This is a genomic window from Brevibacillus sp. MER 51, from assembly GCF_023714195.1.
Lineage (GTDB): Bacteria > Bacillota > Bacilli > Brevibacillales > Brevibacillaceae > Brevibacillus.
The window spans coordinates 1-53,979 of sequence record NZ_JAMAUS010000005.1; the positions used below are offsets into that span (position 1 = coordinate 1).

Below are 53,979 nucleotides of genomic sequence, written 5' to 3' on the forward strand. Positions count from 1 at the left end.
GACTTCATGTTTTTCTCTTTGATCCACTGCTTGATCTGCTCTTTTGACATCATAAAAATCTCCCAACCTTTCTAAGACTAATTGTAGTTTAGAGGTTGAGAGTTTACACAGAATATTTTACAGACTCGGAAATTTTGATTTCGAATTTTCAGCCTGAATAATTGTTACTTTTATAAAATCGTTTGAAGTTTAAAAAGAAAATGTCCCTTACTATTGAAGGGACATTTTACTATTTGTTATAAAACCATTAATTATTCCAATATTTTAAAGGAGTTTGTCACTTTATCGATTGTCGAAGCGTATTTGGCAAGATCTCCATCCTGGCATGCAAATCCTATTGCATAGCCCGTTTTACCTTTTGCCACAACAGTCAATCTAAGAGCTATATTTACATTCTCTCTTTTTCCTTTCAATAAGATCTCAAGAGCTGAAAGGCCATTTACAGTTAGATTAGAAGTGTTTTGCACTTCAAGCCAAGGAGACCGTTTCTTCATTGTCTCAATAATTTCATTCTTATAGGTTTCCATGGGCGCCCGAGCTTCATCAGGCAACGAAGTCGACATTACCATAATATGTTCTGAAATAAAGTCTTCTTCACTCTCCTTTGGGGAGTTAAACGCAACACTACCGTCATTTGAATCTTCAACAACCGCCCAATCAATTGGGTAAGATATCGAAAACTTATTATTTTTATATTCTTTGAATTCAGTTGCCTTAACTGTTTCGTTTGTTTGGGAGCAACCTAACAGAAAACTCACCACAAAAAAACATTGAATCATGATTCTTAGATGATGTGGCATGTTCATTTTTATCCTCCAGAAAGTCAGTATTCGTTTACGATGATAATTATTTTAACAACTTCACTTGAAATGAAAGCTGGCAATTACCATTCTTTTTATTTTAAAGTACCACCTTGGGTTCTATATGCGTTAGCTCGTTCATGCGCTTCGTCTTGAGCCTTTTCTCGTTTTGCTTTATCTTTGATTTTTTCTGCCTCTCTATATTTTTCTTTTTGTATTTTTTCATTCAATTCTTTAATACGATCTATACTTGTCTCTCTACTTAACATACCGCCTTTTTCTCGTGCATCTTTAGCAACTGCTTTTGCTTTTTCCTTTCCATCTTTATCACCTATTCGGTTAGCGGCTTCCCAATCTACCTTTGCTTTTAGTATACGATCATTTTGATACGTTACATTATTTATATACTTATCAATCGCTTGTTTTTCCTTATATGTAAAGTCACGATAAGTTTTTTTATTACTTTGAGTTATATATTCATTAATTTTTTTACCTGACTCTTTAACTCGGCCTTTCTCTCTCTCAACATACTCGGCGAATCCTGGTGATACTCCAATCTTTGAATCTACAAGCGAAAGTACATGTATGCCGGATTATTTTGTATAATGGGGATGATATGGCTCGATTGCACTATCCATACTTATCGTAAAGCGAGGATTTTCACCATGAAGAAAAAACTTGTACTGGTTCTAGATGTTGAAATAGCAGACAAAGCTGATATGCAGCAACTGGCCGATTCGATGTCCACAGCAATCCAATCCGTGGAAGGGATTGCCTTGCAGGATCTGGTTATGTTTGATAACGATGAAAACAACGCTGACAAGCTAATTGCGAACATAAAAAAAGAAATGGCCTAAAAAGGAGAACAGTCTGGTGTTTCTCGTTTATGTTCTGGCTTACTTGATCGTTGCTCTCCTTTATGGATTTTGGACGATGAAAAGCCAACAGCTCTGGATTCGACTAACAGGAAATTCCATCGTTCACCTATTTATTGCTGCAATCGTGAGTCTTGGTTACTTTTTTGTGTAAAGAAGTGGCTATGACCTGTAATGGGAGATGAGTGTATGGATTATCAAAAATTGAGTAAAGAACTGTCCTATGCGCTTCGTCATGCCCCCCATGAATATGAACTTGAATTAGACGAACAAGGATGGGTACCTATCAAGCAATTGCTTATGGCCCTTCATGAACAGCGCAAGTGGCGAGGGGTTACCGAAGAAGATCTACATACGATGATTACGTTATCAGAAAAAAAGCGCCATGAGATCAATCAAGGTAAAATTCGCGCACTCTATGGACATTCAGTGCCGCAAAAGGTTCAAAAGGAAGAAAAAGAACCGCCTGCATATCTTTTTCACGGCACGCCGCAAAGATTCCTTAATTCTATTTTGGCAAGCGGACTTGTTCCCAAAGGAAGACAGTATGTGCATCTGTCTGAAGACGTCCAAACAGCACAGCAGGTTGGGAAAAGACGAGACGATCATCCGGTACTTTTACGAATCGATGCGAGACAAGCTTGGCAAGATGGTGTGAAGTTTTACCATGGAAATGAGCTCGTTTGGTTAGCAGATCATGTACAAAAAGAGTATATCTCTGTCTATCAGAAGTAGCTCGATTTGCTCGAGAGGAAGCACACAGCATGGGAAAGACTCGCAGTCGAACGCGGGTCTTTTTTGTACCAATGAGCATAGTAAGGAGGTGAAAGTGGTATGGATTTGTTGTTTGCTTTTCTACTGTTGACAGGACTTTTTGCAATCTACGACGCGATTCGGAGGCTGAACCAGAACATCGTAACGCAAGTGGATCAAAACCAACGGATCATTGAACTCCTGAATGAATTGAAGAGAAAGCAGTGAGGTAAAGGGTGAATGAGCGTGAGTGCGTAGTTGTCACGATGGAGTATCCATGGTAAGACGGCTAGATATTTTGGAATCAGGACGGAGATAACAAAAACCGCCGTATTGTATTTGTCTTGTTCGTAGTCAATATGTGGCCTTGATCATAAGTCCAGGACCAGCAATTATCGTTTTCCCCATCGTATTCAAAGGGTTTCAGCAATCATACCCGTTCTAAATCGTTGATAAAGTGATGAGGTCCAGGTCGCTGTAAAAGGAAATGCGTTCAGAAATTTTCAATCCAGTTCACCTTCGATTTTACGCTTTTTCATAAAGATAAAGAATACCGTCGTCGATCGACCAACTACATAATGAACGCCTCCAATCGCTTGTTTGCGAAGGTAAGTATTTTTCGAGGTCATTTACGATTTTTTCCCAATTTTTATCACTATCATTAATCTCGATGAACTCGCCGAATACCAAGTCAAAAACGAGATAACCCATTTCATACTCAATGCAATCGATTTTATAGTAAGAAACACTGTACACTTCGTCCCAGTCGATCTGAACAGGTTCAGCATGTTCGTAGTGGATGGAAATTTGATGGGGATCAACAGTGAAATTCAAATAGAACCAACTCCTTAGCTGTTTAATTGAAGTATACCTGCTGGAGTGAAAGTTTTCCAGAAAGGTGTGGGGAGCTGGTGGAACTAATAGACCAACTATTTTGGGCTAGATGATCATCAACCTTGGATCCTTGATTGGCATATTGAGAGCAGACAGAAAGTTATTAAGTGATGAGTGTCTAGTGGGCTTTTTAATAAATGTTCACTAAAATCGGCAGCTCATTAGAAAAGGGGAAGTGTTGATGAGTACGTTAGAAAAAGCGATTGTAATTGCAACCAATGCACATACTGGACAACTTGATAAAGGTGGAAATCCTTACATACTTCATCCATTAAGGATAATGATGAAGATGCCAAGCAAGGAATCGATGATCGTTGCCGTCCTCCATGATGTACTGGAAGACACAGAGGTAACGAAAGAAGATTTATTTCAAGCGGGGTTTTCAAATGAGATTGTCGAGGCTGTATTAGCTGTTACCAGAGATGAAGACGAAACTTATATGGAATTTGTCAAAAGAGCAAAACGCAACCCGATAGCAAGGCTTGTTAAATTAGCAGATCTGGAAGATAATTGTGACTTGAGCCGTATTCCAGATCCAAAACCAAAAGACCATGAGCGGTTGTTGCTTTACAAAGAAGCCATTAAAGAATTGCTCTCGACATAAACGTTTAGGCAAAAGCTCCAATTTACTTGCCCACCCCCTCTATCTTTTCCTACCCTATAACCAGAGGGGGAGAGAACATGTACGCATGCAGTTATTCCGGCACGGTGCTCGGCATAGACGGAATGGTCGTCACTGTAGAAACAGACATAGCAAATGGTTTGCCTCAATTCGATTTGGTCGGACTGGGCGGTTCAGCAGTAAAAGAAGCGAGAGATCGTGTTCGTGCTGCCTTGCGCAACGCAGGCTACGACTACCCAATGCAGCGGATCACTGTCAACCTGGCACCAGCAGACCAGCGCAAGGAAGGTTCAGGCTTTGACCTTGCTATTGCCTTTGGAATTTTACTAGCCTCGAAGCAAATGCTCCCTAGACCAGAGAGAATCCTTGTTCTAGGAGAGTTGGCATTAGATGGTTCTCTTCGCCCTGTAACGGGTGTACTCCCCATCCTGCTAGAAGCTAAAAATGCAGGATTTACTCACGTGATTCTCCCCAAACAAAATGCAGCGGAAGCACGGCTCGTCGACATTAGCGTATTGGCTGCGAGTAATCTGGAAGAGGCCGTGAACTATTGGAAAGAAGGACTTCATAGTAAAAACTCAGGCTATATTTCTCCCGAATCAGAGATAGGCAAGACAACTGCAAGCCAGCTACCCCCGGACTTTGCCAATGTTTACGGTCAGCAATTTGTAAAACGTGGCTTGGAGATTGCAGCAGCTGGGTTTCATAATGTGATATTGGTGGGGCCCCCAGGTTCAGGGAAAACTCTTTTAGCCACTTGCCTACCTGGTATCATGCCGAACATGACTATTCATGAATCGTACGAAGTGACGAAAATATACAGTATTGCTGGTCAATTAAAGCGGGAGAGTGGGCTTGTCGAGGAGAGACCTTTTCGTTCCCCGCACCATACGATTACCGCTACAGCCCTAATTGGCGGCGGTGCGCAAATCCCACGTCCCGGAGAGTGTAGCTTGTCTCACGGTGGGATTCTCTTTCTGGATGAGATGCCAGAGTTTTCTCGGCATGTATTAGAGGTACTGCGTCAGCCGCTTGAATCAGGGGTTGTCACGATTGGACGATCTAAGCAGGTTTTTACCTTTCCTGCTCGGTTTCTGTTAATCGGTTCGTGCAATCCTTGAGGTTGAAGATAATACCCTTGGAATATCATTTAAAAAGGAAACACCGTACTCCCCTTTTATGGACATCGAAGATGATAGTCCTGGTGGCCGTCTTAGAGCAGCACGTACAGCAAAACAAATGTACTTGGTTGATCTTGCCGCTGCCACAGGATTGTGTACAAGAACAATTGGATTAGCAGAAGCTAATAAATTGAAAGTTTCCCCTCCTAGCCTAAGACGACTTTCCAAAGTGCTTGGTGTATCAGTTGCTTTTCTCGGTTGTTTTGAGAAACTGCCGGAATCAAGTTTAGGGGAACGTATTATTAAAGCTCGATTGTACTATGGGTACACAAAGAGAGAATTTGCTGCGCTTTTAGGTATAAGTGAACGCACTCTATACGAATGGGAACATGACCGTAAGATTCCACCCCCGACACCCTTAAATGACCTATCGAAGTATTTGGATATAATAATGAAGAAATAGAATAAAGCGGCCCTACTGAAATTTGAAGGGCCGCTTTATTTTTGCAAATAAATCTTTTAACCTTTCTGAACTTGATAGGTACTAAACGAAGAACCGACTTAGTAAAATTGACTCCTCACGGAACAAAAGTTGAATCTTAGTCAAATAAAGAATTTGCATCGTGTACCCGCAGATTCCTAATACGAATCACAGTAAAAAACCCGTCTCCTCAAAACAGGGGCGGGTTAGCTATTTCTTGAACACATTCTGGCATGTCGTTCTTTGGACTGCCAACCATTGCTGGAACAGGGTAGGCTTTCATCTGTTCGTGATCATATGGTACAAGCATCGATTGTGGATGTCCTTGACCACTTCGTTTGGTTTGGTAGTGATGATTGTACAGGTGAGGAGTTTATTACCTTCTGGACTCATCCAAGTATCAAATAGGCCAGCAAAAGCAAACAGTTCTTCTATCTTCATTATGATCCGCATCGGTTTTACGTTGGGTGTGAGACAGCCGGATTACTCAATCAATTTATCTAACTGCTTTGCAAGTTCTTCATAACAAGATTTCATACTTGTAATGGATATATGACTATACCCATAGTTGCACATAGTAGTGAAATAATGTAATCCTCCGTCGACTAAAGCGTGAAGGAAGGAGTATTTTGGTAACTCAATTTCTAATTCAATGTTGTTCATTTTAACTACAGTAAATAATACCTTATCTTGATCAGTGTTTTCTAAGGAAATAATTGCTTGGTAGTGTACAGTTTCTTCTGTTGCTTTCGAGTCTGTCGCCAAAAAATCCTCAATTAAAGAAGCAAAAGAGCTCCAGAGTGATAAGTCATAATAGGTAAAATCAAAAATAACTTCGTCATTGAACTTTATTAGGATTGCTTCTCGAAAAAATTTCTTATATGGTTTAAAGTATTGCTTCACTACGAGTTCGTTCCGAATATCTATAAAGGAGTGTTCAATATTTTCTAGGATAACGCCTTTATGTATATGGTCAAGATTTAACTCTGAAGCTATTACACTGTTCCCTTTTAATAAATATGTATGAACGCTAAACATGTTTCTCCTCCAATATTATATATAGAATGAAATAGCCCTAGGAGGAAAACTAGGGCTATTTTAGTTACTCAAATATTAATCTTCGACTTCATTCCAACCATATGGATAAAGAGTGGTGATACTGTTTCCACTTACTACTAACTTATATAATTGACCATCGTGGTAACCAACATATCCTTTTGGCCTATAGTTGCCCTTATCAAGCCGCTCTTTCATCCATTGAGAGTTCTCTCTGTAATCAATTACACTTTGAATGATCTCTTCAATATCTCTCATGGAAGTATCGGGATTAAACATTGATAGAGGATCACGATCGTAACCATTATAGTCACCTGTCCAATATTCTGGATGGTGTCTTGAAAGTATGTGTGTCATTCCATAGTCATCTGGATCGCCATATTCGAGGTCAATATACTCGCCTTTATACCCCTTTAATTTGAATGTTTCTAAAGTTGTGCCAGGTACAACGTCGCCACTCCAATCTCTATCAGCATTTTTTGTCTGTCGGTAATAACGATTATCGACTTCTTTTTTTACATAGGATTCTTTTACTTTTTCATAAGCTTCTTCCACTTTGTTTTTATACTTAATGTACATGACACCTGCTCTTACTATGATTAAAACAATTGGAATTAAAGGAGCAACTCGTACTTGTGCTTCTTGTATTTCCTCTTCTTTTGTTACAGTCTCTTCTTCTGTTACAGTCTCTTCTTCTGTTACAGTCTCTTCTTCTGTTACAGTCTCTTCTTCTGTTACAGTCTCTTCTTCTGTTAGCTCGACTTGTTGACTCTTCTTTGCTAACTCAGGAACTTCGACTCGCTCTTCTGCATAAGCGGCTGCAGTTGGCGATAGAATTGTTACGGTAGCTAAGGATAAAGCTAATACTAAACTATTTGTCTTTTTAAAAAAACTCACAATTTCACCCCTGTAATAATTAATGAGAGATTTAGGTGAACACCATTTGCATGCATGCTTTTGAAATTATATTAAATAAAGGTGTAATTGGCAATATATAGATATAAATATATAGTTATTTTATGATGTCACATGGCAAACTGGCTTGTGTTGCTACTTCCCAGAATTTTTGAACCAGTTCATGTTTAAACTCAATTAGTATAGTTTTCGCTCTATAAAAAATTACTCCCTGGATTTCCGAAAGAGTGTCATTTGCTTTAACTCTATCTATATAGGAAAATAGTCGCGCATCATTTACCACTTTTCTCCTGAAATAGGGTATTATCTGAAGTGTACCTTATACAAAAAAGTAGAATCGGTGATGAATAATGCATTTTCGGCTATTAACTAGGGACGAGCGAATCGATTATGATATTTGGCAAGGTAGATATCAATTTTATTATGCGCGAATCGAAAAACCGTATAAAGAAGATCACCCGGATTTCAAACTATATACCTTTAAAATCCGAAAACCTACTGGTGAGGTAATAACTTCTGAGTTACTAACACAAAGTTTCACTAGCTTGGATAATTGTCGAGAATTTATCTTCAAGTGGATAAAAAAAGAATTAAAATCGCTAAAAACAAAGGCATTATAAACAACTATTTTAGATCTTCACTAAATACCAAAGCCCTCCCCGGACTGTTCCGAAGGAAGGCTTTTGTAGTTACTGGCTCTTTTCTGATGTACCAACTGAATCCCCTGCATCCTTCTTGATACGCTCTGCATCCACGAATCCTTCAGTCACCATGTACGCGACAACAGAGCCGAGAGCCATAATCATGGCAGTTACCTTCGTAATCGTGTCACCGTTCATTCCAAACAGCACCAGCACGCTCGTGATAAAGGCAGCTAATGCCATCCACAGTTTTCGTGATGAAAGTTTTCGTTTAAACTCTTCGCTCATGATCTACATCCTCCTCTGGTTGGACAAGAAAATCCGCTGTGTTTGTTGCCCGGTCTGTCAGCACAAAAATAAGCCAAGACATGTCTTCCAAGACTGCCTGTGGCTCTGTTCGTAATCGTTTTTTCCACTCTTCTGCGTTGTTTATCAAGGCTTTGCCTTCTGTATCCTTCTTGCTGGTAAGGCTGTCCAATGCCTTGTCTGCGAGTTGGAGCTTCCACGGTTCCAGTGCTTTCACTGTGTCTTCATCTCCTCTATCCACAGGTTTATCAACAGATTGGTAATATTCTCGCAAATACGCTACAGGGTCGGTATGTGTACCAAATCCTTTGCGTCTAACCTCATAGTGCAAGTGTGAGCCCGTGCTGCGCCCGGTGCTACCTTGCAGTCCGACAACATCGCCACACTCGACCCGGTCGCCAACCTTGACGGATGCACTGTGTAGATGGGCATATATGTGTGTGCAGCCGTTCCGATCTTTAACAGCTACTACAATTCCAAAGCCCCCGTATCCTGATCCTTTTACACCTTCTTTTGCGTGCGTGACGACACCAGTAACAAAGGCACGGATTGGTGATCGATGTTTTTTAACCAGGTCAATCCCAGTGTGGAATACCTGCTTGCTTGTGAATGGATCTGCACGCAGTCCATATGGGCTGGTTACACGGTATCCTTTGAGCATCTCGTCCACTTTAGACACGTGCATCGTAGTCCTCTCCTTCCGTGTCATGCTCACTGGAACGCGGTTTGCGGTACTCTTGCACGGCTCGTACACCGAACACGCCGCCTGCAACCGTCATTAGGACTGGAGCCATCATATCCAATAGAGCAAGGTAGCCCGAACTAACAGGTTTACCTAGCAACGACAAAATAAGCCCAATAGCTACGAAAAGAAAAAAGACAGTGCTTGCGATCAAAAGAAGATAGTCCTTCTCACTGACGCCATCTCTGTCATTTAGGAACGTTTTCATACCGCCATCCCCTTCCACAGCAATGATATTGCTCCAAGAATTAGCGCACCAATAACCGTACGCCAGAGCCATCTTTGATTATCAGCAACTTCGTTCAATCGATGATGCGCTGATTTCCCATATTGAAGAGCTTCATTCGCTTTCTCTTTCGCCTCTTCCGCAGTAGTACGAACATCGGTCATAGAGTCCAGTTTTGTCTCTACTCGGACAATCCGCTCGCGGATATCAGATAGTACCTGCATCTCGTTGTTTGACATGTGCTCATCCTCCTCTCCCCCTGTGGGCAATAAAAATAACCCCGCTAGGAACGAGGCTGGCTCACAGTCTTGATGATAAAAAAACACCCCCGGGTTATCCCGAGGGCCGTTGATGGTTACCGCACTTCATGTGTGATAATATTTGACTTTCCTTGATTCTCTCCCCCAGTAACGACAACACGAAATTGATAGGTTTTTCCTGGCTCTAACTGAGCGACTCTTGCCATATGCATGGGAACTCCATTATAGGTGTATACCCATATATCCACTGGAAGGTAGGCACCTTCCCATGTATTTCCGTTATCAGTGGACTGCATTATTTTTTCTGACTCTGCTCCCTGTGGAATCGAGTAGTAAAAGTTAACGTACCTACCATAAGAAGCGCTATTTCCAAACGAATCTAATTTAACATCATTAATCGGTTTCGTATCGCTATTCTCGTCTTATATCCATATGGACTTTCGAATCGAGCCTACACCGTGCGGGCGACTTTCATCGCACACGGCGTTCCATCAACGAATAAGAAGTTTTTTACAATGGGCAATTTTATCGTAAGCCATATGTTTCTCTTCGTCTGCTATCCAAAGTTAACCCAGATCATCGGAAAAAGGAGCCGCGTCAGCAGCTCCCCATGAAAAAACGCCCTCCTAATTTGGAAAGTCGTTATGCCAAAGGCTTACCGTCTGTACCAAGACCTAATGCTTCCAAGTCAGATTTTACATCTGCTTGGAGGTTCACTGGAATCTGTGCAAAGGTACGGCGACCGTTAATGATCAAGCTCACGCATACTGTTACCATCGTCTCTTCACCTCCTTTCAGGCATAAAAAAAGAAGCCATATCCATAGTCGTTTCAGCATCTCTGCTCCTCCTATGCGGGCTTACTTGGGTTGTGGTTGTGAAACCATTTCGTATAGTTGTAAGACAGCCTCTTGCGTATCCAGGTTGGCTTGTTTGTTTTCAGAGATATCATTCTCCACTTTCTTGAGCCGATCTTCTAATGGCGATGGAACATCATCGACATACTCATACCACAATTCCTTGGTTTGCGGGTTGAAATATAGCTTTGCATCTTTTCCAGCTTTCCGCTCTACTGCTGGTAATCCCTCAATCAATAAGCCTGTCCGTAATAGCTCCTCTTGCGTCTTTCCTAATCCTTCTGTTGGATCGAGAGGATTGTAGTGAATGAAGGTTACAAAAGCCTGCGCTTCCGTTTCTTTCTCGATTTGAATGTAAATCATGAAAAGATTCCTCTCCTTTGTTAGCCCACTGTAGGCCAAGATAGATCGAAAAATCTAATGACGTAATTGTTGTAAAGAATCGGATATCCGTTGCCCTCTATCCCAATTACAGATGAATGAGCTACTCCTGGTATTTTATATGTAGCTCTCCTTGACATGTCTTTGTTCAAAGCAATTAATACCAGATTTTTAGTGTCGTCGTCGGCGATATACAAATTGTCATTGGCGTCTTTTACGAGATTTGAGCCATATCTGAAACCTTCCATCCCGTATGTTTGTGTGAATGTTAGTAAATCTTTGTCATACTTAACGATCGAACCACCATTTGAGAAGTAAATACTGCCATCTTTTGTAACTACGCCCTTACCTCTAGCGTCGCCGATTGATCTACTTGTGATTAGGCTACCATTTAGGCTTATTTTATACGCTTTGTCCGTGAATACATACAACGCGTCAGTGCCTAGTGCACTTCCAAAAAGGCTTGAACTACCTGTTGAGTATTCCCACCGTTTGACCCCCGCACTGGTCATGCTAAAAGCCTTTCCATTTGAGCCAAGTATATAGAGATTATCATTGGCATCTATGTGAATATGTAGGCCGCCTCCCATCGCTGTGTAGTCTGTGAAATTACCATAAGAATCGAATTTCCGTACCTTGTTATATGTGAGTACCCATAAATTTTCTTTAGAATCTACTACCGCATCCTGTATCCCGTCTGACATTTCAATACTCCATTGGAGGATGCCCCTAGTCATTTCCCTTTTTTCCAGTACGCTCGTGCCATTGGTCATATACAGGTAAATGTTATCCTTACTTGGTACAAAAAACTTTGTGTAACCAGCCGTAACGCTCCAATAATATTTTTCTGTCCATATCGGATTACCTAGATTCATGTTTCGCAAAACCGCTGTACCATTAACACCGAAAATGTTCTTTCCGGCTACGATGTTACCAGATACTAAATCAGGATCGCCTTCAACAGAGAATGCTTGATAGTACCCACCTCCAAAGTTCTGTCTTGCAGTTGTGGGCATAATTACACCTTTTGCCCCGTGGTTTGGCATTGTTCCTGTTTGTTCGCCAGCATCGTTTGAAAAAGTTTTCCCTACTAAAACATCACTTGGGATTGCGTTACCTGTCCCCCCTTCACCCTGTAGAATAAAATTTCCTGTTGTGGCGTTGTATCTAAAGGTGTAAATACCATTTGCTTTCAGGTTGGTTGCATCATTTCCGTTAGCCTTTTTTAATGACTTCGCCCCGAGATTGTTGATATTGATTGTCGAAGCTCCTGCCTTCGAATCCGAGTGGAGTTTTAGTACAACTTCCATTCCATCCGTATATCCGCTAGGTTGTGGGGAGAAAGAAATCACATAAGCATTGGCTGTACCTGTTGTGACTCCATATAACGGGTGCTTTTTGTTGTCATTAACGTGATTGTCAAAATTGAGTTTAGCAGCAGCCTTTTCCTGCAATTCTTTCAAAACAAGATAGGCACGATGAAACAGCCAGTTAAAATAATCTGCTGGCGGTTTATCAGCTGGAGCCCATCCACTTACTTTTTTGCTTTCTGGTGGCTCCGTTCCAGGAGCCAGCCACTCTGGAAGTTTTTCATTGAACGACATGGGGAATCACTCCTTTAAATCGGCAGATCAGAATCATCGGAAGGAGTATAGGCATAGCCAAGTGTTCCGCCGATAGTCCCCTCCAAATTGGAGAATCCGCGATTTTCATCTACTTCTGTCTCGCTTCCGCTTGCAAATTCAAACGTTCCTGTGAGCTCGATTTCTCTGACGCGTACCCCGGCAACTACTGTTTTTTGAACCAGCCGGACAAATTGCCCAGGCGGCATTCCTGCCTGATTAATGGCTTCGATAGGTAACCGGATGATGCTGATTCCTGCCGGCTCGGGATCAACTGGATCATTCCACGTCTCTTTGATCTCGATCTTACTAGGGTCAGTAGAAAGCGCCAGCGCTAGAATGCGAATGATTGTATTAATGTCCCCCGTGGATAGGTTACGAGCGATTTTTGACTTCAAAAGGATACGGTAAACCTCATCAGTGGCCACTCCACGGGGTTGATTGACGATGGTTCCAATATTGTCTAAAGTGGTGCCTTGTGCCTCGTCAATGTCTCTCCACGCGCGGATCCGATCATGCGTTTCTTCCACCTGCCGGATCTGTTCTGACAAAATGGAAAAGAGTTTGCCGAGAATACTGGTTGGATTCTTCTCGAACACATCCATCAGCTTTTGAAGAAAATCATTTGTGGTAATCATGATTGAATCACCACGCTGATTTTATTGAAAGATGTCTGGGCCACTTGGTGCGGAGCAATTGCGATGTTTCCTTTCGTCCACACAGTGCCGTCCTTGCTCAGCTCAACGATCAAGTCAGTGATTCCTGTCACTTCTGTTCGAACAGCAACGAGAGCAGAGTGGATGATTGGCATGCCCAGATTCAACCCTGTATAGATGATTCCATCCTCGTCTTCCCCGCCGATGTATTTGATCGCCGCTGTTTTTATCAACGAAACCCCATCGGAAGGGAAGGAACTCGACCTTACCACTGTGATTCGCAAGTGAATAGGTACTTCAATGGCATAACTGAACCTTACGGTGTGTTCAAATCCTGCGTCATCTTTTACGGTTTCGGTCTGATTGCCATACGGTTCGATCCCTCCGGCTTTGTTTTCAAAGATCGCCTGGGCAATCTCTTTGGGATCTCCACCAAGCACGTATACTTCAATTGATTTCGGAGGCCGGCCATCGCTGTCAGTAACATTTTTGTAGTTCTCAACGACTGCTGCAGCTCGTACGCCTGTAACTTCCAGCATCGCCTTTCTAATGGCCGGAACCGTTGCTTTCCCGCGCCCCTCAGAAGAAATAGAGAAACGCTCTCGAAATTCGAGAGGAGTCTCTAGGTTCCGTCCTTTGGTTGTCGGTATGGGATTGGTCACTCCCGTGATATTGCCATTAGGATTGACGATGGTCGTAATCGTCCCAGCTGGTTTATTCCCAGAAGCTCCCGGCTCCACCGCTTGAATACCAACCGTACCAGAACCATCTTCACCAATGGCGGCAGAATCTGTTGTCTCAAAGACGATTTTCCCATCCGAAACGCGAAATCCCTTGTCAACGATATAGCCAGGAGTGCCTGTAATCTGAAGAATCCCTCTTGCTTTCTCGGCCTGCAACCGTTGTATCCCCGAATAAGGACCGAGTTGAAATAGACTAGCTCCTTGCGCTGTATGGGGGTAGGCGCTGTTGTACACATCTTCTATCACTTGCCAAAGATTGGAGAGAAACCAAGCAAAGAGCCGCAAAATGATCCCTAGAGGTGAGCGCTCTGATGTGTTGACCTTCTCCCCAAAAGCTTCTTTCGACTTGGCTTCCATCTCTTCGAAGAGATCAGCAAAACGTTTTCGCTTGAAGCCTTTTTCATCAAGCATTGACTGTCACCACCTCGTTGATCATGTTTCCGTCGATAGTTGTGGCAGTGAATCGCACTTCCATTTCCCTCTTTTTAAAATCCATGGAAAATTCGATGGATTCTACTGTTTTTATCCGTGGTTCTTGAAATAGTCCTTGGCGGATCTCTTCGCGCATCTCCTCTTCTGAGAGTTTTTTTCCAAGAAATTTTCGGAATGTAATGCCCATTTCCGGGTTCAGAAACCACTCTTTTTTGTTGGTTCCGAGCGTAATGGCGGCGCATTGTGCGATTTCTTCGGGTCCTTCAACCGTCAGCAGCTCGCCATTTTCATCAAAGGCTAGATCACCGTTCACTAGTTTCAAAGAGAGCAAGGGAACACCCCCACAATTACCGCATCGTTTCGATGATGAATCCGCTGGCTGCTCGGTTTGGTTACCGATCCCGTTAACGTATCTCGAATCTGTCGATCTGCACATACAACAAAGACGACATCACCACTCTCCAGCTCTGGGTAGTGGATCTCTGGCGGCGTGACATTATCGATATGTTTCTTCATTCCTAGAGCCTGAACATTTTGAATCGGGCTAGGAGGTTTGTCTGTTAGCTGCAACAACGGTTGAACGACTGCAATCCCTTTCTCCTTGTTATACGAGATTACGCTGCAAGGGAAGGCTACACTCATTTCGGCAAGGCGCTTTTGGACCAGTCCGTCGATCAATTTGGCCAGATCTCCTGCCGGATCTATTGTCATGGTAAGATCGCCTCCACTTCTGTCGTAAAGTCTCCTGCTCGGCTAAAGGTATGGGTGCCGCTGCGCACGTGTACACGGCCTTGAAAGTCCTTGCAGGTCAGATCCACAACTGAGGCGGTTGTGATCCGGTACTGCAATTGTGACTTGATGTTATAACCCTTGAATTTTTCCTCTTCAAAAGGTTCTGGGGAACCAATAAGCCCAGTTTCTATGGAAAGAGCAAAAACATCATCTGCTCCACGGCGAAGATTCCGGACATAGAGCTTCCCTTTGTTAATATAGGCGGAGGTCCCGCAATCTTTTGCTACCTTGCCAATAATGTCTGTAACTTCCCCGCTGGCTGTATACCCTTCTTCATAGCGATAGTCCTGGTTGAGGTCAAATTGAGCAATGGGAAGACCCAATATAGCAGCCATTTGTTTTAGGATGTAGCTTCCTAAGGTTCCCTCCGCGTAAGCGATGTCCTCCACCTTCCGAGAGGAAAGGTCTTGGGAATCCAAGACGTGAATGCTTGTCACTGCGTCCACGCCCTCTCGCTTGGTTATCACCTTGGAAACAAAGCCGTGAAGAATCACACCAACGTCTCCACGGTAACCAGCATTGATCATAAGTGTATCGTTGCGTTTAATTCGGCTGATCGTGTCTTTTGATAGGTTCCATAGCTTGATTTCGCTTTCGTTGGGTAACAGGTCATTATCAAAAGGTATGGTGCCCTCCATATTGTATTTGTCCATGGAAAACAACATGTTGCCGACCATCACCTCGACCACCCTGCCGAAGTTTTTAGCCATCTGAATCACCTTCAAGTACGTACAAAAATACGGTTTCCTCCAGTGTTGACCAAGTTACTTCCTGTGTGGTGCCAGACAAATCGAACGGGATAATTTCCTCTTGTGGGAACCGGTGATCCTTGCTATCCGTGAAGAGTGGAACGCCATACACCAATTTGACTCCTGTAGCCAGAAGCTCTCCGTCACGTTCCAAGTCAGCTGTAAAAAAGTCAAATTCGCTGTTGTAATGGATTTCGAACGTAAAAACCGCATCGCTGAGAGAAATCTCAAAGCGATACGGTATCAAGCCCTTCTCAATCTCGATATATTCCATTCAGTCACCTACTCGGCCCAAGGACTACCTGCCTTAAATTTCACTTTTTCAACCTTTTTGTCTTCCTTTTTGTCTCCCTTGCTCTTCTTTTTCGTTTGTTTCCGTCCTGAACTGATGACTGGAGCTGCTGCCGCCTTGATCGGGATTGGTAGGGTTTCGACATAGGACGATTTCGCAATCCGAATTTCCTTGAGAGACAGAGAAAAGGAAAAACCGTTCGCAACCTTGTAGTCGTGTTTTGTACTCAACGATTGAATAACACCCGTAAACAAATTGCGACCCATAAATTGTACAGTCTCGCCATTGTCACCCAATGCAATTAGCTTCTCACGAATCTGAGCAGCATCTTCTCCCACGATATAGCCACTCACATCCATGGCCCTTGGCTTTCGTTGGACGTGATCGCTTGTATCAATTCCATCCTCAACAGGTTGATCTGTCACATCGAAATCATATTTTGGATCTTCGCTTTCTGCTAGGACATACATACCGTTAATTGTCGCCATTATGCTTCTTCCACCACCAAGGAGACACCCAATCTACGCGCGGCGCTCTGAATGATTTCTTGTAGGGTAGGTTTTAGCTCGGTTGCAATGGCAGTTCCCGTCTGCTTCGCGTCAGCACCACCCGTTACGTCAAGTTTAATGACGATTTCCATTTTCATAGTTCCGCTAGTAGCTCCAGGTGAGGCTCCTGCCACGGTTGCTGGCGGCAGACTTGCTGCTGGCGTATCGTAGGTGTGAGGTGCGGTTACATCATCGGCAAGACCTGTGGAAGCAGCCGCTACCCGAGCTTGTGTGTTCTCAATCCCTTGCGCCAATCCTTCCCCGGTGAAAAATCCAACTTCCATCATGACCCGTGAAGGGGAATGGATACCCAGAATCACCTTGATTTTATCGGTGATGCCGTCCCCAATGGCTTTCATCTTGTCCATGAGGGCTGTTGCCATCGATCCAATTCCATCGATCATGCCTTGGATGATGTTTCGGCCTATTTCGAACAGGTTGATTCCGGAAAGAAACCCGGTGACTTGATTCCATGTGGACTGGATTTTCATCCAAATGGTAGTTCCGGCATTGGAAACAGTGGTGACGATGTTATTCCATGTGTTGGTGAGGTAATTCCAAATCCCCACGAATATAGCAACAGTGAAAGCCTTAATCTGATCCCAATATTTATAGATCAGAGCTGCCACCCACACAACCGGGCCACCAAGAATAACCAAGATGGTCGATCCCCACGTCTTGAAGAACTGAACGATACTATTAAAAATGTTGACCGTCCACACCTTGAAAGCTTGCCATTTCTGTGCCAACCACGGACCGATAGTCCCCCAATTCTTGAATATCAGGATGATACCCGCAATCGCAGCTCCTACAAGTAAAGCAATCGCAATGATTGGTAGAAACGGAGCAACCATGGCCCATCCAGCGACAGCAGAGGCCCACATGGCAGGAACCATCGCCCCTACGAGGATTGCTGCAATCCCTCCAATGGCTGGGCCGAATACATCAATATGCTGAATAAAGAAGCCTATCCCTTTCGACACTTCCATGAGGATCGGAAGAAGAAACTGCCCAATTGGAATAATCAGGCCCGTTTCAATTTGCCGTCCGATCAAAGCAAGGGCTTGTCCAGGAGAATCAATCTTAGCTTGATTGAGTTTGTCCATGGTGTCCTTCGTCTTGTCGAACTGCTTTTGAGCCGTCCCCATTGCAGCAATAATAGGGGCTTCTAGGTCCTCAAATTGGGTACCCATCAGGGCTACCCCTACCGTATTTCTTTGTACCGGGTCCTCAATTGCAGCAATCATTTGGAGGATTTGATCGAAAGATTTTTTGGCTTCTGGCCCACCCCTTGCGAATGTCTGGGCCATCTTAGCAGCGTCTAATCCGAGCATTTGAAACGCTTCTGTTGTGGTCTTCGAGCCATCTTTTGCCCGGATATTGAACTCTTTGACGGCGTCACCCACTTTGTCCAGGTTAAATGCACCGTTTTCAGAGCCGGCTGCCAGTGTGTCGAACATTTCCTCTGCTGTGAAACCAAGCGCTTTAAACTGGTTGGCATATTCGTTCGCTGTATCAAGGAGATCGCCAGACTTATCGAGCCCTTTTTGCTGGGCTTGTGCAAGTAAGGTAAACGAATCTTTACTCGTAACACCAAATTGCTCCATCATTGTGTCGGCAGCTTTCACCGATTCATTGACTTCTTGACCAAATGCATCCCGCATAAGCAACGCGTTTTTCGTCGTTTCTTTTAGAGCGTCACCAGCTTGCCCCGTGATCGTTTGAACTGTTGAAATAGAGCTGCCAAGATCATTCCAGTCCTGCCCGAAGTTCTGAGCGTATAACTCTTTTGCAACTTCTTTTGTAGCCATTATCTGGTCATTGGTAGCACCTGTAGCCATTTGCACTTGCGACATGGCTTGTTCGAACTGTGACGCTTGATTAACGGCAGCAAGTCCAAATCCGGCTAATGCGATCCCTGCGGCTACACCAAGCCCAATGACACCTGCTTTTGTCTCCTCAATTTGATTTTGGGCATCTTGTAAGCCTTTGTTCGAGACTTTAAAGCCAACAGCAAACATTAAATTGCTGATTACACCCACTTATTTCACCTGCCTTTCGGCAACAAAAAGAGCGCCCGCTAGGACGCTCACTACTTATCTATTTCTTTTTTCTGTTGCTCGAGGTGAATGTCCAGCGCTGCATTTGCTTCGGCAATATCCTCATCATCCATTTTGTGCAAATCGCTATAGGTGATGTTCATATCCGACAAAAGCAATCTCCAATATGACCATCGTTCTCTAGCTCTCTGTTCTGCTTCCTGTTTCTTGATCATGCTTGTCACCTGCTTGCTGGTTGTCGTCCTGGTCTACACCCGAGATAAAGGCATAGGCAGCGTTAATCGTCTCTTGGTATTCCTGATAGTCCCCAAAATCGTCAATTTTCATTTTGGGTTGAACAATCACATGCTTCAGAATTTCTTCGGAGAGTCGCTCTTCCATCACGACTCCATGTTTGTTTTTGCTGCTATCGTTGATTTTTGATACCATGCGCACACCTGGATGCTGAAAAACGTAGGTATTTCCTGCTTCTGATGTGAATTTTTTTTGTTTGAATGCACTCATTTTTGATCGTCTCCTCTATTGTTCCTCGATTTTATTTATTGCATATCGATATCAAGGCACTGGATTTCGTACTCACGGTCTGCTGCTTCATTTCCATAGGTGCGAGTCGCTGGCTTGACCACATAGGCTTCTGTTGCTGTTGTTGTCTCTTTAGGTGTTCCAGCATGAATGACACTCACCGGAACCAATTTTCCAGAATTAGCGAGCTTATCCAAGTAAGCCACTTGCGGACTGCTTGGAAGCAGCGTAACGGTAATGGTTGCCAATGGATTATTCACTTTGGTACGAACAACATCACCTTGAGCGCCCACCTTTGTTTCATAATTGTTTTCGGCTTTTTCAATCTCGATCATGTCCTCTGAAAATCCTGTCAGATAAACACTGTCTACCGTCACGGTAACGTCCTTTGGATCATAGGTTGCTGCCTTACTCATTCATTCTCATCCCCTTTACAGAACGATGGTTCCTTTGACTTTAACGGTATGGATGGCGCCAGCTAGTTCGAATTGGAAGGTGCCATCGTTATACTCGCGTTTCTCCCGATCTGCTGGGTCTACTTCTGACCGAGACTTAAAACGGGTACTAAAAATAGCCTGTCCGTCATCATCGTGGGCAATCATCCCATTCAGGTCAGCGCGTTTTAAGATGGTGCGAACCTCGCCTTCCAGTTGAGCAATGCCTGTATTGTCATAACGAATCTTAGGGGAACGATTCAATAGTTTCTGAATGGCGTATTGAATGCTGAAAACCAAGTAGTCGCGCGAATGGATGATATCGATATATTCGCCGGATACTGTTTTCCCCTCGCTAGTAACATCATCACCAGCTTTCGTCACATAGGTATTTGCTCCAGCTTCGTGAATGGCCATTAACTCTGTTGTGCTAATATCGAGGACCTCTATCCCTTTGAGCGTTTTGAACTTCCATGTGATACTCCCCACTTCGGCAGAGGCGCAAGCACCTAACCAAGCTGCTTCCGGGTAATTATCTGTGGTCGTATGATAAAACATGGTTGTTCGTGTGTACTTCTTTGCTTTGATTGCAGCCAAGTCTTCGAGGTTCGATGAACTGGCAAAGAACTGACGGGAGTTATTTTGCTCAATAGCATCCGCAATCGTCAGGATGTTCGCTTTCTGGCTGCTTGTAGAAACGAGAAAATACCAATCTTTTTCGAAAATCTTGGGCAAGAAGTCTGCCAATGCCTCGCCTTCTGTTTTATGCAACATGACGGCGATCTCTGCCGGCGAATTATCTCCTTGATTCAACAAGGAAAATGCCGCTTTATAAACCTCCGAGGTTGGCGCGAAATCTTCACGTACTGCGTCAAGATCGTAATAAGTCTTGTAATCCATCCCTGTTGCGCTGGAACCAATAATTAATGGCTTTCCGAAACCTAACTTGGGAGTTGGTCTTTGAATATCAATGGTAACGGTAACATCACTCTTAACCGCCAAAGCCTTCCTCTCCTTTCACATTTGCTTTCTCAATTGCAATAAACTCACTTACTGTCTCGTCAATGGTGCGAAATGTTACATCAAAGCCTTGTCTTCGCTCCCAATCATCTACGATCAGGACGTCTCGATTCTCGATTGTGCCTATCTCTGTAACAATCACGTTGACTCTATCTTTCAATAGCTCACGTCCATCTCGCTTCAGCCAATCTCGGGCTCTTATTGCGTTTTCAATACTGGTTGCTTTGTCGTCAGCGTAAGACAAAAAAGAGACGGTAAAAGAAACCGTCCCTACATGTCGAAGATTATTCCCTTCCTGGTATTCGATTGGAAAGCCGTGTGCATCTTCTGGACCTGAGAAATCATAGGTCAAGAAAGCGTGTTTAGGCATGTCTCCGCCGCCGTTCATTTCGATAACAGGTAAAGAAAGATGTGCTGTTAGTGGTTGTACAATAGCCGATCGGATGGCTTTAAACGGAATCACGGGCAACCACCTTCTTCAAGATGTACTTGTTTACATCACAATAATCTCGATCTTCAGGAGGATGGGCCGTGTACTGCACGCCGCCATACTCAATAAGGTCACCAGCAGCATGTTTGTTCGTGGTGTATAAGGTTCGATCATTTTCAGTGTACTTGCCGCCTTCTGCCTGTGTCAGTTTCGTGTCGATAGGTTGGATATGACCTTTGTATTGGATTCTTGTTGGTTGAGCCGGTGTCCAAACACCATCTGTGTCATGTGAACCGCCTGTTCCTGGTCTGACAAGGAGATAGGGCTTGTTGTATTTGCGTATCATGGGAGCAAAGCGAAACCTGATCATCACGCTCACTTCCTCTCCACAATGGTATAGGTAATGGCGTCTCTAAGTTGCTGTTCTTGAACCAGTAGTTTGTTCTTTCTCCCCTTTTTTCGAAGTGCATAGCGAGGAGACAGAGGTGGTGTTCGAATCTTGTCAAAGTTGTTGAGTGTTTTTTCTTGTCCAGTGCGCCCGATTTTAGTAAGCAGTCCCTGTGCTGTCTCATTCCCCTGTACGAGTGCGTTTACCCCTTGTTTTGCCAGCTGAGAAATGGCGCGTTGCGATTTTCTTCGACCTGTACCAATGAAACTGCGTGCGGGAATCTTGGCTTTCATCGAGCCGTATTCATGGATTCCAGCAATCATCGCTAGTTCTTCATTACCCTGGGCACCAATATGGGCTTCTGTCTGAGTCAATTCCGCCAGCTTCTTGATGATGTTAGGTAGATAAGTCGTTTCTGTGACCTCTACATTTGCCCTTTTAGCTCGGGTTTTCTTAGCTTTAGCCATGTTGAATCATCCCCATCTTTTGAAAGGATTGACTAAGCTCTTCACTGCTGCAGGTAGCCCTTCGCCTTCATTCGCATAGGAAACAGCCAGATCACCAACGCGTTCCGAAGTAACTCCAGGAGTACGCATAAGAGTTTGGCAGAACAAAACGCATGCCAATTCCAAGGATTCGGGTAAAGTCTGAGGCTTTTCTGGTGTAGCATCACTTGGTAGCACATATCCAGCTGTGTAAGTCAGGGTGATCTGCCGATCTGATGCTTTCCAACCGTCTCTTCGGAAAAGAATCCCTTTTTCTGCGACCGTTTCGTAGTCAAATACATCGACGCCATCGATCTGTACCTTGGATACCTGAACAATCGGGTATCCTTCCAAGAGCAGGTCCTTCCCTCTAGTTCCATCATGTTTTCTATCCTTGTATTCCTGTAGACGGAACGACCTGCGGCAGTAAGTTTCAATAGCCGAGGTGGCTGCTGCAAGGTAGAGAGCCAACTGACCGTTGTCTGTTTCATCATCTGCTGAGATCCCAAGCAGTGACTTGGCTTTATCAACGGTGGTCAACATTATTGTTCACCGTCAGTTTTTGGATCCACTTCTGTGGTATCGGCATTCAGAGCTTTCAACGCCTCAATGGCGTTCTCTTTCCCTCTCACCTTGTCACCGTTTGGTAACTGATAGTATCCGCCTGCCAGTTTTTTCAGGCCGTCCAGATCAGAATCATCGTCTTGTTGCTCCTGCTCCTGAACCTCCCTACCAATGACCTGCTTTTCTCTCAGTTGTTCGGCTCGATCATCATCTGCTTCAATAATGTCGCCAGCTTTGACCAACTCGTCAGTATCAATATCAATAAAATCAGATGTAACATGGAATTTCTTCATGTTCATACCCTCCTAGTAGAGAAAAAGGAGCCAGTCTCGGCTCCTTTTACGCTTTTGGAATATCGAGTGCGACATATGGACTTACCTTTGTCACGCCATCTTCCAGGGTAAGTGGAGCAATAACCCATGGTTTGCCATCCACATTCCAGAACGCTTTGATGACGGTCTTGTTTTGCTTGAAGTAGACATGCTCAGATGCAGCAATGTATGGTCCAGACCCGTCTTTGATCAGGTAGTAGGAAAGATCGGTGAGTACCAAATCACCTTTCTGCCCTTTAGCCGGTGTTTTGCCAGTGAATCGGATCGGAATGCCCATCAGTGTTGCTGGAATCCCTTTTGTGGCATTACCTTGGATGAAGATGTAGTTACCAGCAGGGTCCTTCATTTTCACCAGATCAGGCATGATGGATTGGTTTGCGACCCAAAGTGAGCTACTTGCAGAGTCTGGTAACAAGTATGCCAACATCTGTACGACATCATCATAGGTGACTGTATTCGCTGTGGCACGATTTACAGCGAGGGTTCCTGCTGCACCGACCACACCTGTTGGTTTGTTCGTTCCATTTCCAGTCAAGAAAGCAATATCTTCTGCAGCCATCATGGCTTTGGTGAGCAGAGAACGGATGAACGAATCAGCTGCAGTCCAGTTGCGCAACAATTTGTCCGTTACAACGGTAGTGGCTGCCACTTCGTGCGGCTGCAAAGCGACCTCTTTCAAAGCTCCGCCTGTATCCGGTTTTTCTTCACCCTCTCCGATCCAAGAAACTTCTACACCACCGAAAACGCCCTTTGTTCCTTGATCTAAGGCAGGCATCGTGATTTTGGTATCTGGTGCTTCTTCACCTGCAGGGATTACTGTTGCACGAGAACGAACAATAGCAGCTTCTGGACTAATCATCAAAACATCAGGACGGAATTCAACCGGAACAGCATAACCGCCTTCGCCTCCTGTCCCCATAGACCATTGGTTCAAGACTTGACTTGGCAAGATTTGAGCGCGGAACGCGTCTGGCACCTTGTAGCCACCGCCTTCACCTTGACCTACAGGAACTTCTGCCAGCCGGCCTTTGGTATCTCCAAAACGAACGGCATTAATAAATTCGCCCAAAGATGCGAAGCCGTTATCGTTTTTTGGCTCAGGCTGCGTTGGATTTCCACCGAAGACAGCGCTTGGACGATATGGCTTTTCTGTTTGATTTTGAAGCGATGCAGCTCGAGCCGCTACGGTACTTTCCCGCTGTGTTTGCTTCTCTTTTGAGGCGATTTTATTGTCTAAATCAACAATGTCGGTCTCAAGTGCATCGAATTCTTGGTCCTCTTCATTGGTCAGGTCACGATTGTTATCCGCTTTTGCTGCTTCCAGGATTGCACTTTGACGTTCGATCTTTGTGGCGCGTGCTTGCAACAAGTCTTGCAGGGTAGCTTCTGCAAAATGCTGCAGATTCAAGGGGAAAGCAAAGGACAATGCATTCGGTTTGGTCATTTTCATACTCTTAAAACCTCCTGTGTTTGTTATGGGCAAGCCTTTTTTCATACAAAGAAAGCGACCTATTTGGTCGCTCTGTTCCTGGCGTCTGTTCAGTTTGATTCTTTAGTTGTGGCGGCTGGGGCTTTAAGCCGTTTCCCATTTCGTTTCGCATTTTCTCGATGACTTCTTGCGGAAGCAACTTTGACACTCCTGCGCTGGCTACAAGTTTAGGCTGGGAACTGTCCTCGAACATAATTTCGTCTACCAGTTTCTTCTCCAATGCCTGTTGTGCAGTGAACCATGATTCTTGATCCATCAGCTCCAGCAACTCTTCTTGAGTCATCCCGCTTTTTAGCATGTAGGCGTTGGCTATGGAGATGTTGTAGTTTCTGAGGAAATCGGCACCATGTTGGAGGTCTCTATAATCTCCTCGTGCAACAGAGGAAACATTATGAATCATAATCTGTGCGGTAGGAGAAATCATAACCCGGTCGCAAGCCATTGCAATTAACGATGCTGCACTTGCTGCAAGGCTCGGGATCTTAGCGATAGTTTCGCCTTGATATTCCTTTAAAGCCGTATAAATTTCTGAACCAGCAAATACGCTGCCACCACCTGAGTTGATAATTACTTCCAACGTGTCTCCATTAGCTGTGTTGATTTGATCAATGACTGATTTGGGACTCGTCGCATCCATTTCAAACCATTCGTAAATCCATAGATCGTCGTTTGAAACAATGACTCCTTTGATATCAATCTTTACGCTCATCCATTTTCACCTCCTTTACCGGCAGCTACTGTAGTCGGAATCATAGTTCCATTCACAAGGTAAGCCGTCCCTTCTGGTCCATCGATTGGATTGTAATCCTCTTTATCACGCCATTCGTCTGCGTTAATGATGCCATTTTGACGTTGGATAGCTAACCCTTCTTGACGGCTCTTATAGTCACCACGGAGGAGACCATCGACATTTGCCTTCACATAGTAGCCAGCTGCACGCTCTTTCTTGGAGAACAGTTTCCAGTTTATCGTCTGTTCCCAACGGGTTACGTATGGGAGCAGCGAGTGCTGCACGAAGTCGATGCTCAAATGTTCGATATTGGAGAAGGTCGCTCTCTCCAGGTTGGCGATCATGTGCGGTGGAACACGGAACAACCCGCAAATCTCGTCCCTCGTAAACTTCCTCGTTTCGATGAATTGGGCATCCGTCAACGGCATTGGTATGCGATTGAACTTCATGCCTTCTTCGAGAATCAGTGGCTTCCATGAATGCGCCAGACCCGATCCCTTTTCTTCCAGCCAATTCTGCAATCGAGTGTAAGCTTGATCGCTCAAAGCTTGGGGATGTTCAAGGACACCGCCTATATTCATGCCTTGTCCATAGAAACGAGCAGAAAACTCAGTGGCTGCCATTCCTAAACCGATTGCTTCGGAAGCCATTCGGATCGGGCTGTACCCCTTGATGCCATCAAAGCCGAACGCTGGTATGTGGAACACCTTTTCTGCTGGGAAAACATCGATCTTACCTCGGTCATTGATCTGGTATTCGATCTTTCCAGTTGAGGGATTCCTGCGTGGCTCCACTGTGTTCCAGGGAACCGGATATAAATCAGTCACTTGCCCTTTCCCATCCATGGTGATGATGGAGTAGGTGTTCCCTGACAAGACCAAGTGACCCATACTTGTTTCACGCCATGTCTGGGAAGTCATTTCGTCATTCGGTGCATCATGCAATAGTCCATATAAAGGATGATCTACTGCTTTATCGCTGCCTTTCCCGTTCTCTCTTGGTCGAAACACGAAAAACGGGAGAGATCCCAACGTTTCGGCAAGTACACGGGCACAGGAAAAGACTGTGATATAGCGCAAAGCCGTCTCTTCGTTGACTTTTTGCCCTGATTTCGTAGAATGACCCCCCAACAAACTGCGAAGATCTCGGTTAAAATCCGCCATTGAATAGGCAGATTTGTCAACCAAATCGCTTAAAAATCCCATCAATCACCCCTCCTTTTTGGGGGAAATCCGACCCAAATTAGGATCGAACCGCACACCAGCCACATAGCTGGAGGGTAAATAAGCCATAAACCATACGCAAAACTAGAAAAACCCGCCAAAAGGCAGGCTTCTCGGGCTGTTTCCAGTATGTTTTTTGGTTTTTTCACAGCGACCTTGGCCCCCTTTTCTCGTAAACTGAACGATTATCTTCTTGACCCATTGCTCGAGCAAATGCGTTGATAACCGCTGCTATCGGGTCAATCCGGTTCTTCGATTTCGATTTATCCAGCATGATGTTTTCCTGCGGGTCCTTCTTCGTCACAGCGTTCCCAATTGCCCACGCCAGCATTTGATCTGCAGCATGGATGATTTTTTTCTGGTACACATGATCGCGGAAAGATTTCGTCGGCTCTGACAAATGCTTGATCGACTGCGGAATCTCTACCATTTCAAAACCGTCATTGCTGAGAGTCTGTGCTAAGTGAGTGGCGTTCCACTTGTCATAATCGATCTCGACAATTTGATAGCCATCGTCGCGAAGGTGCTTCAGGTATGCCTCGACAAAGCTGTAATCCACGACCTCTCCTGGTGTGACCTCCAACCAGCCGCGTTCGATCCATATGTCGTACCTGACTTTGTCTGTTTTCATCCGCTCAGCGAGCTTTGCCTCCGGTATGAAGGAATGCTGTGCTACGAAATACATATCGTCACCAAGAGGATGCACTCTCCCGACGCTGGTGATATCGGTTGTTAACGATAGGTCGAGTCCGGCATAGCATGGGAATGGTTTTAGATCAAAACGAGGTAATATGATCGAGCATGATTGCCACTTATTGATTGGCATATATGATGCAGCACCATAATTGATCCAAACATTCATGTTTTTGGTGAGAAACTTACTCATTTTTTCTGGTTTTTCGAGAGCTTCCACAAGTTTAGAACGTATGTTTTTGATACCTTCCGGGTAAGAACAGGCAATGGGATTGGCTTTTATCCATACAGTTTCGTCTTTGATATCGTCGATTAAGTTGCCTTCTTCGTCTTTATCCAACTCATTCACCATGGCGAAATACTCTTCGTTCTCAGTTTCTTCATGGGTCGGATCGAGCAGACGTGCAACGTAGTCGTATTCACTTCGATAGCAAGGAGAATTGAGATTTGTACCAGCTGTCGTGATGATCATCAATAGTGGTTGAGCGCGAGAAATCATACCAGAGTCAATCACTTCGTAGATTTCATCAGTCTCATGAGCATGATACTCATCTATGATTCCGCACTGTGGATTCAAACCATCGCCTGTTTTCCCATCCTGTTTGCTGAGTGGTTTGATAATCGATTGACTTTTAGGGTGGACGATTTCACCATAGGCGACTTTATACTTTCCCTTTAATTCAGAGCAACCATCCAACATCGCTTTTGTCTCTTTCCAGACGATCTTCGCCTGGTCTTTCTTGGTAGCAGCACAATAAACTTCACTCATGTTCTCACCAAAGGCCATTGCCTCATAGCTGGCTACACCCGAGAGACTTTGCGACTTTGCGTTCTTCCTCCCAACCTGCCAATATGCTTTTTTGAATCTACGATAACCTGTATCTTTGTGGATCCAGCCATAAATATTGCCAAATATAAAATACTGAATCTCATGGGGTTCTATTTTCTGACCGACCAACACGCCTTTTGTGTGTTTAAAGAGATTCATCCACTGAAAAAAGCGCAAGGCCTTCTCTTCGTCGAAAATAAATGGGAATTCGTCTGTTCCTTCGCGCTCGATGTCTCGTAAAAAGCGCTGGCATGCCCATTTGTGCTTTTGACAAGCAATTACTTCGCCATCAAGCACATCCAAACTGTAATCTATGAGAAACTGTTTGATCATACACTATCACCAAATGCTTTTTCGAAACTCGTCTGCGGTTTCTGTTCCTTCTTCGGCTTTGCCAGACCAGCACGTGCACTGGGAGTCATCCCAAATTCTATTGCCAATGATCGCATTTGATCATGCAGCTGTTTCTTCTTGGTAAGCAGAGGGTGAGGCACGCTGTTGGTTTCACCGGCTTTATTGGTGTGTTCAACCACAAGCCCTTCTTCTTGAATGATCTTAGTGCATTGAACGTAGTCCGAGTACGCATCGCAATAAGTCGCCAATGCGTTCACATCAACGTTCGTCACCAAATCAAGTTCCGCCAACTCTTTCGCCAGGCGGGTAAACTCTGATTTGGCGACCTTGTCCAACCATGAAGGTGGCTTCACCCTGTTTTTCTTCGGTTTCAACCGTTCCTCGGCTTCCTGCCGTTGTTCGATCTCCTTTTTGGTGAGCCGTGATTGATTCCCTTGAATCAGATGGAGCTCCACCGGTTTTGCTCTTCGCGCCATGTGCCTCACCTCTCTTTCTTTTTGGGGAAAAACCCCTTTTACAAGATAAAACGAAATTTGTGTGCATTAAGGGGGGCCGCGGTCTATTTCTAAATTTTTTTTAGAAATTTTACCCCCCCTCCCCTGAATTTTTAAAAATATTTTTCAAAAAAAATTATCGGGATTTTTTAAAAATAAAAAAGGCTGCTTCACTTAGTGAATAGCCACAATACTCTTTGCAACCATACTTCAAGCAGGCTTCAGCCCCTCCGATGGAGACGCCAAGCTTTGAGAATAACCCATGGAAAAATCTCATCGCCCGTTCCTCTACTCCATCTCTTTAAACACTCGGTCTAATTCTGCACCAAAAGTGTTGGCCATCAATTCTCCGAGTTCGCTTGCGGTCTCCTTGATCCGAGAGAAATTGACTCTCACCTCTTTGCCGACTACCACACACACATCCAAAGGTACGCTAATGTCAAAGCTTGCTGCTGTCGGTGCCGTGTCTTTGGTGTAAGCAATCATCATGGTAGATGTACCATCCTTCACGGCCTGTAGCTCACTCCAAGTAGTAGCAAGTTTCAAATTAACACCTGTCATCTTCCAAACCCTCCATCCTCTCTGACCGTCTTCTGGTCATGATGTTTCTTGCACAACGACTGCCAGTTGCTCCGATCCCAGAACTTCCTCTTGTCTCCCTTATGCGGAACGATATGGTCCACCACATTAGCAGCCATAGCCTTACCATCCTTCATACAGTCAACACAGAGTGGATGCTGTCGGAGGTAAGCCTCTCTGGCACTTCGCCACCTGGCATCATAGCCACGTTGAGCTGCGGATCCGCGCCGCTGATCATCTTCTCTTTTGTGATCCTGACAAAAACGCTCGGTGGTCAATTCTCGGCATCCTATCTCTGAGCAAGGACGTTTAGCCTTAGATGCCATTGATTCTTATCCCTACAATCTTGAAACTGAGTTTGTCGTAATCCATGGCTATTTACCTCTCTTTCGTGATCGATTCGTTTTCATCTTGTTACTAAGAAGCAACCCCTTTTGAAGCTCTGTATCCAACTGCACCAATGTGCGCAGGTCGTTGACTGTGTTAATTTGAATCTTGCCGCTCTGGTAGTCCTTCACCCATTGGGCGATGGCTGCCTGAACAATCTTTCGATACTTCCCTTTTGTGTCGATGATGTCATCGATGATTTCAATCTCATCATCATGTTGATCCTTACTCACTGTGACAACCCCTCGGCTTTCCGGTAGAATGGAAAACGAGATAGTGGCTTGATGCATTCCGTGGCCACGGGTTCCACTATCTCTGCCGGGGTGACCTGGTTGCATGGGGGGACGTTGACGCGTCTCCCTTTTGCTATTTTAAGCAGCTTCTCCAAGTCTTCTTATGAGCACAGGTTCAATGCCTGTTGCTTCGAAGAACCTCCTCTTGATGACATCACAGAATTTCGTATCAAGTTCCATGGTTCTACAGCTACGCCCCATTTGTTCGCAAGTCATGAGTGTTGAGCCGCTACCGCCGAAGAGATCTACAACGATGTCATCCTTTTGACTACTGTTACCAATCGGTATTGCCAACAATTCGAGTGGCTTTTGGGTAGGATGAACGTACTTGCTGACGTCACCACGTGAGACCTCCCAGACTGAATGTGGCTCTTGTTGCTCACCTAGTAGACCAGACCGCCACACAGTAGTCTGCTTGCGATCGCCGTACCATGCCGGAGCTTGTCCTTTCAAATGCCCATAAAATACCGGTTCATGTTTGAACTTGTACTGAGCAAATCCAAAAGTAGCTGCATTCTTTACCCAGACACATTGCGTACGTACGACAATACCTGCTTCGTTCATTTTCGTTTCAAACTCACGTTGATAGCTGGACGGATGGAATACGTAAATCGCCGCTTTGTCATCCATTAGGTCCGAATAGTTCTGAAAGATGTACCCTAGAAACTCCTCAAATTGCTCCATTGGCATATCATCGTTCATGATGCTCGCCCTACCATCTGCAGCAAGCTCTGAAGAATCACTCTTGAATGCAACGTTATATGGCGGGTCAGTTACAACCAGGTCTGCCTTTACTCCATCCATGAGCTCTTGGACATCATGTCGACTGGTAGAATCTCCACACATGAGTAGATGCCTTCCTAGTCGCCATATATCTCCCTGATTAGTCTCGGGCTCCTGGATCTCATCTAAAGCCTGCTGTACATCGAAATCGTCATCAACGACCGGTTCCTCTACATGGATATCCATGTATTCACCAAGTAGTTCCGTGACTTCTTCATTTTCAAAACCAGACAGTAAGATATCCAAATCACTTTCCTGTAGCTCAGCAAGTACATAGGCCAGTTTTTCCTCATCCCAGTCCCCGCTGATTTTGTTCAGCGCCAGATTGAGTGCTTTTTCCCGAGTATGATCCAGATCAACGACTGAGACCTCAACCTCTTTGGCCTGCTGTTCGTTTATAAGAATTTTAAAACGCTGATGACCACCAACGAGGTTTCCTGTTCGTTCATTCCAGACAAGCGGCTCAACATAGCCAAATTCCTCGATGGACCGTTTCAGCTTTTCGTACTCAGGATCACCCTGCTTCAGGTCGATCCGTGGATTATACTCTGCAGCTCTTATCATAGAGACTGGAATTTTCCGTATGTCCATGCTATTCAATCCTTCCTTAAGACACAGTAAGAATGAAAAAGCCAGCCTTAGCGAGTGACAGCTTTCTGAGCCGTCGCTTTGCCTTTTGGCTGGCTTTTATCTTCACAAATTTTGAGCTACGACCACTGGACGAAAAACCTTTACGATCTCGTCCGACCGGCGCAGCACTTCCTCTAAGTAATAGATTTCTCCTGTCACTAAGTCAGCATACTGGCGAACTACATCTCACCCACCTCCATGAAGGCACTTATTCCTTCATTTACTAAAATCGGAAAAATACTAATTTTTATATAAATTTACGTTCATAAAAATAGGACGACCTGCATAATTTGTGCACTTTAAATAATAGGTTCCGGGCTCAAGTACAAAATATCCTTCTTTATATTGATTCCCATATAAAGACATATGGAAGTTATCTCCATATGGGGTAACAATAGTGACTTTTGCATCAATGAATGCAGGCGTACCGGGATTTACACTACCAGTAAAAGCTACTACCTTAACTGACGTTTTTGAGTCGATAGTGAATGTTCCTGATGAAGCTATGCTATCTAATCTTGAAAGATGGAACCAATAGAAAGCGTCGTCCTGAATTTGATTTTTAACTTGAACCTTACTCTGCCCTTGATTCAATTGTAGAGTTTGACTTTGAGTTTGTTTGATATCACTTGCAAAGACACCTTGCGAACCGAAAGTCAATGCGGAAACAACTGCACCCAAAGTCATTATCTTTTTAATCATAATCCACACTCCTATTTACCGAATTGTTTTATTGACTACCGTGGTGTGTACGAAGGCCTACAAATTAAAACAATACATTTTCCATATATTTACATCTGACGAAGACATCATAGCACGCATCCCAAAACAACACAACTGTATTATTTAAAATTTTCTGGATTATAGCCAATGCTACGCTTCTGCACACTTGGGATAGGATCGGCGTATTCGAATATGAGAGATATCAGACAAGGGGCGAGGGGCCAAAGCCTTATGTCTCGCATGTCATCCCCTGTCCGATATATCCCAGCAGAGTAATTCGCGATTTTCTAAAGCTCCGAGAGGGGTTCCCAAAACTTGAAAACCGCTGTAATGCATACAATGAAAAATAATTGCATGGTTCCCTGCTACGCTCGTCGCAACTGGTGCGTTCAGGCTCAGAATGTCCCCCTCTCGTAAGGTCACATTCGTCATCACCCATAGATTCGCTCAGGTACGCCATTGATAAGGGATAGACGGTATCTCCCAAGAGCCGATCTCGCTTGCTCTTGACTAAAGATTACCGATTCCACCATTTCAAATCGTCCTGCCTTTTATCCCCGATTTTGTCCGGGTTTTTCTCCAAGTTTTATCCTACTTTTTATCGGATTTCTCTTACTTTTGCACCCCTTAATCGAACCCAATATTTGAACAAAGTGGGTAAAAAAATAGTACCCGGTGATTATTGGGTACTTTTGTTAAGCTATTGGAAGTGAATCTCATTAAATTTCTTTACAAGTTGATTATTAATCCCTCATTTTATTGGTCCTATTAAATTCTTCAAATGCTCGCTTCTTAACAAAGCTAAACATTTCAAGTATCTCTTTATAAGAATTGTTTACTCCATTCCCTTTTATGTGTAATCTCTTACCATCTTCCAAATATATCGCTGCTTCGTCATATCTTCTATTCACCATTACCTCGAGAACATACCAATTGGGAATTTTTTCGTCACTCTCTTCATCATAAACAGGATGGAATTCAACTTTAATGTGATCCGGAGAAATTGTTGGTTTAATACCACGGATTTTATTGTTTAAGAGACATCTTATATCATCCTGCTCATGCGAAAACAATTGTATTCCCTCAACAATGCGATTATCTTTGACGCCAAAAAACACTCGACCACCTTCACCATTTAGGTATCCAACAATATATTCCCCAACTTCATTTTTTATTATATTCCTTGGCTTTGTTGGGTCATTTGGTGCCTTAAATTCGTGAACATAATCTTCAAAAGTATCCCGTATTACCTTTCCCTTGATGAATTTGTAATAATTTTTAACTTCTCGTTCTTCATCAGTTTCTTCATGCCTCGTTAAACTGTCATTCAGTCCTCCAGAAAATAAAAAAGCGTCATTTACTTTAGCAAGTGTCTCTGAATCAAGTACTGCTATCTTCTTAACCAATCTAAGCCTGTCAATAGTCCGAATATTCTCTAGGAGAATAACGGCATTTTCCAATATCCCTTGTTCTCCATATAGTTTTACATGAGAAGGTAATTTAGGCTCAGATATTGCTGTTGTAATTACCGCAACAATAACAGTACGCGCATATTTATTTGCAATATCATTTTGTATTACCACTACAGGTCGAACATCAGATGTTTGTTCTAACAATAAGGGCTTCATTCCGGTTCCAACAGACACATCGACTAAAAAAATATCACCACGTTTTATATCCATAATCATTTCCCCTATAATGAATTAGTGCAAGTCTATTAAAAATATTATAACAAACATTGTATTAGAAAAATAAGCGGCACTCAGATCATCCCGAGTGCCGTAGCAATTTGCATGATTGCCTCTTTCTTTTTTGTGTAGAATTGGTCTTTTGTCAGACCTAAGTCCAGATATACGTTGATATCCTTGACCCTAGATGTGCTCAGATACTTCTCTTCGATGATCTGACGCTCTACTTCATCCAACGAATACTGCAATGCCCTTTCAATCTGTCTTGCTTTCAACTCATTCGTGGACTCAGACTTTTGAAGCCGTGGAAACAGTTGGTCGATACCCTTCTCCTGTCGCTCTTGTTTATTTTGTACGGCAACACGAAGGGCCTTATACTCTTTTAATGCTTTGACAACAGCCTTTCTGACTTCTTTTTCATCTACTGGTTCCAGAAATGACAGTTGCTCTTGTGCGCTCATCTTTCCAATTCCCCCTCGTGGCAGCCCGTGCTATAATGTTTTTGCCGAACATATAGACGGGCTCCCTGCTGGGGGCTATTTTTTTCTCTCTGAGCAATGTAAGCTTGGCATAAGAACGCTTTTGGAGGTCCGAACCATGCCCGAAAATTTGTTAGAGCAATTAGCACGTAAAGATAAAGTTTTAGCCCAAGTTCGAAGCATGATCGAAGACGTCGATACTTACTGTGATCGTGATGTAGATTTATCTCCCGAAGTGCTGCGCGAAATGTTGCAGGGTATCAAAAATGTTATATCGTTGGAGTTGGAGTAGAAGCACTGTGATAGGTTTGATACATGATGCTATTTTCTTGAGGTGATCATAATGGTTGCTGTTTTCATCAGAACTGCATCACATGATTTTAGAAAGACCGAAAAACAAATGGAGTCCTGCATGCCGCATGTCAAAAATGTAGCCCATAAGGTGTACATAGAAATCGATGTTAAAACCATTGACTCGGACCGTCCAGGCCTGTCTCAGTTGATTGCGGACATAGAGGCTGGATTGGTTAACAAGGTAATTTGTCATAGTGCAGAGCGAATCTCTCGTAACCCTGTTGAATTGGGGAAGTTCATGCAGCTTGCTACTCATATGAATGTACCATTGGTTTTTGCTGAGTGATTCTGAATGGAATCACTTTTTCTCTTTTGTTAAACAGCGATACCCTTTGCCATCAAGTAAGCCAAGGAGACGGCATACGGAGCACCAACTACTGCTGGTGTATTATGATCGATTTGATACTTCCCGTCTTTAAAGACTCCAGCAAAACCGCAGTAGCCGCCATCGGGTGTGTGCGCAAAATCAAGGTAAATCTCCTCCTTCTTCGCTTCCTCCACCAGCACGCCCATGCCTTCCCAACTGGTCGAGAATTTAGGTTCGTCGATCACGTGGCCGTCCTCATCAAAAAATATCCCATCACCTTCAGACACCTTCCAACCAAGGGCCATTGCTACTTTTAAATCCAACTCACGTCCTGCTTGCATCCCGTTCCCCTCCTATTTAAGCGTCTTCCGAAATCCGGCTTCGCAGTTTCTTTATGTCATCAATAAGCGCTGCTTTGTCCTCTGGAAAGAGCAGCATCATATCCAATTTGATATCTATCAATGCTTTGATTTCCTCCACCGACATATCCTGTTCCAAGAACTGCTCAGTTGGTATTAATTCGAACTGGTTCACATTCCGCCCGCATAATTTACATTCGTATACGCCACCAATGTAATGAGTTAGTTTCTGGCACCCACACGTTGGGCAGCACAACCCATCCATCTTGTTCCCCTCCCTGAGTACAAACGTAATGTTATTTTCATCCTTCTGCTGCGATTCTATTGGTAGACAACATAGCATTTTGGATTGTTTGCGTAAAAAATGTTTATTGCCTCTTCTTCGGAATTTGCTCGAATCGAGGTTACGTATGTACCTGGTTCGTGTCCTCGTACATATCTGATTGTATAGGTATTCATCCTAGTATCCCTCCCTGTTTAACAAATCGTGTGTTTTGTAACCAATAATCACCATTTTCCGTAATTCCTATCGAAAGGAGCACTCTCATATGACAATCATATTGATCCTTTTTATTGGATGGATTCTAATCCTGAACACAAAACCTTTCCAAGCTAGATGGATATACGCATTGTTATTTGCTCTTACTGTTATTTTTTTGTTTTTACTAACCCTTCCGTATATGAACGAAGATTGGACTGGGTATTAGGTCAGCGTTTCATAAAATTACCGTTGTGTTAACTTCAAATTGTTGTAAAATGGTAGTTATCATTTGTTGCTATAACGACTGATTAGCACTCGGTCATGATTAGATGTTGATTGAAGTGACAGGTAACTTTACTGATGAAATTATCCTTCATGGAAAGAAACACAAACTGCATGAATTGAAGAATATGTTCACTTTTGCCTTAGAGCAGAGTGAACAAACAAGTGATTTCCCTCATGTGTTTTGTAAGCTTTTTGACTACGAAATTATCGCATACTCATCTGACATTAAAGTTGATGTTGTATTCGACACAGATACTCATCGTATTTACCAGCCCTTTTATTGAAGGGTTTTTTTCAATAACTATTAATTTAAATCGATGTAATAGACCTCGAATGATCCGTCCTCAGAAGGATCACATAGCATATAGCCGCTATCCATATCGATATCAACATCTTCCGGTACTACGGAATAATATTTGCAGTGCCCTTCCTTAACGTCTGCTACTGCTGGCAAGTCTTCTGGCTCGTATTCTTCCAGTTCATCTTCAAACTCATCGAGGCATTCCTCTAAGAACTCTTCCTTGCTTTTAAATTGGTCTTTTCGTCCAACAAATTGAATTACAGCACCATGACCATCTTCACGAAATGCCTTCAAATCCATGTATTTGCCTCCCTACACATTTTGTTAAATTAAATCTTCCTTGTTTCTTACCCCCTATGAGAGAATGGGTATAATTAACAGTTCATTCAGGGGGTATCATCATGATCAACCCAAAGTTAGTTACCTTACATATAAGCTATGAAGATTGGGGTGATAATCCCGATGATTTTCTAATCCACCTTGAAGCATTTATTGGTCCAGAAGACGAGCCCGGTACTGAAGTTTTTTATTTTTCCGCTATAAGCCCAAAACGATTAGTTAGAATGATTGAAGATGATATTGAGCTCGGTAGAGGGCTTCTTATCTCATCCGACTTCAATCTTCCTAAAATAGAAACCAAGATTCGCCAACTCCTTACAAACTGCCACAGGGACAATTGGGATGAAACCATCAAAGCAATTTGGAGATACGCTAGATGGGAATCCGAGAGCTGATTTACCTCCCTGAGCAATTTGTAAATAAACAAATTTCGCGATACATTTTTTGTAAAATACTGTATATAGGTGAATTTTATGAAAAAAACAACTTTGCACAAAATAGTTTCAGTTGTAATCTGCTTGAATGGTCTTTATTTAATGATAACTAGCCTGAAGTACGGTTTACTTGGTATCCTTTTTTTAGTTATTGGACTATGGAGCGTCTATACGGACTTTAGCAAAAGCGACGGGTGATTTAACTTAATTGAGCTTCTGTACCCATCTTTTTTGTTCCAGTCTCCTCGTGGCATAATGATGACGAAGGAGTTGGTCACGTGGAAAAGTCGTTTTATTACTCGGTCGAATGGTCTGAAGTCAGCTATTTGAAAGAGGCCTTGGATGCTATGGAGATACCTTATGTGATTGAACAAGATTCCGATCGTCTACAGCTCGATGCTGGTCATGTTGCCATTGTGTTTCCAGACCTTCCTGTTCGTGTGTATGGAGGCGTCCACGAACTTTTTGGTAGTCATGGACGCCGCTATCCTTAGTGAACCAATGCTGGGACTTCTACTCTGTCAGAATCGACCCAAATATCTTCCCAACTCAGTTCGAATCCAACGTTTGCTTCTGCCTTCGCTGCTGCCAAAAGGATCACTTGTCCCATTGCCTCAGCCGATGCTGGCGGTACTGCGTTCCCGATATACTCCCGAGACTTTGCATCGCTGCACCCTTCCAACTGGAACGGACGGCCATCAGGCAAGTGAGTATCGAATCCTTGAAGCATAGCCAGCTCATAGGTTGTAAGTGGCCTGTGCCATGTCCCATCCTCGGCAATGATGATCCAGACGCCTCTATCAGTATCGAGTGGAACTGGTCGCGGATCAGCGACGGCAGAGGAACCAGAATGTATGTCACTGCTACCCGTGACCGTTGGGGATGAATCTTCCCAAGCGGTAACTCCCATCGTTCCTGAACGCGGGCTGCATGTCATTCTGACATCGGCTACGAGTTGCGCGCCGCTCTGTACATCTGTTACGCCAGTCACTGTTGCGGCTGGCTGATCCATTGATTGCATGCGGTACTTATCCGTATAACGCCCAGGGCGATCGGAGATTCGCGGATCGCTGATAATTTTCCCGCTGCCGGCTGAAGCACTTCCAGTAGTAACGGTAGGAGAAGTAGTTTCCCAATCGTTCACTTTGTAGGCTCCATCGTGATATTGATTAACTACTCTTGGATCGCTAATGCTTGCCGCAGACTGCATGATTCGAGAAGCAGAGCGAACCGTTTTGGAAGTACTACCCCAGTCCTGTACGCCATAACTGTCGGGATGCAGCTTTGTCATCACCTTCGGATCAGCGACCGCAATTGCACCGCTACCGAACCTTGTTCCTGTCACGCATGGCGCCGTTTCATCTGGCCCAACAATCCGGTAAACGCCCGGGTGTCGTCCTTCTCGATGTTTGAGCTTTGGATCAGAAATACTTGCAGCTCCGTTCGATGGTCCCACGGCTCCGGTGATGCAATCCGCTGGTTGCTCAAACGATTGCACCCGATATAGATTCGCTTTCCCCGCCCCGTTAATCGAAAGCCTCGGGTCGGATAATGCGGAAACACCGTTACTTCTTCCGGGGCCTGCTGTGCTCGTTACGGTGCGCCCTGTAGTGTTCCAGCCCTCGATACCCCAAGCTCCACTACGAGGCTCATGAACGATTCTGTATTGCTCATACGGGATGTTCTGTAGGTCTCGCCAGTCACCACCCGCTCGAATCAGTGCGAGGCGTACCCACGTTTTCCATTCAAGCCGTGGCAGTCTATGCAGCGGCCCTCCTGTTTCCGTATCCCCTGGCATTGGGAGAGGCCCGATAATATCGCCTATTGTTTTCAAAGCCTTCTTCGGCGGGATGTATACAAAATTCGGAACCTGTACTACATGCCTCGCCAGAATCAAAAATCTGACTCGATTCTGTCCTAAGCCGCCGATCTCCCCGAGGTTGTGGTCAGCTCGCATATTCACTTCGTATCCGAACTTTTTTAGCAGCTTCTCGATTTTCTTAAGCAGAGCTTTGCCACGCGTTAGAATCCGTGGCACATTCTCCATTTGGATGAACGCTGGCACTCCGCCGCCGTATTCCAAGCAAGCTCGTAGGGACAACTCGATGCCGCGTAAGGTTAGCTGGTTTAAAGCCTGATATTTCTTTGATTCAGCGGATTCTTTGGGTAGTAGAGCACTCAGGCCCTTACATGGTGGAGAGGTAAAGAGGAAGTATGGAATCTGGTATCCGAACGCTACCCACATATCCCATGGTGTGGCCTCTTGCCATTCTGGTGATGGTTCGTGCCCGTTCCAATCAATGTATTGTTCTCGTGTGAAAAGATCCATTACTACGGCGGTATTTTCGCCTGTAATGTTGTCGTGATTCTTGCAAGCAACAGGGTCGTAATCAATTGAGCAAAGTAACCGGAATTTATGAATCTTACCGCCATATTCAATTTTCGAACGCATATATCCAACGGATGCCCCGCCGATTCCGCCAAAGAGAACGGCAGCTGTATGTTCAACCATGCTATTTCCTCCCGTTCCAAGGCGGCACTGCTCCGCCTACCTTCCAGTTGTTTACTTTAGGATTAACGATGGATTGGTTGATCCTCTTTTGATAGGCTGTCTTAGGGAATCCACGTCTCCAAGGGTGATCTGGCGCTGGTTTAACGGCTGTCATATGATCCCGCCTTTCTGAGGGAGAGGAGCAGCTTTACGCTGCCCCCTGTTCCTCACCTTTTTGCTTCGCCATATGTTCCGCGACCAGCTTTTTATATTCACGTAATTCAGATGCTACTTTGGTGGAGCTTACACCCAGACTCTTAGCAATTATGATCCATGTTTCCCCATTCTTTTTGCGCTGTAGCAATTCCGGGAAATCAAACGTAAATTCATCGAATATTGGAGCTTGTCCGCTCAAAATGAAGGCTTCCAGCTCTTCTTTGTCGATTGCAGCAGCAGCATCTTGTTTATCTTCCTCCTGATCGCTGTCAGTTGTGTTATCATTGGGCTCTTCCTGACCTTGTGATTCTGGATTAGGTTTGTTGTCATTTTCTGTACCCGTAGCTTGGATTTCTGGATTGTCTTCAGAACCTTCCCCGTCTTCCGATGATTCGTCACCTTCTTCTCCAGCTTGTTCATCATGCTCAGACCCTTCACCCTCTGAACCTTCGTTCTGCTGGTCATCGGTATCTTCGTGATAATCGTCATGTTCATCTTCATTGTCTCCGCTAACTTGTGTCACCACGCCAGATTGATCGGTTGTGACAGATAAACCACGACGTTCTTCTCTTCCATCCTCGTCAAAATTCATTGCCATTTGTGGATTTCCAAGACGTACAACTACTTTGTCCCCAACCATGTCCACAATGTCCGCCAAATCGTATGGATCAGGCTTCCCTACCATTTCCAAGTTCACAACAATCTTCTTATCATCCGTTGCCATTTTCTTTACTACTGCCGTAAATTGTGCGTGTTTGCTCATTTTCCACACTCTCCCTTGGTTTATATGGCTTTTTTCTCTTCACGTTTTTTTGCTTTCCACTCGTCAGTGGTGATCCAACCGCCGTATTTCTGAACCTTTTTAAGCAATGTCAATTTCATATTTGGATATTTGTACATGAACATTTTTGCTTTGATCTTGAAAGCTTCAGTCTCTTCACCCTTGATATCAATGACCTCCAGCGATCCATTCAGGTGAAGAACTTCAAAATCCGCTTTGTATGTTATCGCTTGCAGATTCTTGCCATTTCGGTGGCATTTTTCCTGAAGCACGTAAACAGGTTGCAGCCGCATGTCCTGGATTTCACCAGCAGCCAGCTTATCTTTTAGAACAAGGTAATACTCTGACTCAGCCTTGGAATCGAACTTGATACCATCCACAAAGGTGATCTTGTTGTTATATTTGGGCAGCTTTGGTTTATCTGTTTCTTGTTTGGCTGCTCTGGCTCTGCGCTTCATGTTATGCCCCTTTCTTAATCGTCTTGGTATTACCGGAGAAACGATGGATCAAAACCAATTCTGTCGTGCTATCGCGCTCAACCAGCCAATTTGCAGGGTTTAAATTACGTGCTTCCAATTCTTTTTTTTGCCGCCTGTTTGGGCGTTTGCCTTGCTTCATGTCTGCTCTCCTCCCCGTTTCACCATGTAAACGAAATCCTTGTCCGACCGATCTGCTTTAAATTCCGGATACCTGTCTGCGTAAGCTTTCCACCATTGGCGCATTGCTGCTGACCGCTCTTTGTCGTTTTGTATCAACTGTAGTCGCTGAGGAATTGGTACCTTTACTGGAATTTCACCCGACAGCCCTTCGGCTAGTTCCTCCATGTTTTGTCGCCATCCTCTTCATCTTCATCCTCGGAGACATCGATCATGGTCATCTGACTATTTTTAAAACGATGGTCAAGATCAGCAAATTTGTTGAACTCTTTCAGGAATGCAAGCTCTACCGTTCCCGTTTGACCGTTTCGTTGCTTTGCAATGATGACCTCAGTGACATTCTTGTTTTCTGTTTCCTTGTCGTAGTAGTCATCGCGATACAGGAAAGCAACGATATCGGCGTCCTGCTCAATTGATCCTGACTCCCGAATATCAGACATCATAGGGCGTTTGTCTTGTCGCTGCTCTACTCCACGGCTCAACTGAGACAGTGCAACAACTGGCACATTCAGCTCACGCGCGATCGCCTTTAGGGTCCGTGAGATTTCAGATACCTCTTCCTGCCTGCTACCTGCCTTTGCTCGTGAGTGAACCAACTGCAAATAGTCAATCATTATGGCACCCAACTGCCCACCGTGTTCGTTCATGAGGCGCATGCATTTGGCTTTAATCTCGCTTACCGTAATACCTGGGGTATCGTCGATATATATTGGCTTTTTAGAAAGGTTTGAAATGGCCTCTGTGAGCTTTAGCCAATCCTCCTCCTCTAGCTGTCCTGTTCGTAAGCGGTCCGCCTCGATATTAGCCTCTGAACTGATCATGCGCTGCACCAACTGCTCCGCGCTCATTTCGAGCGAGAAAATCGCTACCGGGGCGGAACCTTTTTCCGCAGTACGTTGTGCTATGTTTTGAACGAAGGCAGTTTTACCAACGGATGGACGAGCAGCGATAATGATTAAGTCCGATCTTTGCAGCCCTCTCGTGATCCGATCCAAGTCTTTGAATCCAGTTGAGATTCCTGTAACCTCGCCATCCCCATTATTCGCGTTCTGCTCGATAGCATCGTAGACATTCAGGAGAACATCTTTTGTTTGGCGGAAACCTTTTCCATTTGAGCTGACAACGACCTCTTGCAAAGTCTTTTCCAGGTACTCTACAGCCATATCAAGGTTGACCTCTTGTTCGATCAGGCTAGGTATCCGAAGTGCTGCGAGGTATATCTTTCGAAGGTTGGACTTCTCACGAACAATTCCAGCGTAGTATTCGATGTTTGTAGCAGTTGGAACTGAACTGGCGATTTCCGTAAGATACGTAACACCGCCGACTTCATCCAGCAGCTTGCGGTCTTGCAGGTGCGCTGTCACCGTTAAAAGGTCAATTGGATTGCCTTCTTGTTTAAGCTCAACCATAGCTTGGTAAATTTGCCTGTGGTGCGGCGAATACATGTCCTCTGGCTTACAAATCGAGTAGACATATGGAAAATAGGTTTCGTTCAGGAACATGGTTCCAATGACACTCTGCTCAGCCTGATTGTTCACTAGCACATGCCCCATGGTTTCGGTTTGTTCGACAGTGTTATCCAAGCCCTTTCACCCTTCCAGAAAGCCAGTCATGGTGCTCATCGTTAATTAGGCCCCGGTTGCTTTCGCCATCCAACGTAATCGTGATGGCATTTTCCAAAATGCGATCAGCAATTCGTTTCCCCTGGTTTCCCATCCACTGTTCAAGCCCTGCTTGTGTGAAATTGCTCGAGTAGATAATGGGCCTCTTTTGGCTTCGAGTGTTGATTACATCGAGTAGTTTCTCAGCCCGGGAATCATATGGGACCTCACCGCCGACGTCATCCAAAAGCAACACCTCGCAGCTATACAAAACTTTCAAAAGGCGCTTTTCATACTCGTAATCGTCAACCTTTGCAACCTCTCGGAATCGTTGGAACATGTGGTAGGTGGTCATAAACACTGCTGAAACGTTCCGCTGCAACAACGCTTTATAAATCCCTGTGAGTAGATGCGTTTTGCCTAACCCATTTGATCCGTTGAAGTAAAGCCCCAATCCTGGGCGTTCACTTTGCCATTCGCTGTATGTATCCACAAAGTTGTTCGCGATCTTACTGGCATTCGTGCATCCCATACGATTTTCGTAGTTTTCTAGAGTTGCTTTTGGAAGCAGCTTGTCCCGGCTTGTGAATTCGTGGCAGAGGGTCAACCATTCGCGCCTCCGTTTTTCTTTTTCAAGGGTTTCTCTTGCCTTTGTCTCGCAGGGGCAAGTAACAGTTCCCCATCGGGTTTGACCCAGTATTGCAATCTGGATAGGCTCAAGCAATTTTTTGCAATGTGGGCATTCCCTAGCAGGTGGCTTAGAAACTTCGTCGCTTTTGGTGATACTCTGCTCGCCCTGAGTCAGTACCTGTTGGAGCGATTTCACGACCAGCACCCCCTTGATTTCTGAGTTTCAGCATCTTCCGGCGAGCTTCATGCTCTGTTGTCCTGCGGATAATCCCATAGGTGTACTTTTCATCCTTGTCGTCATACTGCATAATGTGAATGCTCAAAGCGTATAGGATGATGGCAGCACGCCCGTCAGGAGTGTCAGCCAATTTTTTGTTTTGCCAATAGGTCAGCAGCTTATCCCATATCTTCACAGCTTTACTTGTTGCAATCCGACCTGTTGCCCTCTTCAAGCGAATGGTGTTGAAATATTCAACGAAGAGTTTTCTCGGCAATGTGGATATGGGGTTGGCGAGCATTTGCGAGTCAACAAAGGATTCCACATGCTCCATTCTCGACAACTGCTCGGGTAAGTCTTTTAAATGGTTCTTATGTTCATACTGCTGTTCTTGTTGTTTAATAAATAAAGATTGTCCCTCCATTGTCCCTTCATGAGCATTTGATTGTCCCTTGATTGTCCCTTCTTTCATTTGCGAACCCCCTTCATCCTTAGAGCCACAAGGATTTCCACTTTCGCTTGATTGACCCTTGATTGCCCCTTCGTTGTCAGTTGATTGTCCCTCCTTTGTCCCTTTTTCGGAGGAATTTTGCACTTTGTAAGTGCTCAAATCTTGCATCTTGCTGTAGTGCAAAATCGTGATAATAACTCCATCGCTCTTGCGTTTTGCAGGCGAAATTTTGATCAGCCCGTCCTTTACCAGATGGCTTAACGAAGTGGTGATTTCTTTGCGTGTCCAGCCTACTTCCCTTTGAAGCTCCGCTGCATTAAACTCCAACTCGCCTCGCTTCTGCCCAGCACCATCCTTGTAGCTGGCCCGTTCCATCAAATCAGCGAATAACAGCTTGTCCCTTCTATTCCGGAAAGACAAACGGGGAAGGACCAAAAACCCCGTTGTCCCGTACTCTGCTATGCCCATCCCCTGCCCCCTCGGCATATCAAGCAATTAAATCCATATAATGAGTGACCTTGCTTAACTTCTTTGTTTCACGGCAGTATCGGCAGGTGCCGCATCTTTTTGGTTCCGTGAAACCAGACTTTACTTCAATGATTCGAGGCATACGCCGTTCTATCTCAGCCAGCTCATCTTCAATCCGGTGTGTATCCATGCTGATTACTTCCTTGTCTGGTGGGTCTTCCTTGGAAACAGCGATGATGTAAGGATCGTACCAATGGCTGCGACCGTGATAGATTCGTTCCAACTCCACGTAAAGCGCCATCTGCCTCAGATAACCGTATGCCTCAACGAATGAGACATAGCAGCCGAGTTCCTTATCCCAGTGCTTCCCCCGGATATCCCTGACTGTCTTGATATCCGCGATCCGTTCTCCTTCTGCATGTCGAACGTCCAGCTTTGCCTTCCATATCGCTCCTGCAAATTCTGCTGTTATGATCTTTTCTTTCTCTCCTTGCAGAAGGAAAGTTATAAACGGATCATTTGCCAATGTTTCAATCATTTTGTCTGCGACTTTGTAATGTGCATACAGTTCGCCTTTTTTTGTGAACAATGCCGGGTTGCTCGCCTTAAATTCTTCTAGCGCTCCTTCGGCCCAAGCATGTACGTATGAACCAATTAGCAAAGCATCGCTTGGTGGCTCTATCCAAGCCCCCTTCACCTTCGCCACGGCCCTAGCTTCGCATTCAATGAAGTCCTTGTACTGGCTGTTGCTCATATAATCTAGATCAGCCTCAATCGAGTGGTAGTTCTGATTGTTCAGCTCCACCATCTGAATTTGCACCACCTAGCTCTTGCTGTTGTTGTTTGAATTGTTCTTCCAGCTTCGATCCATTCTCCTGAGATAATCGAATATCGAAGTAATCCTCACGCTTGCCCATACCATCTTTTAACGAACGATACACATTTCCTAAACGAATGAAGTCATGTTCCGAGAAAGCATCTACCTTACAACCGATGTATTTTTCCACCATTTCTTTTGAAATGCTGTACTCCTTCTCAAACAACACAAGTGCATTTCTCACCCTATCCGAGAGTGGCTCTTTATGACCTGCAACAAGTGTCACTTTGCATTGCTCAATCGCAGCATCTACAATGTCGCCTGGTATGACCGAGAGAATGCATGCCCTAACCCGGCGAGCTCCCTGATTTGCTACAAGCTCATAAATATCCCGAGGGTCATCTAGCTTATTTATCGATCCGCGCGCTTTCCTCTCATGCTTCACGGTAAACGTTTTTGATTGGCGAGTGTTCGTTTCAAGGTCCCAAGCATAGGCCATAACCGATGACTCCCCATTTCTCTGCTCCAGCTCAATAATCCCTGAGTCGATATTTCCCCAGCATTGAGCCAGCACTTCTGCTAAACGAATGGATGGACCTGTAACCTTTTGTCCGCCTCTTGGATATTCGTACATCGCATTTTCAGCAAGTATCTTGCGGCTGCAAGCTTTCATAATGCGACCATATGCTTCGTTTTCATCCCGCGGAAACCGCTTTGCAATCACCATTGCAGCTTGTACTTCCTGCGCCTGTCTTGTCATAAGCGCCTCTGTCCCCGCCGTTTTTGGCTGCGAAGATGCTTGCATATATTCCGTTGGATCAAACTGTTGTAGACTCAAATAGCTCCGCCTCCTTGCACTTTCAGCTCGTTGACGTTACGATACTGCTAAGTGGTAAAATGCTTCGAATCAGACTCAGCGTTGCAGCGCTGGGTCTTTTACTTTTCTTCTTGGCAATCCTCGCAAGTTCTTGGATGTCCAGGTTCCTCAAAATCTTCCATATATGCCCCGCATACTTGGCAAAGCAAACCAGATAGAATCATTTCTGCCACTTGCCCCACTCTTCACACCTCCTCTCGATTTGGTCGCGAGGCGCCACCGTCCCAACCTCTACGGCAGTTGTAGTTCCTTGCCTACGCCACGTCTCTACCTCGCTATGTATTACTTGGAGGTTCGAACCTCCGTGGAAAACTCAGCTCACATGCGACTCTCAGATTTTTAAAGGTCGACCGAATTTTCCACGCAGGGCCGAAGCCCGCGTTACTTTATCAAGCGTCTTGCCTGTTCCCTTATCCCCTCTACGAAATCCTTATGGTCCATCGTTGCTTTCCCGTCAACAAGAAGCTCCAATTCTTCGATAACATCCCTTACCGTCCATTCAAGCCCGCTGTCATCAACATCAAAAGCTAAGGGTTCCAATTGGCGCTGTCTGTTCGGCTCTGTCCGTTCGACGTACTCCGGAAGGTCAAGCAGTTGCTGCATGAATGACAACCTTCTCTGGCTTTTTTACTGGCTTCAAGCTATTTAAAAAGTTGCGTAGACGCTCAATCTCGTCCCAGTTTTGCAAGATAACCTCTTGCCCCTCAGTCACTTTGGAGAATTCGCTGATTTTCAAACTTCCGTTTGCCGTAAATGCGGCCCAGCGATCCCCTTTCGAATCAATGTTTTCTACTGCGATAATGCCTCTATCTAAAAGCGATTTACTCATGGGCTTGTCCTCCCCTACACTGTTGTGGTATTCTTCCAATGAGTTTTGATTTATGCCGTCCGTTCGCTGCGGGCGGTTTTTTCGTATTTCAGGAATGCCGCGACTTCTCTCGCTTTTAATAAAACTGCTTTCCGCTTGCCCTTCACCATTACATAAGGTGCTTTAAGAAATCGACTCTCCCGCTTTACCCTTATCTCTCGCAGTCGAGAAGCTAGCCATAAAGCTTCTGACGCCTTGCTGTCTGACAATCCCCTACTATCTTCAACCGCTCTTTCCAATGCCACCGCAGAGTGTTCAAGCTGTTCTTCATCCAAGTACCCAGGCTTACCGCAGTACATTTCGAACAGTGTATTTGCGGTTGAAATGATCCGTTTGCCTTGCCAAACGTCACCCTCACGGTCAAACCTAACCTTTTCCTTAACCAATGCTCCAATTACTATGAACAACTGGTCTTTATCAAAAACGATGTACTGATTACTCATGACGTCCTGCCCCTTTCATCACTTTTATAAATCCTTTGCCCACAAGCTTTGCTTTGTGCTTCGTCCATTGAGCTATCCAGCCTAACTTCGATTCTTTCGTAATCACCGCCGCCATGTGTGTTGTGGATGTAACAACGTCCAATGTCTCTTGGATCAAGTGTTCAATCTGATGCTTTTCTGATCTACTCCATGTGGACGGCGGTTTTACAAGGATGGTCTGGGCCCGCCTTATTGCTAGTAGTAACTCCTCGACTTCCTCTACCGTTTTAGCAACAACGGTGTGCCTGTTCAGCTCCACATTGTCGCCATCCAAAATGACTGGGCTTGTACCTGCTGAGGACTCATGTGCTGCTGCAATTGAAAGAAATGGATTGTTTGTCACTTGTACAGCTTTCGATTTAACATCGGGCGGTGTCAAAATTCTCCCCGTGGTGTATGAAGAAACTGCCTCTCGGCTTACGTTAGCTTCAAAACCGAAAGCTAACTGTGTCATGCCAGCCTCTTGAAGTGACTGACCTAACTGTCTACCAAAGTCGCTCATGTGTTCGCACCATCCTTACCAGCGTTATTCTGTTTTCGGTGTACAATGATTCCAAGCTCACTTTCCAGACTCTCCCTCGGCAGCCATATGAGCCGAGGGCTTTCTTTTGTTCAGTAAATTGAAGATGACGTTATCCTGAATCAATACACTCTGCATGAGTTGATCTGCCTGACTACTTAGTTCAGGTGCTGCCTTTTTCACTTCGTAACAATAGTTAGCCAGTGCTTGTTTTAACTGATCCGCAGCCTGCACATAACCTTTATGGAGCATGATTGACATGGTTACCCCCTTGTTTTTGGTAGGACTTTCCACCCATTCTGTCGAAATTGTTTGTCGGAAGAACGTGAACTTTGGCGAGTGGCGTTCTTCTGATGCCAGAGACGGAAGGTGGTGTGATGAATATGGCGGTATATCTTATTACCTACGATTTGAATAAATCAGGACAAAGCTATGACAAACTCTACGAGCAAATTAAGTCTTGCGGTGCCTGGTGGCATTATCTGGATTCAACTTGGCTTGTTGACTCAACCCTGAACGCTACTCAGATACGTGACAGAATGAAAAGTGCTATGGACGATAATGACTTCTGTTTAGTTATTAAGCTCACTAATGAAAACTATCAGGGATGGCTCAAGAAAAAGGCTTGGGACTGGATTCATGAACATTTAGGTCATTCACGGTATTGACAATTCGATGCTGGCTCTCCTGAAACTAAAATTCCATTGTCACTATCACCGTAAGGATGTGCCGTCGCCACCGCGGCGGCTCTTTCTCCCCAAATTATCTTATTGATAATTTGATTTGCTAACTCGGCTGTTTCATCACTTATCTTGTCTGGGTTGTCACGCAGTTTTCTGTTTTGTAATGCCAGTGTCAGTAAATGGTTGATTACATGAAGTTCTTTTTCAGCGAACACTATTTTCACCTCGCTTTCATCACACAACTGCATGCAGCGTCGAGTCTTGGCAGTGACCCCACCTTGACCTTGTTATCACCCTTACCTGGTGAAATGGTGGAATGTATTATGGTGCGGCTCATATCTTCGCTCGCTCCCGCTCTTCGGCGCTCTATGCAGTTGTGTGAGGGTCGTCCAGTACTCCTTTAGGCTGTTTCCTCTTTCTTCTCTGGTTGATCTGTAGGAGTAACGTCTTTTGGTTCTGCTGGCTTTGACTTGAGCAAAACCTCCAATGCGCGGACCATACGTTTCATATCAGGTGCGAACTCACGATGGAATTCGATCCCTTTAGGTGGTTTGATCATTGTTGGCCTCCTTTCAGGCTGTTTCGATATTGTCTGTAGACAATGATTCATTTAAAAAAATATAATCTTCCACTTTTAAATTTTCTTGCTTACAAAGCTTAAACAGTCCTACAAACAGTTTCGCTCCACCATTTTTCTTACCATTCAAGATCCGAAATAGGTATGAATACTCGACTCCTACCTTCTCCGCTAGAACAGGTGTGCTCCACCCCCGAACCTCGGCAAGTTTTTCTATGGCCTGGATGTTTACTCGCATTTTTCTCACCTCCCCATTGTCTGCTTGCAATACAAAAATACCATGTCCACAGACAATGGTCAAGTGATTTTATTGCCTTCAAACAACGGTTTTTTGCTGTCTCCATTGTCTATAGGCAATTTAAGAAGTAAAATTATATTGTATTGGAGGGAAAGTCATGGAATTCGATAAAGCTGAATTTGCAAGGCTTCTAAACTTGGCTAAAGGTACAAGATCCATTAACAAATTTGGCATGGATTCTGGAGTTGACCCTGGTTACATTTCTCGCTTGTTACGATGTCTTATAGAGAATCCACCAAGCGCGTTGATTATTAAGAAGCTAGCTGAAAAAGCCCATAACGACATTGCTCCTGAAACCTTGATGATAGCCGCTGGTTATATTGAAGATGGGGCATCCTCCCTAACTGACAAAAAGGACAAACCTCTTTCCGAATATGAAAGCTTATTCTTCTACGAACTAGATAAGCTAAGCGAGGAAGATAAAAAAAAGGCTTTGGAGCATGTGAGGTACTTAAGGTATTTAGCGGAGCAACAGAAATGACAACGAGACACGCAGACTAAGCGTGTCTCGTTGTCATCTAATAAATACTCAATGAAAGGTGATCCTTTGATGCAAGAATATTACATGTACATGCGTTCACGTTATATTCGCAGATTAGAAGCATACGTAGATTTAAAAGATCTACTTGATTTAGCAAAAATTAAAATTGATTCTTCTCTAGTTGACATTCCCCTTATGTTCTTACCATCATATTATGATTTCCTCTGTACTGAGCCGTATTCTTTGTGGAATGAAAAAGTGGCTACACGAACGTTCGATGGACTCCAAAACATATATTATAAAAGCGTAGATATGGAACAGGTTCTAAAATCTGTTCTGACGCATTTTTTAATCTCATTTACATGTTATAAAGACATTACAAAGATAATAGAAGATCTATCACCTCTAAGTGATAGCCCAGAAATTAAAACAAGAATGTATCGAATTCCCACTTATAATGGATTAATTGAGGGCTGCCTAACAAACCTTTATAAGGCATTGCGTGATTTGCTTGATTTGACTGTTGATAAAGACTTAAAATCGCAGACAAAGTTAAATGGTTTATATGAGATGCTTGTAAGTAACGGATTTTCAGAATTATGTGCATTTGTGGATGTTGATATTCGAAATGCTATAAATCATGGGGGAATTTTTTTAACTGATAATAAGGCACAGTTTTACTTCTTTAAAAATCGTAAGCAGGAAACAAAAGAACTGAGTTATTTCGATTTTGATCAGATCATAGAGGATCTATATGACACTGTTAGTGGAATGATTGTAGCTTTTATTAGATTCTTCTCGATCCATCCTGAAATCACTTCTTTAATTGAACGAATAATGCAAAATGATCCATTTATTAAAAACGGTCTTGTTAAAATGTTACTCTCTTTACCAGGCAGCACGTGCCGTTTAATATCGGAATCACCAAATGGACAACAGTTAAATATCAATTTCTATACAAGTTTTAATCAACGGTTGGAACTAGTACATTTTTCGATTGAAGCAGCTTCGATAGCAAGAACAATTTATCCAGGGTATGACTCATACTTTATTTCAATATCTAATGATCGGATGTTGACCGGTTGGGCACGGTATAAATCATCCGATCTTGACTCTACTGCCAATCAAACAATTGATATTGTAGATTTATATCAAATCACTCTTGAACGAGGAGACATAACTTTTGGGAATCCAAACGAAGAAGAACTAGATTTAGACTATATTAAAAATTTTAGATATCCCACAATTAAAGGGACAAACTGGAGATTAGCTAATTTAAGTGATTGCAGTACTCCTGAGTTAAAAAGATTAAAAGGGCAATTATTTGTTGAGAGTAAAATACAGAAGAAGGAACTAACCCGAGTTGTAAATGATGCTATTAGACAAATAAAAAAGTTGTATACCCCTCCTACCCCACAGATTAAGGTCAAGCATGGAGATATGCCGGCTGACGTAGTGTTTTTGAATGTATACTTAGGCAATATTAGACTAAGAAATAAGAGTGTATTACCTTCCAATAAGAATTTCTTGTTGTATGCAGAATACAATTCCGCAGGCGGTCCTTTCATAAAAAACGGTGGTTTACCTGATTTTGTATGGAATCAATTGGACAAAGTACAAGAAGGTAATATCCTATACGCATGGAGTTATACTGCCTTAGAATAATCCAAAAGACGGCTTTCTGGAGGCAATGAAATCCTAGATGGAAGATACAATAGATATGGCGTATCTGCCAGATCAACCCGAGTGGAAGTCACTCGCTACTATATTGTACATGGGGAAGATTTATGAGTAGTCTTTGAAGCATGTAAGGTACTTGAGGTATATTGCGGAGCAACAGAAATGACAAGGAGACCCGTCATAAAAACAGGTCTCCTGTAATATTATTATTACTCTTGTTTTGGTGTGTGGGAACAGGTGACAACAACAAAAGTGATGGCATTACTTTATACTGATTTTAGCCACTTTTTGAATACTTGCTTATCCTCTGCATTTTCGAATATGAACCAGCTCAATATCACATTATTACTAATTCCTCGTTCTTTTTTTACATAACTTAAAAATGGACTAATCGTATACATTATATTATTTATAATGCTTTTGCTACTAGAATCTATATCGTGATAAATGTATGATTTGTAACCAATATGTGGGAATGGAGTTCCACTTCTACCCTCCATCTCATTACTTAATTCTTTAGGTAAAAAGATAGCATATTCTATTTGGCATAACTCTAATACTACATTTTTTAATGTTCTTGCATTGAAATTAGCTCTTCTAATAACACAATCGAAAAATGCAACTCGTTCAATGCGTGCAGAAGTGAAATTCGAATCGTATAAACTGCAATTCATAAACATAGTTACATTCAAAATAGTATTAGTAAAATTAGTGTCAGACATATCACAATCAGTAAAACTAATTTTATATAACTCAGAGTCTGAAAAATCTATACCATTCAACCCGATTTTTTCCATCTCCAGAAATCGTAACTTTAAAAGACTAAGAAATATACTTCCTTCTGTATCTATATCTGTATCTATTTCTACTTTCCTCATTTTTATTCCCTGAAATAATTGTCTACCCCAACTCGGAGTACCCTGTCCGTTATACGCATTCCACCTTTTTAACATATCAAATAATACCTCTGGTTTTTTAAGATCCTTGTTAAAGTACTTTTTAATTTTTTGTTCATTGCAGAGGGTATTTCCAACAAGTAGAGCTAGCCATTTATCGATCTCTGGTACGATAGATTCTACTGGCTCAGATAATTGCAAAACTTCATCTTTAAATAATGAACTATACTTAGTAACGGCATTTGTTAATAAATAAGTTGCATTTGAATCTAGAATTTTCCTACACAAATTTATTATCTTTTCAACTTCTTCTTCATTAATAATCCAATTTTCTAAGAGTTGACTTGGTGGTTCAGTTGAATTCGGCTCAAACTTCACGCTTTTTAGCCAAACGAGATTAATATACGGAGTATAGAGTTCTTTACTATATTCAGGTATTGCCATAGAAGCAATCATAGGAAACAGTAATTTTCGCTTCTTTTTCACATCATCATCAGCTTCTTTTACAGCACATTCTTTTAATAATTTTAATAAGCCCCCCAAAAAATCTATTGTCTGTTCACTTGGATTTCCTAATATCAATTTCTTTCGAGCTATCTCTTCGCTAATTGACTCATCTAAAGCATAACGGATAAATATTTTCAAGTAGTATTCTGCTAGTAACATCTCAGCGAAAGACTGATGCTGGAAATAAAAAGTGTCTCCCTCTTGGCCGAAATAGGATTGAGATATAAACTCAATATCTTCTACCTCTTTATATTTCTCCATTTTATACTCATCTTTTATATCTAAAATAGCCCCCTCTATAGTATTGCTAATATCATGTTTCTTTAAGAAACCATTTCCACCTTTATGTGTTTCAAACATCCAAAGAGCTGCAGTGGAATGTAAAATGTTTCTAAATCTATACTCATCCATTAAATTTATTTTATGAACTGAGTTAATATATTTGGCTTCTTTCGTTAAGACATTCACAAAGGATAAATAAACTCCTATTTTATTCGCAGTAGATAGGTCAGTATTACTCATGATTAACTTATAGATCATATATGCAAATA

General features: G+C 43.7%; 76 protein-coding genes and 2 pseudogenes (1 of these 78 only partly in view). 14 read left to right on the forward strand and 64 right to left on the reverse strand.

The genetic code is table 11. The annotated features are described in order from the left end of the window. Positions 1-251 precede the first annotated feature (251 nt). Entirely contained in the window at positions 252-806 is a 555-nt protein-coding gene (locus M3630_RS11945; RefSeq protein ID WP_251252239.1) for a PsbP-related protein, read from the reverse strand. Positions 807-895: 89 nt separating this feature from the next. Then, on the reverse strand, positions 896-1,069 hold the full coding sequence (locus M3630_RS11950; protein ID WP_251252240.1) for a hypothetical protein: 174 nt from the start codon (positions 1,067-1,069) through the stop codon (positions 896-898). Between the two features lie 396 nt (positions 1,070-1,465). On the opposite strand from M3630_RS11950, the gene M3630_RS11955 reads away from it, so the two are divergent. The 4 genes from M3630_RS11955 to M3630_RS11970 all read left to right on the forward strand — a co-directional run bounded on the left by M3630_RS11955 (position 1,466) and on the right by M3630_RS11970 (position 2,656). Then, entirely contained in the window at positions 1,466-1,657 is a 192-nt protein-coding gene (locus M3630_RS11955; protein ID WP_173608040.1) for a hypothetical protein, read from the forward strand. A 16-nt stretch (positions 1,658-1,673) separates the two neighbouring features. Further along, a complete protein-coding gene (locus M3630_RS11960) occupies positions 1,674-1,829 on the forward strand; it encodes a hypothetical protein (protein ID WP_251252241.1) in 156 nt (51 codons plus the stop codon). 35 nt (positions 1,830-1,864) lie between these two features. Then, the gene (locus M3630_RS11965) at positions 1,865-2,410 is read left to right on the forward strand and encodes an RNA 2'-phosphotransferase (protein ID WP_251252242.1); all 546 of its coding nucleotides are present in this window, start codon (positions 1,865-1,867) and stop codon (positions 2,408-2,410) included. Between the two features lie 99 nt (positions 2,411-2,509). Continuing rightward, positions 2,510-2,656, forward strand: a complete 147-nt coding sequence (locus M3630_RS11970; protein ID WP_237898611.1) for a hypothetical protein — start codon at positions 2,510-2,512, stop codon at positions 2,654-2,656. Positions 2,657-2,953: 297 nt separating this feature from the next. Here the strand turns inward: M3630_RS11970 and M3630_RS11975 are convergent, their stop codons facing one another. Continuing rightward, positions 2,954-3,262, reverse strand: coding sequence for a hypothetical protein (locus M3630_RS11975; protein WP_251252243.1), 309 nt, complete (start codon positions 3,260-3,262; stop codon positions 2,954-2,956). Between the two features lie 241 nt (positions 3,263-3,503). On the opposite strand from M3630_RS11975, the gene M3630_RS11980 reads away from it, so the two are divergent. From M3630_RS11980 to M3630_RS11990, 3 genes and pseudogenes are all read left to right on the forward strand, one after another. Further along, positions 3,504-3,926: an HD domain-containing protein gene (locus M3630_RS11980; RefSeq protein WP_237898615.1), complete on the forward strand. Its 423-nt coding sequence runs from the start codon at positions 3,504-3,506 to the stop codon at positions 3,924-3,926. 77 nt (positions 3,927-4,003) lie between these two features. Further along, positions 4,004-5,062, forward strand: a pseudogene (locus M3630_RS11985) (YifB family Mg chelatase-like AAA ATPase); the annotation flags it as partial. Between the two features lie 121 nt (positions 5,063-5,183). Beyond that, positions 5,184-5,528, forward strand: coding sequence for a helix-turn-helix domain-containing protein (locus M3630_RS11990; protein WP_251252498.1), 345 nt, complete (start codon positions 5,184-5,186; stop codon positions 5,526-5,528). A 208-nt stretch (positions 5,529-5,736) separates the two neighbouring features. On the opposite strand, the pseudogene M3630_RS11995 reads toward M3630_RS11990, so the two are convergent. The 39 genes and pseudogenes from M3630_RS11995 to M3630_RS12190 all read right to left on the reverse strand — a co-directional run. Then, a pseudogene (locus M3630_RS11995) lies at positions 5,737-6,005 on the reverse strand (SOS response-associated peptidase family protein); the annotation flags it as partial. 24 nt (positions 6,006-6,029) lie between these two features. Beyond that, a complete protein-coding gene (locus tag M3630_RS12000; RefSeq protein WP_251252245.1) occupies positions 6,030-6,584 on the reverse strand; it encodes a hypothetical protein in 555 nt (184 codons plus the stop codon). Positions 6,585-6,659: 75 nt separating this feature from the next. After that, entirely contained in the window at positions 6,660-7,499 is an 840-nt protein-coding gene (locus tag M3630_RS12005) for a hypothetical protein (protein WP_251252246.1), read from the reverse strand. Between the two features lie 707 nt (positions 7,500-8,206). Continuing rightward, positions 8,207-8,446 carry a hypothetical protein gene (locus tag M3630_RS12010; RefSeq protein WP_251252247.1) on the reverse strand — a complete coding sequence of 80 codons (240 nt, stop codon included), beginning with the start codon at positions 8,444-8,446 and terminating at the stop codon, positions 8,207-8,209. Beyond that, positions 8,430-9,149: a M23 family metallopeptidase gene (locus M3630_RS12015; RefSeq protein WP_251252248.1), complete on the reverse strand. Its 720-nt coding sequence runs from the start codon at positions 9,147-9,149 to the stop codon at positions 8,430-8,432. The genes M3630_RS12010 and M3630_RS12015 overlap by 17 nt, the downstream gene beginning before the upstream one ends. Further along, the gene (locus M3630_RS12020) at positions 9,136-9,414 is read right to left on the reverse strand and encodes a hypothetical protein (protein WP_251252249.1); all 279 of its coding nucleotides are present in this window, start codon (positions 9,412-9,414) and stop codon (positions 9,136-9,138) included. The genes M3630_RS12015 and M3630_RS12020 overlap by 14 nt, the downstream gene beginning before the upstream one ends. Then, positions 9,411-9,671, reverse strand: coding sequence for a hemolysin XhlA family protein (locus M3630_RS12025; protein WP_251252250.1), 261 nt, complete (start codon positions 9,669-9,671; stop codon positions 9,411-9,413). The genes M3630_RS12020 and M3630_RS12025 overlap by 4 nt, the downstream gene beginning before the upstream one ends. Positions 9,672-10,334: 663 nt before the next feature. Beyond that, a complete protein-coding gene (locus M3630_RS12030; protein WP_251252251.1) occupies positions 10,335-10,469 on the reverse strand; it encodes a CD1375 family protein in 135 nt (44 codons plus the stop codon). 81 nt (positions 10,470-10,550) lie between these two features. Beyond that, positions 10,551-10,910: a hypothetical protein gene (locus M3630_RS12035; RefSeq protein WP_251252252.1), complete on the reverse strand. Its 360-nt coding sequence runs from the start codon at positions 10,908-10,910 to the stop codon at positions 10,551-10,553. A 20-nt stretch (positions 10,911-10,930) separates the two neighbouring features. Then, positions 10,931-12,532, reverse strand: coding sequence for a hypothetical protein (locus tag M3630_RS12040; protein WP_251252253.1), 1,602 nt, complete (start codon positions 12,530-12,532; stop codon positions 10,931-10,933). A 14-nt stretch (positions 12,533-12,546) separates the two neighbouring features. Then, a complete protein-coding gene (locus M3630_RS12045; RefSeq protein ID WP_251252254.1) occupies positions 12,547-13,188 on the reverse strand; it encodes a hypothetical protein in 642 nt (213 codons plus the stop codon). Beyond that, the gene (locus tag M3630_RS12050) at positions 13,185-14,360 is read right to left on the reverse strand and encodes a baseplate J/gp47 family protein (protein ID WP_251252255.1); all 1,176 of its coding nucleotides are present in this window, start codon (positions 14,358-14,360) and stop codon (positions 13,185-13,187) included. The genes M3630_RS12045 and M3630_RS12050 overlap by 4 nt, the downstream gene beginning before the upstream one ends. Continuing rightward, positions 14,353-14,712: a contractile injection system sheath initiator gene (locus M3630_RS12055; protein ID WP_251252256.1), complete on the reverse strand. Its 360-nt coding sequence runs from the start codon at positions 14,710-14,712 to the stop codon at positions 14,353-14,355. Before M3630_RS12055 ends, M3630_RS12050 begins: the two co-directional genes overlap by 8 nt. Further along, on the reverse strand, positions 14,700-15,092 hold the full coding sequence (locus M3630_RS12060) for a Gp138 family membrane-puncturing spike protein (RefSeq protein ID WP_251252257.1): 393 nt from the start codon (positions 15,090-15,092) through the stop codon (positions 14,700-14,702). The genes M3630_RS12055 and M3630_RS12060 overlap by 13 nt, the downstream gene beginning before the upstream one ends. Next, positions 15,089-15,883: a phage protein gene (locus tag M3630_RS12065; protein ID WP_251252258.1), complete on the reverse strand. Its 795-nt coding sequence runs from the start codon at positions 15,881-15,883 to the stop codon at positions 15,089-15,091. Before M3630_RS12065 ends, M3630_RS12060 begins: the two co-directional genes overlap by 4 nt. Further along, positions 15,876-16,196: a phage baseplate plug family protein gene (locus M3630_RS12070; RefSeq protein ID WP_251252259.1), complete on the reverse strand. Its 321-nt coding sequence runs from the start codon at positions 16,194-16,196 to the stop codon at positions 15,876-15,878. Before M3630_RS12070 ends, M3630_RS12065 begins: the two co-directional genes overlap by 8 nt. A gap of 8 nt (positions 16,197-16,204) precedes the next feature. Beyond that, positions 16,205-16,702, reverse strand: a complete 498-nt coding sequence (locus M3630_RS12075; protein WP_251252260.1) for a phage baseplate protein — start codon at positions 16,700-16,702, stop codon at positions 16,205-16,207. Beyond that, the gene (locus M3630_RS12080) at positions 16,702-18,804 is read right to left on the reverse strand and encodes a phage tail tape measure protein (RefSeq protein ID WP_251252261.1); all 2,103 of its coding nucleotides are present in this window, start codon (positions 18,802-18,804) and stop codon (positions 16,702-16,704) included. Before M3630_RS12080 ends, M3630_RS12075 begins: the two co-directional genes overlap by 1 nt. Positions 18,805-18,854: 50 nt before the next feature. Next, the gene (locus M3630_RS12085; protein WP_251252262.1) at positions 18,855-19,037 is read right to left on the reverse strand and encodes a hypothetical protein; all 183 of its coding nucleotides are present in this window, start codon (positions 19,035-19,037) and stop codon (positions 18,855-18,857) included. Continuing rightward, positions 19,003-19,326, reverse strand: coding sequence for a hypothetical protein (locus M3630_RS12090; protein ID WP_251252263.1), 324 nt, complete (start codon positions 19,324-19,326; stop codon positions 19,003-19,005). The genes M3630_RS12085 and M3630_RS12090 overlap by 35 nt, the downstream gene beginning before the upstream one ends. Before the next feature lie 35 nt (positions 19,327-19,361). Continuing rightward, positions 19,362-19,760: a phage structural protein gene (locus M3630_RS12095; RefSeq protein ID WP_251252264.1), complete on the reverse strand. Its 399-nt coding sequence runs from the start codon at positions 19,758-19,760 to the stop codon at positions 19,362-19,364. A 15-nt stretch (positions 19,761-19,775) separates the two neighbouring features. Next, positions 19,776-20,780, reverse strand: coding sequence for a DUF3383 family protein (locus tag M3630_RS12100; protein ID WP_251252265.1), 1,005 nt, complete (start codon positions 20,778-20,780; stop codon positions 19,776-19,778). Beyond that, positions 20,770-21,261 (reverse strand): phage neck terminator protein, encoded by a 492-nt coding sequence (locus tag M3630_RS12105; RefSeq protein ID WP_251252266.1) that lies wholly within the window; start codon positions 21,259-21,261, stop codon positions 20,770-20,772. The genes M3630_RS12100 and M3630_RS12105 overlap by 11 nt, the downstream gene beginning before the upstream one ends. Next, a complete protein-coding gene (locus M3630_RS12110; RefSeq protein WP_251252267.1) occupies positions 21,248-21,598 on the reverse strand; it encodes a hypothetical protein in 351 nt (116 codons plus the stop codon). The genes M3630_RS12105 and M3630_RS12110 overlap by 14 nt, the downstream gene beginning before the upstream one ends. Before the next feature lie 5 nt (positions 21,599-21,603). Then, positions 21,604-22,083, reverse strand: a complete 480-nt coding sequence (locus M3630_RS12115; RefSeq protein ID WP_251252268.1) for a phage virion morphogenesis protein — start codon at positions 22,081-22,083, stop codon at positions 21,604-21,606. A gap of 6 nt (positions 22,084-22,089) precedes the next feature. After that, positions 22,090-22,644 carry a phage head-tail connector protein gene (locus M3630_RS12120; protein WP_251252269.1) on the reverse strand — a complete coding sequence of 185 codons (555 nt, stop codon included), beginning with the start codon at positions 22,642-22,644 and terminating at the stop codon, positions 22,090-22,092. Then, the gene (locus M3630_RS12125; protein WP_251252270.1) at positions 22,644-22,958 is read right to left on the reverse strand and encodes a hypothetical protein; all 315 of its coding nucleotides are present in this window, start codon (positions 22,956-22,958) and stop codon (positions 22,644-22,646) included. Before M3630_RS12125 ends, M3630_RS12120 begins: the two co-directional genes overlap by 1 nt. A gap of 46 nt (positions 22,959-23,004) precedes the next feature. Beyond that, positions 23,005-24,447 (reverse strand): phage major capsid protein, encoded by a 1,443-nt coding sequence (locus M3630_RS12130; protein WP_251252271.1) that lies wholly within the window; start codon positions 24,445-24,447, stop codon positions 23,005-23,007. Positions 24,448-24,451: 4 nt separating this feature from the next. Continuing rightward, positions 24,452-25,195: a head maturation protease, ClpP-related gene (locus M3630_RS12135; RefSeq protein ID WP_251252272.1), complete on the reverse strand. Its 744-nt coding sequence runs from the start codon at positions 25,193-25,195 to the stop codon at positions 24,452-24,454. Next, entirely contained in the window at positions 25,192-26,421 is a 1,230-nt protein-coding gene (locus M3630_RS12140; RefSeq protein ID WP_251252273.1) for a phage portal protein, read from the reverse strand. The genes M3630_RS12135 and M3630_RS12140 overlap by 4 nt, the downstream gene beginning before the upstream one ends. Positions 26,422-26,584: 163 nt before the next feature. Next, entirely contained in the window at positions 26,585-28,294 is a 1,710-nt protein-coding gene (locus M3630_RS12145) for a terminase large subunit (RefSeq protein ID WP_251252274.1), read from the reverse strand. Continuing rightward, complete coding sequence (locus tag M3630_RS12150) at positions 28,291-28,791, reverse strand: phage terminase small subunit P27 family (protein WP_285860498.1); 501 nt, start codon at positions 28,789-28,791, stop codon at positions 28,291-28,293. The genes M3630_RS12145 and M3630_RS12150 overlap by 4 nt, the downstream gene beginning before the upstream one ends. A gap of 306 nt (positions 28,792-29,097) precedes the next feature. Continuing rightward, the gene (locus tag M3630_RS12155) at positions 29,098-29,370 is read right to left on the reverse strand and encodes a hypothetical protein (RefSeq protein ID WP_251252276.1); all 273 of its coding nucleotides are present in this window, start codon (positions 29,368-29,370) and stop codon (positions 29,098-29,100) included. After that, positions 29,367-29,714: an HNH endonuclease gene (locus M3630_RS12160; RefSeq protein WP_251252277.1), complete on the reverse strand. Its 348-nt coding sequence runs from the start codon at positions 29,712-29,714 to the stop codon at positions 29,367-29,369. Before M3630_RS12160 ends, M3630_RS12155 begins: the two co-directional genes overlap by 4 nt. Positions 29,715-29,762: 48 nt before the next feature. Next, complete coding sequence (locus tag M3630_RS12165) at positions 29,763-30,038, reverse strand: hypothetical protein (protein WP_251252499.1); 276 nt, start codon at positions 30,036-30,038, stop codon at positions 29,763-29,765. A gap of 108 nt (positions 30,039-30,146) precedes the next feature. After that, positions 30,147-31,442 (reverse strand): site-specific DNA-methyltransferase, encoded by a 1,296-nt coding sequence (locus M3630_RS12170; protein ID WP_251252278.1) that lies wholly within the window; start codon positions 31,440-31,442, stop codon positions 30,147-30,149. A gap of 279 nt (positions 31,443-31,721) precedes the next feature. Beyond that, the gene (locus tag M3630_RS12175) at positions 31,722-32,183 is read right to left on the reverse strand and encodes a hypothetical protein (protein ID WP_251252279.1); all 462 of its coding nucleotides are present in this window, start codon (positions 32,181-32,183) and stop codon (positions 31,722-31,724) included. A gap of 764 nt (positions 32,184-32,947) precedes the next feature. Next, positions 32,948-33,886 carry a type II toxin-antitoxin system PemK/MazF family toxin gene (locus M3630_RS31165; RefSeq protein WP_353057233.1) on the reverse strand — a complete coding sequence of 313 codons (939 nt, stop codon included), beginning with the start codon at positions 33,884-33,886 and terminating at the stop codon, positions 32,948-32,950. 80 nt (positions 33,887-33,966) lie between these two features. Then, a complete protein-coding gene (locus M3630_RS12190; protein WP_251252280.1) occupies positions 33,967-34,353 on the reverse strand; it encodes an ArpU family phage packaging/lysis transcriptional regulator in 387 nt (128 codons plus the stop codon). Positions 34,354-34,489: 136 nt separating this feature from the next. On the opposite strand from M3630_RS12190, the gene M3630_RS12195 reads away from it, so the two are divergent. Together M3630_RS12195 and M3630_RS12200 are read left to right on the forward strand one after the other, a co-directional pair. Further along, positions 34,490-34,663, forward strand: coding sequence for a hypothetical protein (locus M3630_RS12195; protein ID WP_251252281.1), 174 nt, complete (start codon positions 34,490-34,492; stop codon positions 34,661-34,663). 51 nt (positions 34,664-34,714) lie between these two features. Continuing rightward, positions 34,715-35,011 carry a recombinase family protein gene (locus M3630_RS12200; protein ID WP_285860500.1) on the forward strand — a complete coding sequence of 99 codons (297 nt, stop codon included), beginning with the start codon at positions 34,715-34,717 and terminating at the stop codon, positions 35,009-35,011. Between the two features lie 29 nt (positions 35,012-35,040). Here M3630_RS12200 and M3630_RS12205 read toward each other — a convergent pair whose 3' ends face one another. The 3 genes from M3630_RS12205 to M3630_RS12215 form a co-directional block, all read right to left on the reverse strand. After that, positions 35,041-35,373, reverse strand: coding sequence for a hypothetical protein (locus M3630_RS12205; protein ID WP_251252282.1), 333 nt, complete (start codon positions 35,371-35,373; stop codon positions 35,041-35,043). Between the two features lie 16 nt (positions 35,374-35,389). Next, positions 35,390-35,656: a hypothetical protein gene (locus M3630_RS12210; RefSeq protein ID WP_251252283.1), complete on the reverse strand. Its 267-nt coding sequence runs from the start codon at positions 35,654-35,656 to the stop codon at positions 35,390-35,392. 805 nt (positions 35,657-36,461) lie between these two features. Continuing rightward, positions 36,462-36,758 carry a hypothetical protein gene (locus tag M3630_RS12215; protein WP_251252284.1) on the reverse strand — a complete coding sequence of 99 codons (297 nt, stop codon included), beginning with the start codon at positions 36,756-36,758 and terminating at the stop codon, positions 36,462-36,464. A gap of 101 nt (positions 36,759-36,859) precedes the next feature. Between M3630_RS12215 and M3630_RS12220 the strand changes: the two genes are divergently transcribed. Together M3630_RS12220 and M3630_RS12225 are read left to right on the forward strand one after the other, a co-directional pair. Beyond that, on the forward strand, positions 36,860-37,192 hold the full coding sequence (locus M3630_RS12220; protein WP_251252285.1) for an Imm8 family immunity protein: 333 nt from the start codon (positions 36,860-36,862) through the stop codon (positions 37,190-37,192). A gap of 317 nt (positions 37,193-37,509) precedes the next feature. Further along, positions 37,510-37,725: a hypothetical protein gene (locus tag M3630_RS12225; RefSeq protein WP_251252286.1), complete on the forward strand. Its 216-nt coding sequence runs from the start codon at positions 37,510-37,512 to the stop codon at positions 37,723-37,725. Here M3630_RS12225 and M3630_RS12230 read toward each other — a convergent pair. From M3630_RS12230 to M3630_RS12300, 15 genes are all read right to left on the reverse strand, one after another. Next, a complete protein-coding gene (locus tag M3630_RS12230) occupies positions 37,722-39,743 on the reverse strand; it encodes a DNA cytosine methyltransferase (RefSeq protein WP_251252287.1) in 2,022 nt (673 codons plus the stop codon). The two genes, M3630_RS12225 and M3630_RS12230, sit on opposite strands and share 4 nt — an antisense overlap. 187 nt (positions 39,744-39,930) lie before the next feature. Next, positions 39,931-40,701 (reverse strand): hypothetical protein, encoded by a 771-nt coding sequence (locus M3630_RS12235; RefSeq protein WP_251252288.1) that lies wholly within the window; start codon positions 40,699-40,701, stop codon positions 39,931-39,933. Positions 40,702-40,721: 20 nt separating this feature from the next. Beyond that, entirely contained in the window at positions 40,722-41,177 is a 456-nt protein-coding gene (locus M3630_RS12240; protein ID WP_251252289.1) for a DUF1064 domain-containing protein, read from the reverse strand. A gap of 1 nt (position 41,178) precedes the next feature. Then, positions 41,179-41,337, reverse strand: coding sequence for a DUF6906 family protein (locus M3630_RS12245; RefSeq protein WP_167385124.1), 159 nt, complete (start codon positions 41,335-41,337; stop codon positions 41,179-41,181). Next, positions 41,334-41,543, reverse strand: coding sequence for a hypothetical protein (locus tag M3630_RS12250; RefSeq protein ID WP_251252290.1), 210 nt, complete (start codon positions 41,541-41,543; stop codon positions 41,334-41,336). The genes M3630_RS12245 and M3630_RS12250 overlap by 4 nt, the downstream gene beginning before the upstream one ends. After that, entirely contained in the window at positions 41,531-42,928 is a 1,398-nt protein-coding gene (gene dnaB, locus M3630_RS12255; RefSeq protein ID WP_251252502.1) for a replicative DNA helicase, read from the reverse strand. Before dnaB ends, M3630_RS12250 begins: the two co-directional genes overlap by 13 nt. Positions 42,929-42,950: 22 nt before the next feature. Then, a complete protein-coding gene (locus tag M3630_RS12260) occupies positions 42,951-43,802 on the reverse strand; it encodes an ATP-binding protein (protein WP_251252291.1) in 852 nt (283 codons plus the stop codon). Further along, positions 43,735-44,742 carry a hypothetical protein gene (locus tag M3630_RS12265; protein WP_251252292.1) on the reverse strand — a complete coding sequence of 336 codons (1,008 nt, stop codon included), beginning with the start codon at positions 44,740-44,742 and terminating at the stop codon, positions 43,735-43,737. Before M3630_RS12265 ends, M3630_RS12260 begins: the two co-directional genes overlap by 68 nt. Before the next feature lie 19 nt (positions 44,743-44,761). After that, positions 44,762-45,550 (reverse strand): PD-(D/E)XK nuclease-like domain-containing protein, encoded by a 789-nt coding sequence (locus tag M3630_RS12270; protein WP_251252293.1) that lies wholly within the window; start codon positions 45,548-45,550, stop codon positions 44,762-44,764. Then, positions 45,513-46,364, reverse strand: a complete 852-nt coding sequence (locus tag M3630_RS12275; RefSeq protein ID WP_251252503.1) for a hypothetical protein — start codon at positions 46,362-46,364, stop codon at positions 45,513-45,515. Before M3630_RS12275 ends, M3630_RS12270 begins: the two co-directional genes overlap by 38 nt. A gap of 453 nt (positions 46,365-46,817) precedes the next feature. Next, positions 46,818-47,039 carry a hypothetical protein gene (locus tag M3630_RS12280; protein ID WP_251252294.1) on the reverse strand — a complete coding sequence of 74 codons (222 nt, stop codon included), beginning with the start codon at positions 47,037-47,039 and terminating at the stop codon, positions 46,818-46,820. Continuing rightward, positions 47,023-47,265, reverse strand: a complete 243-nt coding sequence (locus M3630_RS12285; protein WP_251252295.1) for a hypothetical protein — start codon at positions 47,263-47,265, stop codon at positions 47,023-47,025. The genes M3630_RS12280 and M3630_RS12285 overlap by 17 nt, the downstream gene beginning before the upstream one ends. Positions 47,266-47,315: 50 nt before the next feature. After that, entirely contained in the window at positions 47,316-47,747 is a 432-nt protein-coding gene (locus M3630_RS12290; RefSeq protein ID WP_251252296.1) for a hypothetical protein, read from the reverse strand. Continuing rightward, positions 47,740-48,288 carry an XRE family transcriptional regulator gene (locus tag M3630_RS12295; RefSeq protein ID WP_251252297.1) on the reverse strand — a complete coding sequence of 183 codons (549 nt, stop codon included), beginning with the start codon at positions 48,286-48,288 and terminating at the stop codon, positions 47,740-47,742. Before M3630_RS12295 ends, M3630_RS12290 begins: the two co-directional genes overlap by 8 nt. A 57-nt stretch (positions 48,289-48,345) precedes the next feature. Beyond that, on the reverse strand, positions 48,346-48,567 hold the full coding sequence (locus tag M3630_RS12300; protein WP_251252298.1) for a hypothetical protein: 222 nt from the start codon (positions 48,565-48,567) through the stop codon (positions 48,346-48,348). A 92-nt stretch (positions 48,568-48,659) separates the two neighbouring features. Here M3630_RS12300 and M3630_RS12305 point away from each other — a divergent pair, with 92 nt between their 5' ends. Further along, complete coding sequence (locus M3630_RS12305; protein ID WP_251252299.1) at positions 48,660-48,974, forward strand: hypothetical protein; 315 nt, start codon at positions 48,660-48,662, stop codon at positions 48,972-48,974. On the opposite strand, the gene M3630_RS12310 is transcribed toward M3630_RS12305, so the two are convergent. From M3630_RS12310 to M3630_RS12320, 3 genes are all read right to left on the reverse strand, one after another. Next, positions 48,959-49,204 (reverse strand): hypothetical protein, encoded by a 246-nt coding sequence (locus tag M3630_RS12310; protein ID WP_251252300.1) that lies wholly within the window; start codon positions 49,202-49,204, stop codon positions 48,959-48,961. The two genes, M3630_RS12305 and M3630_RS12310, sit on opposite strands and share 16 nt — an antisense overlap. A 185-nt stretch (positions 49,205-49,389) precedes the next feature. Further along, on the reverse strand, positions 49,390-49,548 hold the full coding sequence (locus M3630_RS12315) for a hypothetical protein (protein ID WP_251252301.1): 159 nt from the start codon (positions 49,546-49,548) through the stop codon (positions 49,390-49,392). A 13-nt stretch (positions 49,549-49,561) separates the two neighbouring features. Continuing rightward, the gene (locus M3630_RS12320) at positions 49,562-49,804 is read right to left on the reverse strand and encodes a hypothetical protein (RefSeq protein ID WP_251252302.1); all 243 of its coding nucleotides are present in this window, start codon (positions 49,802-49,804) and stop codon (positions 49,562-49,564) included. A gap of 157 nt (positions 49,805-49,961) precedes the next feature. Here M3630_RS12320 and M3630_RS12325 point away from each other — a divergent pair, with 157 nt between their 5' ends. Then, entirely contained in the window at positions 49,962-50,345 is a 384-nt protein-coding gene (locus M3630_RS12325) for an XRE family transcriptional regulator (protein WP_251252303.1), read from the forward strand. A gap of 69 nt (positions 50,346-50,414) precedes the next feature. Then, the gene (locus M3630_RS12330; RefSeq protein ID WP_251252304.1) at positions 50,415-52,010 is read left to right on the forward strand and encodes a hypothetical protein; all 1,596 of its coding nucleotides are present in this window, start codon (positions 50,415-50,417) and stop codon (positions 52,008-52,010) included. A 281-nt stretch (positions 52,011-52,291) separates the two neighbouring features. Here M3630_RS12330 and M3630_RS12335 read toward each other — a convergent pair whose 3' ends face one another. Beyond that, positions 52,292-53,979 carry the 3' portion of an NACHT domain-containing protein gene (locus tag M3630_RS12335; protein ID WP_251252305.1) on the reverse strand. 1,504 nt of this gene lie beyond the right edge of the window, so only the last 1,688 of its 3,192 coding nucleotides appear in the window; its start codon lies beyond the right edge, outside the window; it ends in the stop codon at positions 52,292-52,294.

Coding starts and splice junctions, on each gene's coding strand:
- M3630_RS12305 (WP_251252299.1), top strand. CDS start 48,660: ATGCCAGAGACGGAAGGTGGTGTGATGAATATGGCGGTATATCTTATT.
- M3630_RS12070 (WP_251252259.1), bottom strand. CDS start 16,196: ATGGAATATATCGAGATTGAGAAGGGCTTGATACCGTATCGCTTTGAG.
- M3630_RS12320 (WP_251252302.1), bottom strand. CDS start 49,804: ATGCGAGTAAACATCCAGGCCATAGAAAAACTTGCCGAGGTTCGGGGG.
- M3630_RS12140 (WP_251252273.1), bottom strand. CDS start 26,421: ATGGGATTTTTAAGCGATTTGGTTGACAAATCTGCCTATTCAATGGCG.
- M3630_RS12095 (WP_251252264.1), bottom strand. CDS start 19,760: ATGAGTAAGGCAGCAACCTATGATCCAAAGGACGTTACCGTGACGGTA.
- M3630_RS12145 (WP_251252274.1), bottom strand. CDS start 28,294: ATGATCAAACAGTTTCTCATAGATTACAGTTTGGATGTGCTTGATGGC.
- M3630_RS12135 (WP_251252272.1), bottom strand. CDS start 25,195: ATGAGCGTAAAGATTGATATCAAAGGAGTCATTGTTTCAAACGACGAT.
- M3630_RS12265 (WP_251252292.1), bottom strand. CDS start 44,742: ATGGGCATAGCAGAGTACGGGACAACGGGGTTTTTGGTCCTTCCCCGT.
- M3630_RS12280 (WP_251252294.1), bottom strand. CDS start 47,039: ATGCAGCAACTGCTTGACCTTCCGGAGTACGTCGAACGGACAGAGCCG.
- M3630_RS12210 (WP_251252283.1), bottom strand. CDS start 35,656: ATGGATGGGTTGTGCTGCCCAACGTGTGGGTGCCAGAAACTAACTCAT.
- M3630_RS12240 (WP_251252289.1), bottom strand. CDS start 41,177: ATGAAGCGCAGAGCCAGAGCAGCCAAACAAGAAACAGATAAACCAAAG.
- M3630_RS12215 (WP_251252284.1), bottom strand. CDS start 36,758: ATGGATTTGAAGGCATTTCGTGAAGATGGTCATGGTGCTGTAATTCAA.
- M3630_RS12040 (WP_251252253.1), bottom strand. CDS start 12,532: ATGTCGTTCAATGAAAAACTTCCAGAGTGGCTGGCTCCTGGAACGGAG.
- M3630_RS12175 (WP_251252279.1), bottom strand. CDS start 32,183: ATGATTAAAAAGATAATGACTTTGGGTGCAGTTGTTTCCGCATTGACT.
- M3630_RS12035 (WP_251252252.1), bottom strand. CDS start 10,910: ATGATTTACATTCAAATCGAGAAAGAAACGGAAGCGCAGGCTTTTGTA.
- M3630_RS12125 (WP_251252270.1), bottom strand. CDS start 22,958: ATGAAGAAATTCCATGTTACATCTGATTTTATTGATATTGATACTGAC.
- M3630_RS12315 (WP_251252301.1), bottom strand. CDS start 49,548: ATGATCAAACCACCTAAAGGGATCGAATTCCATCGTGAGTTCGCACCT.
- M3630_RS12110 (WP_251252267.1), bottom strand. CDS start 21,598: ATGATCAGGTTTCGCTTTGCTCCCATGATACGCAAATACAACAAGCCC.
- M3630_RS12150 (WP_285860498.1), bottom strand. CDS start 28,791: ATGGCGCGAAGAGCAAAACCGGTGGAGCTCCATCTGATTCAAGGGAAT.
- M3630_RS12090 (WP_251252263.1), bottom strand. CDS start 19,326: ATGAGTGCATTCAAACAAAAAAAATTCACATCAGAAGCAGGAAATACC.
- M3630_RS11945 (WP_251252239.1), bottom strand. CDS start 806: ATGAACATGCCACATCATCTAAGAATCATGATTCAATGTTTTTTTGTG.
- M3630_RS12235 (WP_251252288.1), bottom strand. CDS start 40,701: ATGAGCAAACACGCACAATTTACGGCAGTAGTAAAGAAAATGGCAACG.
- M3630_RS11970 (WP_237898611.1), top strand. CDS start 2,510: ATGGATTTGTTGTTTGCTTTTCTACTGTTGACAGGACTTTTTGCAATC.
- M3630_RS12200 (WP_285860500.1), top strand. CDS start 34,715: ATGGTTGCTGTTTTCATCAGAACTGCATCACATGATTTTAGAAAGACC.
- M3630_RS12075 (WP_251252260.1), bottom strand. CDS start 16,702: ATGGCGACAATTAACGGTATGTATGTCCTAGCAGAAAGCGAAGATCCA.
- M3630_RS12250 (WP_251252290.1), bottom strand. CDS start 41,543: ATGGAGGAACTAGCCGAAGGGCTGTCGGGTGAAATTCCAGTAAAGGTA.
- M3630_RS12190 (WP_251252280.1), bottom strand. CDS start 34,353: ATGAGCGCACAAGAGCAACTGTCATTTCTGGAACCAGTAGATGAAAAA.
- M3630_RS31165 (WP_353057233.1), bottom strand. CDS start 33,886: ATGGATATAAAACGTGGTGATATTTTTTTAGTCGATGTGTCTGTTGGA.
- M3630_RS12195 (WP_251252281.1), top strand. CDS start 34,490: ATGCCCGAAAATTTGTTAGAGCAATTAGCACGTAAAGATAAAGTTTTA.
- M3630_RS12120 (WP_251252269.1), bottom strand. CDS start 22,644: ATGTTGACCACCGTTGATAAAGCCAAGTCACTGCTTGGGATCTCAGCA.
- M3630_RS12115 (WP_251252268.1), bottom strand. CDS start 22,083: ATGGCTAAAGCTAAGAAAACCCGAGCTAAAAGGGCAAATGTAGAGGTC.
- M3630_RS12000 (WP_251252245.1), bottom strand. CDS start 6,584: ATGTTTAGCGTTCATACATATTTATTAAAAGGGAACAGTGTAATAGCT.
- dnaB (WP_251252502.1), bottom strand. CDS start 42,928: ATGGGGCATGTGCTAGTGAACAATCAGGCTGAGCAGAGTGTCATTGGA.
- M3630_RS12300 (WP_251252298.1), bottom strand. CDS start 48,567: ATGTCAATCATGCTCCATAAAGGTTATGTGCAGGCTGCGGATCAGTTA.
- M3630_RS12170 (WP_251252278.1), bottom strand. CDS start 31,442: ATGGACATACGGAAAATTCCAGTCTCTATGATAAGAGCTGCAGAGTAT.
- M3630_RS12085 (WP_251252262.1), bottom strand. CDS start 19,037: ATGATCAAGAAACAGGAAGCAGAACAGAGAGCTAGAGAACGATGGTCA.
- M3630_RS12285 (WP_251252295.1), bottom strand. CDS start 47,265: ATGAGTAAATCGCTTTTAGATAGAGGCATTATCGCAGTAGAAAACATT.
- M3630_RS12045 (WP_251252254.1), bottom strand. CDS start 13,188: ATGATTACCACAAATGATTTTCTTCAAAAGCTGATGGATGTGTTCGAG.
- M3630_RS12295 (WP_251252297.1), bottom strand. CDS start 48,288: ATGAGCGACTTTGGTAGACAGTTAGGTCAGTCACTTCAAGAGGCTGGC.
- M3630_RS11955 (WP_173608040.1), top strand. CDS start 1,466: ATGAAGAAAAAACTTGTACTGGTTCTAGATGTTGAAATAGCAGACAAA.
- M3630_RS12050 (WP_251252255.1), bottom strand. CDS start 14,360: ATGCTTGATGAAAAAGGCTTCAAGCGAAAACGTTTTGCTGATCTCTTC.
- M3630_RS12205 (WP_251252282.1), bottom strand. CDS start 35,373: ATGCAAGCAGGACGTGAGTTGGATTTAAAAGTAGCAATGGCCCTTGGT.
- M3630_RS12025 (WP_251252250.1), bottom strand. CDS start 9,671: ATGTCAAACAACGAGATGCAGGTACTATCTGATATCCGCGAGCGGATT.
- M3630_RS11950 (WP_251252240.1), bottom strand. CDS start 1,069: ATGTTAAGTAGAGAGACAAGTATAGATCGTATTAAAGAATTGAATGAA.
- M3630_RS12015 (WP_251252248.1), bottom strand. CDS start 9,149: ATGCACGTGTCTAAAGTGGACGAGATGCTCAAAGGATACCGTGTAACC.
- M3630_RS12330 (WP_251252304.1), top strand. CDS start 50,415: ATGCAAGAATATTACATGTACATGCGTTCACGTTATATTCGCAGATTA.
- M3630_RS12245 (WP_167385124.1), bottom strand. CDS start 41,337: ATGAAGCAAGGCAAACGCCCAAACAGGCGGCAAAAAAAAGAATTGGAA.
- M3630_RS12270 (WP_251252293.1), bottom strand. CDS start 45,550: ATGGTGGAGCTGAACAATCAGAACTACCACTCGATTGAGGCTGATCTA.
- M3630_RS12325 (WP_251252303.1), top strand. CDS start 49,962: ATGGAATTCGATAAAGCTGAATTTGCAAGGCTTCTAAACTTGGCTAAA.
- M3630_RS12290 (WP_251252296.1), bottom strand. CDS start 47,747: ATGAGTAATCAGTACATCGTTTTTGATAAAGACCAGTTGTTCATAGTA.
- M3630_RS12060 (WP_251252257.1), bottom strand. CDS start 15,092: ATGACAATAGATCCGGCAGGAGATCTGGCCAAATTGATCGACGGACTG.
- M3630_RS12010 (WP_251252247.1), bottom strand. CDS start 8,446: ATGAGCGAAGAGTTTAAACGAAAACTTTCATCACGAAAACTGTGGATG.
- M3630_RS12220 (WP_251252285.1), top strand. CDS start 36,860: ATGATCAACCCAAAGTTAGTTACCTTACATATAAGCTATGAAGATTGG.
- M3630_RS12160 (WP_251252277.1), bottom strand. CDS start 29,714: ATGGCATCTAAGGCTAAACGTCCTTGCTCAGAGATAGGATGCCGAGAA.
- M3630_RS12065 (WP_251252258.1), bottom strand. CDS start 15,883: ATGGCTAAAAACTTCGGCAGGGTGGTCGAGGTGATGGTCGGCAACATG.
- M3630_RS12030 (WP_251252251.1), bottom strand. CDS start 10,469: ATGGTAACAGTATGCGTGAGCTTGATCATTAACGGTCGCCGTACCTTT.
- M3630_RS12230 (WP_251252287.1), bottom strand. CDS start 39,743: ATGGTTGAACATACAGCTGCCGTTCTCTTTGGCGGAATCGGCGGGGCA.
- M3630_RS11965 (WP_251252242.1), top strand. CDS start 1,865: ATGGATTATCAAAAATTGAGTAAAGAACTGTCCTATGCGCTTCGTCAT.
- M3630_RS12155 (WP_251252276.1), bottom strand. CDS start 29,370: ATGACAGGTGTTAATTTGAAACTTGCTACTACTTGGAGTGAGCTACAG.
- M3630_RS12020 (WP_251252249.1), bottom strand. CDS start 9,414: ATGAAAACGTTCCTAAATGACAGAGATGGCGTCAGTGAGAAGGACTAT.
- M3630_RS12130 (WP_251252271.1), bottom strand. CDS start 24,447: ATGAAAATGACCAAACCGAATGCATTGTCCTTTGCTTTCCCCTTGAAT.
- M3630_RS12275 (WP_251252503.1), bottom strand. CDS start 46,364: ATGCAAGCATCTTCGCAGCCAAAAACGGCGGGGACAGAGGCGCTTATG.
- M3630_RS11990 (WP_251252498.1), top strand. CDS start 5,184: ATGTACTTGGTTGATCTTGCCGCTGCCACAGGATTGTGTACAAGAACA.
- M3630_RS11980 (WP_237898615.1), top strand. CDS start 3,504: ATGAGTACGTTAGAAAAAGCGATTGTAATTGCAACCAATGCACATACT.